Origin of the sequence: Cysteiniphilum litorale, assembly GCF_003428165.1 — a bacterium.
GTDB classification, from domain to species: Bacteria; Pseudomonadota; Gammaproteobacteria; order Francisellales; family Francisellaceae; genus Caedibacter; species Caedibacter litoralis.
On sequence record NZ_QLIQ01000013.1, the window covers coordinates 1 to 57,671 of the forward strand.

Annotated in this window: 49 protein-coding genes (1 of these 49 running past the window's edge); 15 read left to right on the top strand and 34 right to left on the bottom strand. The window is 38.8% G+C overall.

Annotated features, from left to right (window positions below; genetic code table 11):
- Positions 1-815: RHS repeat-associated core domain-containing protein (locus DNJ75_RS06805; protein ID WP_157968246.1), on the top strand; the 815-nt coding region annotated here is incomplete at its 5' end.
- A complete protein-coding gene (locus DNJ75_RS06810; RefSeq protein WP_117002582.1) occupies positions 815-1,321 on the top strand; it encodes an Imm26 family immunity protein in 507 nt (168 codons plus the stop codon). The genes DNJ75_RS06805 and DNJ75_RS06810, both read left to right, overlap by 1 nt.
- Before the next feature lie 205 nt (positions 1,322-1,526).
- Here the strand turns inward: DNJ75_RS06810 and DNJ75_RS06815 are convergent, their stop codons facing one another.
- Positions 1,527-3,281: a DEAD/DEAH box helicase gene (locus DNJ75_RS06815; RefSeq protein WP_117002584.1), complete on the bottom strand. Its 1,755-nt coding sequence runs from the start codon at positions 3,279-3,281 to the stop codon at positions 1,527-1,529.
- A 279-nt stretch (positions 3,282-3,560) separates the two neighbouring features.
- On the opposite strand from DNJ75_RS06815, the gene DNJ75_RS06820 reads away from it, so the two are divergent.
- The 3 genes from DNJ75_RS06820 (at position 3,561) to DNJ75_RS06830 (ending at position 6,436) form a co-directional block, all read left to right on the top strand.
- The gene (locus DNJ75_RS06820) at positions 3,561-4,085 is read left to right on the top strand and encodes a chorismate--pyruvate lyase family protein (protein WP_117002587.1); all 525 of its coding nucleotides are present in this window, start codon (positions 3,561-3,563) and stop codon (positions 4,083-4,085) included.
- A gap of 225 nt (positions 4,086-4,310) precedes the next feature.
- A complete protein-coding gene (ubiA, locus tag DNJ75_RS06825) occupies positions 4,311-5,144 on the top strand; it encodes a 4-hydroxybenzoate octaprenyltransferase (RefSeq protein ID WP_117002589.1) in 834 nt (277 codons plus the stop codon).
- A gap of 38 nt (positions 5,145-5,182) precedes the next feature.
- Positions 5,183-6,436, top strand: coding sequence for a linear amide C-N hydrolase (locus tag DNJ75_RS06830; protein WP_117002592.1), 1,254 nt, complete (start codon positions 5,183-5,185; stop codon positions 6,434-6,436).
- Here the strand turns inward: DNJ75_RS06830 and DNJ75_RS06835 are convergent.
- From DNJ75_RS06835 to DNJ75_RS06920, 20 genes are all read right to left on the bottom strand, one after another.
- Positions 6,433-7,881 (bottom strand): FAD-dependent oxidoreductase, encoded by a 1,449-nt coding sequence (locus tag DNJ75_RS06835; protein ID WP_117002595.1) that lies wholly within the window; start codon positions 7,879-7,881, stop codon positions 6,433-6,435. The genes DNJ75_RS06830 and DNJ75_RS06835 overlap by 4 nt on opposite strands.
- A 7-nt stretch (positions 7,882-7,888) precedes the next feature.
- A complete protein-coding gene (locus tag DNJ75_RS15810; RefSeq protein WP_117002597.1) occupies positions 7,889-8,470 on the bottom strand; it encodes an oxidoreductase in 582 nt (193 codons plus the stop codon).
- Between the two features lie 46 nt (positions 8,471-8,516).
- A complete protein-coding gene (locus tag DNJ75_RS06845) occupies positions 8,517-10,064 on the bottom strand; it encodes a DUF1186 domain-containing protein (RefSeq protein ID WP_117002702.1) in 1,548 nt (515 codons plus the stop codon).
- Between the two features lie 11 nt (positions 10,065-10,075).
- The gene (locus DNJ75_RS15335; protein WP_157968247.1) at positions 10,076-10,246 is read right to left on the bottom strand and encodes a hypothetical protein; all 171 of its coding nucleotides are present in this window, start codon (positions 10,244-10,246) and stop codon (positions 10,076-10,078) included.
- A gap of 64 nt (positions 10,247-10,310) precedes the next feature.
- Positions 10,311-10,478 (bottom strand): hypothetical protein, encoded by a 168-nt coding sequence (locus DNJ75_RS15340; RefSeq protein WP_157968248.1) that lies wholly within the window; start codon positions 10,476-10,478, stop codon positions 10,311-10,313.
- A 5-nt stretch (positions 10,479-10,483) separates the two neighbouring features.
- Positions 10,484-10,720, bottom strand: a complete 237-nt coding sequence (locus tag DNJ75_RS06850) for a Fic family protein (RefSeq protein WP_206609097.1) — start codon at positions 10,718-10,720, stop codon at positions 10,484-10,486.
- Positions 10,721-10,722: 2 nt separating this feature from the next.
- The gene (gene ispG, locus DNJ75_RS06855) at positions 10,723-11,928 is read right to left on the bottom strand and encodes a flavodoxin-dependent (E)-4-hydroxy-3-methylbut-2-enyl-diphosphate synthase (protein ID WP_117002599.1); all 1,206 of its coding nucleotides are present in this window, start codon (positions 11,926-11,928) and stop codon (positions 10,723-10,725) included.
- A gap of 7 nt (positions 11,929-11,935) precedes the next feature.
- Positions 11,936-12,889: a transaldolase gene (tal, locus tag DNJ75_RS06860; RefSeq protein ID WP_117002602.1), complete on the bottom strand. Its 954-nt coding sequence runs from the start codon at positions 12,887-12,889 to the stop codon at positions 11,936-11,938.
- Positions 12,890-12,983: 94 nt separating this feature from the next.
- Positions 12,984-13,907 carry an EF-P lysine aminoacylase EpmA gene (gene epmA, locus DNJ75_RS06865; protein ID WP_117002604.1) on the bottom strand — a complete coding sequence of 308 codons (924 nt, stop codon included), beginning with the start codon at positions 13,905-13,907 and terminating at the stop codon, positions 12,984-12,986.
- A gap of 154 nt (positions 13,908-14,061) precedes the next feature.
- Positions 14,062-14,598, bottom strand: coding sequence for a methylated-DNA--[protein]-cysteine S-methyltransferase (locus DNJ75_RS06870; RefSeq protein WP_117002606.1), 537 nt, complete (start codon positions 14,596-14,598; stop codon positions 14,062-14,064).
- A gap of 156 nt (positions 14,599-14,754) precedes the next feature.
- Positions 14,755-16,836: an ATP-dependent DNA helicase DinG gene (dinG, locus tag DNJ75_RS06875; RefSeq protein WP_117002608.1), complete on the bottom strand. Its 2,082-nt coding sequence runs from the start codon at positions 16,834-16,836 to the stop codon at positions 14,755-14,757.
- A 5-nt stretch (positions 16,837-16,841) separates the two neighbouring features.
- Positions 16,842-18,650 (bottom strand): single-stranded-DNA-specific exonuclease RecJ, encoded by a 1,809-nt coding sequence (locus DNJ75_RS06880; protein ID WP_117002611.1) that lies wholly within the window; start codon positions 18,648-18,650, stop codon positions 16,842-16,844.
- On the bottom strand, positions 18,650-19,741 hold the full coding sequence (locus DNJ75_RS06885) for an AI-2E family transporter (RefSeq protein WP_117002613.1): 1,092 nt from the start codon (positions 19,739-19,741) through the stop codon (positions 18,650-18,652). The genes DNJ75_RS06880 and DNJ75_RS06885 overlap by 1 nt, the downstream gene beginning before the upstream one ends.
- A gap of 102 nt (positions 19,742-19,843) precedes the next feature.
- Positions 19,844-20,710 carry a prephenate dehydratase gene (gene pheA / locus DNJ75_RS06890; RefSeq protein WP_117002616.1) on the bottom strand — a complete coding sequence of 289 codons (867 nt, stop codon included), beginning with the start codon at positions 20,708-20,710 and terminating at the stop codon, positions 19,844-19,846.
- A 23-nt stretch (positions 20,711-20,733) separates the two neighbouring features.
- Entirely contained in the window at positions 20,734-21,690 is a 957-nt protein-coding gene (locus DNJ75_RS06895) for an adenosine deaminase (protein WP_117002618.1), read from the bottom strand.
- 233 nt (positions 21,691-21,923) lie between these two features.
- Positions 21,924-22,631: a glutathione S-transferase family protein gene (locus DNJ75_RS06900; RefSeq protein ID WP_117002621.1), complete on the bottom strand. Its 708-nt coding sequence runs from the start codon at positions 22,629-22,631 to the stop codon at positions 21,924-21,926.
- A gap of 2 nt (positions 22,632-22,633) precedes the next feature.
- Complete coding sequence (locus DNJ75_RS06905) at positions 22,634-23,068, bottom strand: DUF3301 domain-containing protein (RefSeq protein ID WP_117002623.1); 435 nt, start codon at positions 23,066-23,068, stop codon at positions 22,634-22,636.
- Between the two features lie 9 nt (positions 23,069-23,077).
- Positions 23,078-23,911 carry an LptA/OstA family protein gene (locus DNJ75_RS06910; RefSeq protein WP_117002626.1) on the bottom strand — a complete coding sequence of 278 codons (834 nt, stop codon included), beginning with the start codon at positions 23,909-23,911 and terminating at the stop codon, positions 23,078-23,080.
- Positions 23,898-24,479 (bottom strand): LPS export ABC transporter periplasmic protein LptC, encoded by a 582-nt coding sequence (gene lptC / locus DNJ75_RS06915; RefSeq protein WP_117002628.1) that lies wholly within the window; start codon positions 24,477-24,479, stop codon positions 23,898-23,900. Before lptC ends, DNJ75_RS06910 begins: the two co-directional genes overlap by 14 nt.
- Complete coding sequence (locus DNJ75_RS06920) at positions 24,479-25,027, bottom strand: KdsC family phosphatase (RefSeq protein ID WP_117002631.1); 549 nt, start codon at positions 25,025-25,027, stop codon at positions 24,479-24,481. Before DNJ75_RS06920 ends, lptC begins: the two co-directional genes overlap by 1 nt.
- A 219-nt stretch (positions 25,028-25,246) precedes the next feature.
- Here DNJ75_RS06920 and DNJ75_RS06925 point away from each other — a divergent pair, with 219 nt between their 5' ends.
- A complete protein-coding gene (locus DNJ75_RS06925) occupies positions 25,247-26,728 on the top strand; it encodes a peptide MFS transporter (RefSeq protein WP_117002633.1) in 1,482 nt (493 codons plus the stop codon).
- 1 nt (position 26,729) lies between these two features.
- Here the strand turns inward: DNJ75_RS06925 and DNJ75_RS06930 are convergent, their stop codons facing one another.
- The 5 genes from DNJ75_RS06930 to DNJ75_RS06950 all read right to left on the bottom strand — a co-directional run bounded on the left by DNJ75_RS06930 (position 26,730) and on the right by DNJ75_RS06950 (position 33,124).
- Complete coding sequence (locus DNJ75_RS06930; protein ID WP_117002635.1) at positions 26,730-27,794, bottom strand: HlyD family secretion protein; 1,065 nt, start codon at positions 27,792-27,794, stop codon at positions 26,730-26,732.
- Positions 27,795-27,829: 35 nt separating this feature from the next.
- Positions 27,830-28,723, bottom strand: coding sequence for a GTPase Era (gene era / locus DNJ75_RS06935; RefSeq protein ID WP_117002637.1), 894 nt, complete (start codon positions 28,721-28,723; stop codon positions 27,830-27,832).
- 109 nt (positions 28,724-28,832) lie between these two features.
- Positions 28,833-30,512 carry a heme ABC transporter ATP-binding protein/permease CydC gene (gene cydC / locus DNJ75_RS06940; protein ID WP_117002639.1) on the bottom strand — a complete coding sequence of 560 codons (1,680 nt, stop codon included), beginning with the start codon at positions 30,510-30,512 and terminating at the stop codon, positions 28,833-28,835.
- Positions 30,500-32,359: a thiol reductant ABC exporter subunit CydD gene (cydD, locus tag DNJ75_RS06945; protein WP_117002641.1), complete on the bottom strand. Its 1,860-nt coding sequence runs from the start codon at positions 32,357-32,359 to the stop codon at positions 30,500-30,502. Before cydD ends, cydC begins: the two co-directional genes overlap by 13 nt.
- Positions 32,360-32,461: 102 nt before the next feature.
- Complete coding sequence (locus tag DNJ75_RS06950; RefSeq protein ID WP_206609098.1) at positions 32,462-33,124, bottom strand: phosphoribosyl-AMP cyclohydrolase; 663 nt, start codon at positions 33,122-33,124, stop codon at positions 32,462-32,464.
- Between the two features lie 263 nt (positions 33,125-33,387).
- Here DNJ75_RS06950 and DNJ75_RS06955 point away from each other — a divergent pair, with 263 nt between their 5' ends.
- Entirely contained in the window at positions 33,388-33,669 is a 282-nt protein-coding gene (locus DNJ75_RS06955; protein WP_117002643.1) for a hypothetical protein, read from the top strand.
- Here DNJ75_RS06955 and DNJ75_RS06960 read toward each other — a convergent pair.
- From DNJ75_RS06960 to DNJ75_RS06970, 3 genes are all read right to left on the bottom strand, one after another.
- Positions 33,666-37,841 (bottom strand): glycosyl hydrolase, encoded by a 4,176-nt coding sequence (locus DNJ75_RS06960; protein WP_117002645.1) that lies wholly within the window; start codon positions 37,839-37,841, stop codon positions 33,666-33,668. The two genes, DNJ75_RS06955 and DNJ75_RS06960, sit on opposite strands and share 4 nt — an antisense overlap.
- A gap of 103 nt (positions 37,842-37,944) precedes the next feature.
- On the bottom strand, positions 37,945-40,647 hold the full coding sequence (locus DNJ75_RS06965; RefSeq protein WP_117002647.1) for a PD-(D/E)XK nuclease family protein: 2,703 nt from the start codon (positions 40,645-40,647) through the stop codon (positions 37,945-37,947).
- Positions 40,640-41,071 carry a universal stress protein gene (locus DNJ75_RS06970; protein WP_117002649.1) on the bottom strand — a complete coding sequence of 144 codons (432 nt, stop codon included), beginning with the start codon at positions 41,069-41,071 and terminating at the stop codon, positions 40,640-40,642. Before DNJ75_RS06970 ends, DNJ75_RS06965 begins: the two co-directional genes overlap by 8 nt.
- 183 nt (positions 41,072-41,254) lie before the next feature.
- On the opposite strand from DNJ75_RS06970, the gene DNJ75_RS06975 reads away from it, so the two are divergent.
- Positions 41,255-43,321, top strand: a complete 2,067-nt coding sequence (locus DNJ75_RS06975) for an AMP-binding protein (RefSeq protein WP_117002651.1) — start codon at positions 41,255-41,257, stop codon at positions 43,319-43,321.
- A gap of 118 nt (positions 43,322-43,439) precedes the next feature.
- On the opposite strand, the gene ftsZ is transcribed toward DNJ75_RS06975, so the two are convergent.
- Positions 43,440-44,525, bottom strand: a complete 1,086-nt coding sequence (gene ftsZ / locus DNJ75_RS06980) for a cell division protein FtsZ (protein WP_117002654.1) — start codon at positions 44,523-44,525, stop codon at positions 43,440-43,442.
- A gap of 227 nt (positions 44,526-44,752) precedes the next feature.
- Here ftsZ and DNJ75_RS06985 point away from each other — a divergent pair, with 227 nt between their 5' ends.
- Positions 44,753-45,223, top strand: a complete 471-nt coding sequence (locus DNJ75_RS06985) for a polyhydroxyalkanoate synthesis regulator DNA-binding domain-containing protein (protein ID WP_157968250.1) — start codon at positions 44,753-44,755, stop codon at positions 45,221-45,223.
- Positions 45,224-45,225: 2 nt separating this feature from the next.
- On the opposite strand, the gene DNJ75_RS06990 is transcribed toward DNJ75_RS06985, so the two are convergent.
- Both DNJ75_RS06990 and DNJ75_RS06995 read right to left on the bottom strand, forming a co-directional pair.
- On the bottom strand, positions 45,226-47,055 hold the full coding sequence (locus DNJ75_RS06990; protein WP_117002658.1) for an alpha/beta hydrolase fold domain-containing protein: 1,830 nt from the start codon (positions 47,053-47,055) through the stop codon (positions 45,226-45,228).
- 94 nt (positions 47,056-47,149) lie between these two features.
- The gene (locus DNJ75_RS06995; RefSeq protein WP_117002661.1) at positions 47,150-49,285 is read right to left on the bottom strand and encodes an adenosylcobalamin-dependent ribonucleoside-diphosphate reductase; all 2,136 of its coding nucleotides are present in this window, start codon (positions 49,283-49,285) and stop codon (positions 47,150-47,152) included.
- 369 nt (positions 49,286-49,654) lie between these two features.
- Here DNJ75_RS06995 and DNJ75_RS07000 point away from each other — a divergent pair, with 369 nt between their 5' ends.
- On the top strand, positions 49,655-50,542 hold the full coding sequence (locus tag DNJ75_RS07000; protein ID WP_117002664.1) for an NAD(+) kinase: 888 nt from the start codon (positions 49,655-49,657) through the stop codon (positions 50,540-50,542).
- A 113-nt stretch (positions 50,543-50,655) separates the two neighbouring features.
- On the top strand, positions 50,656-51,114 hold the full coding sequence (secB, locus tag DNJ75_RS07005) for a protein-export chaperone SecB (protein WP_117002667.1): 459 nt from the start codon (positions 50,656-50,658) through the stop codon (positions 51,112-51,114).
- A gap of 61 nt (positions 51,115-51,175) precedes the next feature.
- On the opposite strand, the gene DNJ75_RS07010 is transcribed toward secB, so the two are convergent.
- On the bottom strand, positions 51,176-53,479 hold the full coding sequence (locus DNJ75_RS07010; protein ID WP_117002669.1) for a hypothetical protein: 2,304 nt from the start codon (positions 53,477-53,479) through the stop codon (positions 51,176-51,178).
- Positions 53,480-53,746: 267 nt separating this feature from the next.
- Here DNJ75_RS07010 and DNJ75_RS07015 point away from each other — a divergent pair, with 267 nt between their 5' ends.
- Together DNJ75_RS07015 and DNJ75_RS07020 are read left to right on the top strand one after the other, a co-directional pair.
- A complete protein-coding gene (locus DNJ75_RS07015) occupies positions 53,747-54,331 on the top strand; it encodes a 5-formyltetrahydrofolate cyclo-ligase (RefSeq protein ID WP_117002671.1) in 585 nt (194 codons plus the stop codon).
- 4 nt (positions 54,332-54,335) lie between these two features.
- Entirely contained in the window at positions 54,336-54,596 is a 261-nt protein-coding gene (locus tag DNJ75_RS07020) for a BolA family protein (RefSeq protein ID WP_117002673.1), read from the top strand.
- 167 nt (positions 54,597-54,763) lie between these two features.
- Here the strand turns inward: DNJ75_RS07020 and DNJ75_RS07025 are convergent, their stop codons facing one another.
- Positions 54,764-56,110, bottom strand: a complete 1,347-nt coding sequence (locus DNJ75_RS07025; protein ID WP_117002676.1) for an alanine/glycine:cation symporter family protein — start codon at positions 56,108-56,110, stop codon at positions 54,764-54,766.
- Between the two features lie 101 nt (positions 56,111-56,211).
- Between DNJ75_RS07025 and DNJ75_RS07030 the strand changes: the two genes are divergently transcribed.
- On the top strand, positions 56,212-56,961 hold the full coding sequence (locus tag DNJ75_RS07030) for a TatD family hydrolase (RefSeq protein ID WP_117002678.1): 750 nt from the start codon (positions 56,212-56,214) through the stop codon (positions 56,959-56,961).
- A gap of 128 nt (positions 56,962-57,089) precedes the next feature.
- On the top strand, positions 57,090-57,671 hold the 5' portion of the coding sequence (locus DNJ75_RS07035) for a YfgM family protein (protein WP_117002680.1). It continues 66 nt past the right edge of the window; only the first 582 of its 648 coding nucleotides appear in the window; the start codon lies at positions 57,090-57,092; its stop codon lies beyond the right edge, outside the window.

Genomic DNA, 57,671 nt, shown 5'->3' on the forward strand with positions numbered 1-57,671 from the left:
GCTTTACAGGCAAAGAGACCGTTAAAGATATGAATCTTGTTAATATGAATGCAAGATACTATGCGCCAAGTCTTGGCAGGTTTATGGCGTATGATCCAGCGCCTCCTGAGGTTGATAATATCTTTAGCTTTAATCGTTATGCCTATGCGAATAACAATCCACTTAGATATATTGATCCGACAGGGCTTTGGTCAATCAGTGGCATGTTTAGTGGTGACACGGGACATGACATAGCTGATCACGCCAATAGTTTTTCCTCAGGCATGAATAAGGGCATTAGTGGTGGATTGGTTGATCAAAAATATAATCGTGATCATCAATTTACGCATATGGCTGGTGAAACCTTGGGCATGGTTGTCGGTATGGGCATCGGGACTACTGAAGCCCGCATAGCGACTGAAGCAGGAGGCTTAATTAAAAGTGCCATTACTGCAGTTATGAAAGAAAAGAACGTTGCAGGACAAGTTAATGCAACGCGCGGCAGTAAAGTTTTTACCACCTACACTAAAGTTAATCCTGCCACTGGCGAGACTTATGTTGGGCGTACCAGTGGTTATGGCGATATCGAAAGCATTATTGAACGCCGAGATGCTTACCATCATATGAATGCGAAGGGATTTCAAAGAGCACGAGTAGACGTCACATCGACCAATAAAGCCGCTATTCGTGGACGTGAACAGATGATGATTGAACACTATGGTGGTGCTAAAAGCATGGGAGGGACTTCTGGTAATGCGATTAACGGAATTAGTCGCTTTAATCCACGCAAGCAAAGTTATGTAGATGCTGCTAGAAATGAGTTTGGAGACGTGTAATGAAAAGACAGCGACGTAAAATTGGCAATGTATTAGAAATTAAAGTTAAAGATGACTTATATAGCTATGGGATTGAAATCAATGACAAAGGATATGTAGCATTCTTTGATTATTTTATTGACTCACCAGATAAATATAAACTAGATGATTTATTAAACTCACCGCTGATCTATAAGTTTTGCATATCACGGTTTTTAGTAACTAAAAGTTATTTTAAAATCGTAGAGAACGTTAATGTAGAAGATTATAATATTGATACAACATTAAAACCACGTTATATACATGACGCTTTAACAGGAAAATATCGTATTTATAATTGGCCGGATAAAGATATTCCGACCACTAAAGAATATATTATTGAACATAAACTTCAGTGTTTAGCTGTTTTTGATGGTGCAGAGCAAATTCAAGACTTATTATTATGTCTACACGAAAAAAGAGCATGCCAACAAATCTTTGAAGAACCATGGATTGATCCCTATAGTGACTTTAATTTAAAAGGTTGAAATTTACCCAGACTGACCCACAGCGCAAGTTCCGGAGCAATAGGCCATATACTGCGGCTTCGACTAACGCTCAGCCAATGCCAACTATAAACGTACCCTGAGCAGGGTCGAAGGGTGAGTTCAAGATCAATTGCAATGTGGCTTCGACTAACGCTCAGCCAACACTGCAGTAGGGTCGTATCGCATACGCCCTATGTCTTAACTCTTATCTTTTATCTTCTTTGATTTCAAGCTTCTTACCCGCTACCCACACTTTCTTTAAATGCTCAATAACATTCTTTGGTGTATCGCTCGGTAAATCAACGGTACTGAATTGATCAAATAATTTGATATGTCCTATATTACGGCTATTAATACCCGCTTCATTGGCAATTGCACCAACGATATTGCGCGGCTCAACACCATCACTACGACCCACCTCGATGCGATAAGTCGTCATATCCATATCTGGTGAGCGACGCGATCCTCTATCACGATCACCACGTCCGCCACGCTCGTCACGACGTTGTGAGAATCTGCTATCGCGATCATTTCTGCGACCATCACGATCACCACGTCCGCCACGCTCTGAGCGATCAAAACGATCAGATCTTTCTGACCTTCTTGACTCTTGAACCTGAATTTCTTTTACAAAAAGTTTTTTATCGCCTTGTGCTAAAAAGGCAAGTGCTGCCACCATATCATCAGCTTCGGCACCATACTCAGTCGCAAATTCTTGCATTAATTCTTTAAATTTACTTAAGTCTTTATGACGGATAATCTCAGCAGTTTCATGCTTAAAGCGAGCAACACGCTTTTCAGTAATTTCTTTAGCACTTGGTAATTGCATCTCTTCCAAAGTATGACGAATAACACGCTCAAGCATGCGTAATTGACGCAAATCTCTGGTGTAAATCAATGAAATTGCATCACCCTCACGTCCAGCACGCCCCGTGCGGCCAATACGGTGTACATAGGCTTCATTGTCTTGTGGTAAATCATAGTTAATGACGTGACTAATACGCTCGACATCCAAACCACGTGCCACAACATCTGTTGCCACAAGAATATTAATTTTAGACGCTTTTAACTGGTCAATTATATACTCACGTTGGTTTTGTTGCATATCACCATTAATCGCTGCAGCTAAGTGACCACGCGCTTTTAAGCCATCAGCTACTTCGATGGTTGATGTTTTGGTTTTAACAAACACCATTACACCATCGGTATCTTCAACTTCTAATACGCGATCAAGCGCATCTAATTTAGATAAACCTTTGACCACTAAAAAGCGTTGATGAATTGTCTTAGCAGTTGCTGCTTTTGTTTTGATCTGTACTTTGCATGGTTCACGTAGATATTCATTAACAATATCCAACACATCACGCGGCATAGTTGCTGAGAATAGCAAACGCTGACATGCTTCCGGCGTGTGTGACAACACCCATTTAACATCATCAATAAAGCCCATACGTAACATTTCATCCGCTTCGTCTAACACTAATGCTTTTAATGCGTCTAGCTTTAATGTGCCTTTACGCATATGATCCATTACACGACCTGCAGTTCCAACGACAACCTGCACGCCACGACGTAATGCCTGAATTTGACGACCATATTCTTGACCACCATAAATAGAAGCAACTTCAAGCTTGGCAATATTCTTAGAAAAAGATTCAAATGCTTCAGCCACCTGGATCGCAAGCTCACGTGTTGGGGTTAACACCAATACTTGCGGCATACGTTCGTTGCCAGATAGATCCATGTTATTTAAAAGTGGCAATGCAAATGCTGCGGTTTTACCGGTTCCAGTTTGCGCTTGCCCTAATACATCACGACCTTGCAATACAAAAGGAATCGTATTTGCTTGGATCGGTGTGGGTGTTTGGTAACCCATTGCTTCAATAGCTGACAATATCTTGCCGTTTAAGCCCAAATTATGAAAGCTTAATTCTTGAGATTCATTATTCTCGGTACTCATAGTGATTTAAAACCCAAAAGTTATGATACCCATCACTGCCCCTTCTGCGTTTTAAACGACTACAAACGATACGCGACGAGTATGTTGTTGATAAATTCAAGGCGCCATTGTACCTGAATAAACAAAAAGGTACAGAACTATTTAAAGTTAATTTGGTTAAAATAACATCAGATCTTTTAAGACGCTTACGTAACTCAAAAATGTACGCCACAACTATTGGTCACAATCAATGTTCTATGATACCCTTAGCCAAATTTTTTTGGCAACTTATTTTGCTCTATGACTGATCACTGGAATACGAAAGAAACGATTACACTACCTGCCGAGCTTGAGCACTGGCTATTTGATGTCAAACGCTTGGGTGTCACTTTGGCGCAGTCCATCCCTAATATTGGCTTAAAGTGCATCGATGAATATCATGCGCCGATGGATGATGATGAAGCTGAGCTTTTGAACTTAAATGAGCGTGCAAGTCGTATTCGCTTGATTAAACACCATCATCAAGATAACACTTATGTGTTTGGGCGGACGATTATCCCACAAAGCACTTATAAACGTTATCAAGATTGTTTTGATTCATTAGGTAATAATTCCATTGGTGAGCACTTTTTATTTAAAAACACGCATATCACACGTAGTGAGTTCTATGTCAAACACTGTTCATTTGATCTCTTGAAGCACAAACTTAACTTAAATGATACCTTTCCCGCCAATCCATTATGGGTACGCGCATCCATTTTCACACTGGATGCTGAGCATCAGTTATTAATTGAAGAGTTTTTTGTGCATATACCACCTGTTTAAACTTAAGCAATACCCATCGTAAATCATTTTGCGGTGTTTACTTGTAAAGTAGTTTGTGAAGATTTTGGCAAGTCGGATTGCAGGTAATAGCTAGGACTATTATCAAAATTCAACTTGCCAAAAGCACGCAAAATACAAAGCAAAAAATTCTGTAAAATGGTTTATGATGGGTATAAAACAAGTATACTTAACCTCTTACTATAAATAATACTAATACCACTATATATGAAAGCATATTTTTACTTGATGCGCCTGCATCGCCCAATTCCTATCTTAATCATTCTTTATCCCACTTTATGGGGGCTTTTTGCAGCAACCCCTGCGCTGCCTAGTTTCAAAGTGTTTATTATCTTTGTGCTTGGTGTGATTATCATGCGTACCGCTGGATGCATTTTTAATGACATTGCTGATCGCGATTTTGACGGTCAAGTCAAGCGCACTGCCACGCGCCCCATAGCAACAGGAGACATCACCGTTAAACAAGCTGTTTTCGTTGGTGTGTTATTACTTGTTATTGCTTTTATTCTTGTGTTACAGCTTAATCTTATGACTATTTTGCTATCGCTCATTGCTGTTATATTAGCGCTTAGCTATCCGCTTTTTAAACGCTTTTTTGCCGTCCCACAACTAGTGTTAGGCTTCGCCTTTAATTTTGGTATTATCATGGCTTATGCAGCCCAGATTAATCACATTCCTTTATCTGCTTGGATGCTCTATCTTGCCACCATTTTTTGGACAATCTCTTATGACACGATGTATGCGTTAGCTGACAAAGACTACGATCTAACACTTAACTTACACTCCTCTGCGATTACCTTTGGCAAACATAATCTTTTGATCATGAGTATTTTCCAGATACTAACCATTATTTGTCTTGCAGTCTTTGGCATGCTGCAACATTATAATACTGTCTTTTTCTTAGCCTTAGTCATCATTACCGTGTTATTCTTCTATCAGCATAAGACGTGGAAAAAAGGTGGCATTGCCCAATGCATTAAGGCATTTTCAGATAATCATTGGGTTGGTCTTGTTATTCTATTGGCAATTTTGATGCAGTAGCTATACTTTATACATTCAATGCACAAAAAGGATTTTACATGCGCTATTTAAGCATTCTACTTTTAGGATATGTTCAGTTTGGTTTTAGCTGTACTGATATTTTTATCAATAAAACCCCTTTTCATATCACGGCACGCACACTTGATTTTCCATTAAAGCTATATACTCAAAGCTTTGAAACTTATAGTTGGTATCAAAAGATATTTCAAACAGATATTAATCTCACCCACATCACTTCTCGTGCTTTTAGCTTTTATACTGGATATCTTGATGTTGAGAATACAACTAATCTCATTGCCAATCGCGATAAAGTCCCCGAAGGTAAACTTGCTCATTGGCAAAACAAATATGGTTTTTTCGGACGCTTAGGTTTTATTGGTTATACCTTAACCGATGGCATAAATACACAAGGTGTAAGTATCGCAGCGCTTTATTTACCAGGCAGCGTTTATCCCAAATACAATCCTCATGACCCGCGTCCAGCGCTTGGCATTTATGATTTATCCAACTTCATCTTGGGCATGGCATATTCAACCCGTGACGCATTAAAACTTATTATGCAATATCAACTCGTTGAATCAGCCATGTATGCCACCAGTGGTTTATATATCAAGGACATACCATTGCATATTGTCATTCGTGACAAAACAGGACATAGTGCCGTCATTGAGTTTATCGATGGCAAAACCATTATTTATGATCACGCCAAAGATGTACTCACTAACGCACCTGATTATGAATGGCAGATTAAAAATCTGACACACTATAACACTTTAAATGATAAAGACGCCAAAGCAAGCCTGCCATTTGCTCCTTTTATTCCTGACTATAAAACGGTTATTAAATATGCGCAACCTGAGGATGCCGGTCTTCTTGGTATGCCTGGAGATTACACATCCGTCTCACGCTTTGTACGCGCAAGCATTTTGACACGTGAATCGCCAACGCCACAAAACACAGATCAAGCGCTTTATCAAGCCAAGACAATTCTCTCAAGTGTGACCGTACCCTACTATGAGGCAACGGCAACCTTATGGCAATCAATTAAAGATCTTGATAATAAATGTATCTACTATCGTGATTTACTGTATTACGATCGTGATCGCATAAAACAAAACACCTTAAACAATGGTTTTGTTGAGTATGATCTAACAAAGATGGATTTTACGGCACATACACCAGAGCAATTAAATTCAGGACTAAAGATCACCCCCGTGGGTCAGATTTCAGGGGTATTATCCATTAATGATATTCCAGGATTAAATGATGCCAAAAATTTAGGATTTAACTAAAGCGTTAATGCTAGCTCAGTTGCCTCTTTAATTGCACGCTTCGCATCAACCTCTGCAGCAACATGTGCACCACCAATGATATGCACATTTTTAATGCCTTGATCTATTAAGCTATTGTATAACGATCTATCTGATTCTTGTCCGGCACAAATCACCACTTGATCAACATCAAGTAGCTTCTTCTCACCTTTAAGTGTGATATGCAAACCAGCATCATCAATTTTGTCATAGCTCACGCCACTTAACATCTTAACCTTTTGATGCTTCAAGGTGGTGCGATGAATCCAACCAGTTGTTTTACCTAGACGCTTGCCGAGTCTTTCATCTTTGCGTTGCAATAGATAAACTTCCGCTTCCGGCACAGGCTCATGCGGTTTGGTCAAACCACCGCGATGCGCCAACGTCACATCAACTCCCCATTCGTGATAATAGTCTTCCGTATTCTCACCAATTTTTTTACCGGCAAACACCAGAAAAACAGAGACATCAAAGCCAATGCCACCGGCACCAATAACTGCGACCTTTTTACCAGCTGCCACTTCACCATTTAACAGCTGCATATAGTTAATAACCATTGGATGATCAATTCCATCGATCTTAGGAATCCGAGGCATAACACCTGACGCAATCACAATCTCATCATAGTTTAGTGATTTTAAATCCGCTGCATTGACCTTGGTATTAAGCTTAACATTGACCTCATTCGCATTTAACTGATACTCAAAATAACGCAACGCTTCAGAGAACTCCTCTTTACCCGGCGTTTTTGCACTTAATTTAAATTGGCCTCCGACCTTAGCAGATGCTTCATAGAGATCAACTTGATGCCCACGTTTGGCAAGCTCAATTGCCGCCGTACATCCAGCGGGTCCCGCGCCAATCACAGCAATGCTCTTTTTGTCTGTTGCAAGCTTTGGTTGCATGACACTTTCATTACAGGCATAAGGATTGACCAAGCAAGAAGCTTGTTTGCCAACAAAGACATGATCTAAACAAGCTTGATTACACGCGATACAGGTATTAATCGCTTGGGATTGGTTATTTTGTGCTTTTTTGACAAAATCAGGGTCAGCCAATAATGGACGCGCCATCGAAATAAGATCTGCCTTTTGCTTTTGTAAAATATCCTCAGCCACTTCAGGTGTGTTAATACGGTTAACGCAAACGATAGGGATATTAACATGCTTACGGATTTCCTCGGTAATCGGCACAAAAGCGGCACGTGGCACTTGCGTGCTAATCGTTGGGATACGCGCTTCATGCCAGCCAATACCTGAGTTGATAATCGTGACACCCGCCTTTTCCAAGGCTTTAGCTAAAGTGACAACCTCATCAAAACTGCTACCCTTTTCAACCAGATCAAGCATCGATAAACGAAACATAATAATAAAGTCTTCACCGACTTTCTGGCGTGTTGCTTTAATGATTTCAAGCGGCAAACGCATTCTATTCTCAAAGTTGCCCCCCCCATTTATCTTTACGTTTATTGGTATGCTCAACGAGAAATTGATTGATTAAATACCCCTCAGATCCCATGATCTCAACACCATCATAACCTGCCTCTTTAGCAAGTTTAGCCGCACGAGCGAAGTGTTTAATCGTGCGCTTAATACCACAGTTACTTAATGCTCTGGGTTTAAATTTATTCATCGGCGCTTTAAGTTTTGAAGCACTGACACACAAAGGATGATATCCATAGCGTCCAGCGTGTAAAATCTGCATCAAAATCTTGCCATCTGCTTTGTGAACCGCCTCAGTCACTAACCGATGTTTTCTAACTTCCTTTTGATTGGTTAACTTAATCGCAAAGGGGTAAAGCCACCCTGAGATATTAGGTGCCACACCTCCTGTGACAATTAAACCAACACCACCTTCAGCGCGCTTTTGATAGAAATAAGCCAAACGCTCAAACCCACCTTTTTGCTCCTCAAGACCAGTGTGCATCGACCCCATTACCACGCGATTTTTTAACGTCGTAAAGCCCAAGTCCAAAGGTTCTGATAATAATGGATAAGGATTTTTTTGATCCGTCATAACAATATAAACTCCTCTTTTACTTTTCTCTAAGGTTAGAAAAGAATTATGAATTCAGTAAACAGCATTTCTTATATTTTTTACCACTCCCACAAGGGCAAGGGTCATTTCTGCCTGCTTTCTTTTTGCTTCTTTCTTTATTTGAGAATAATAATTGGTCATTAGAATGATTAGAAACACTCGATTCATGAAACATCGCCCATGTACCAAAAGTTGATTTTATGTCATCAATAAAATGATAGGGTGAGGTTCTACAATCATCTGCCTTATTTTTAATTTTATCCACGGAGCTTCTAATAGATTCAAGACCATAATGATCAATATCAATTTTGTTTTGTATAATTAACTCTTGCAGCTTATTTAACAAATGAAGTGAATCACTTTCTAAAATACAGCTACCTACGGATGTTACCATCTCTTTTTGCTCTTTTGCTATATTGCTATATTTGTAATTCAAATAGTAATCTAGTTTATTCTCAAAAGTTGATTGCTCAATTTTGCCCATAACTTTTAAGGTGACAATAGAATGTATCGCAGCACTACGTGCATAAAAATAAGCATCACTATCTTTGATTAATTTATCTAGTATTGAAAGGTCACCATTATAAGTTGAAGCTATTATATTTTTAAGATCATAACTTGTTATCAAATCACCCAATAATTCATTATCTCTATCTAATTGCATTATCTTAATAATTTTTGGATACGCTCGCTGATCCCTAAAAATGCTAAGCAAATAAAATGCATACATAAACAAGGTGGTGTCGTATTTATCTATACCTTTATTAGCAATTAAGTCATCAAGACAACCAAGCAACATTGGTGAGATGTCATCTTTATAATGAATTGCAGCAGCTAACTCTGTTTCAGGGAAATAGGTATATCCAATTTCATTAAGCTTTTTATACACTGTAGCTGCATTTGGGTAATTGTTTAAATCATCTGCTGTTGCCGCTCTTAGTTTTTTACTCCTGATTTTTTTTGATTCAAGTTTGTTTTTCTCGACATCTATCCCTGATTTTTTGATGAATGAAGACATTATTTCTGATATTTCCTCCTCATCGGCAGGTCTGTTTGCCTTATATTTCCCTCTACTAGCAGAGCCTAATAAATTAGGTAATCTAAGACCATTTTTAAGTGTTTTTCTATCGCTCCAGAGTTTTTTATTATTCAAATTCTTTTGAAATTCATCCTGAGAATCAATAATCACTCTTAATATATTATCTTGATTGGTGGTTACACGTTGGGCATCTAACCATTTTATAAATACTACCAATACATTGGTAAGGCATTCTAATTTCAGGTCATTTTCAACAATCCAATATCTTGGGACATGACTACATAGGAAATATTTTAATTTCTTTTCATCCCAAAAGTTTGGTTTATTAAGATATAGTCTATACATCCACCAAAAAGAATCCCTTACTAAAATTCTTATGTCATCATTATCTAACTCAGATAACTCGTCTGGCTTCTTTACCAGAAACTCATCTAGATAATAGTCGCTCCAACTGTCTATATCTTTGATTGTCTGAGATGAGTACCACTCATCTTGAATTTCAAAATTATATCTTATTTCTACTGCATCACTCATTGCTTTAAATCCTAATGTTCTACATTCTTAAACTCTGGCACCACATAATCAAATGCATATGCCTTAATATCGTGCATTAGTAGCATGTACAACTTGAAATAACAACGCCTTGTTGCAAACTGCTTACTATCTTTGGTTGTATTAACCTCATGCAGTACCTCATCGTTTTTAATAGCTCTCATTACAAGTGAATAGCTACCACCCGTGTTTTGAGCGACTTTTTCATCTTGTCTAAGTTGAACTTATTCACGGCTTCACAAGTTTTTGATAGAAATAAGCCAAACGCTCAAACCCACCTTTTTGTTCTTCAAGACCGGTGTGCATCGACCCCATTACCTCGCGATTTTTTAACATCGTAAAGCCTAAATCCAAAGGTTCTGATAATAATGGGTAAGGATTTTTTTGATCCGTCATAATAATTAAACTCCTTTATGATTGATTGCCTCAAAGTGCTCTCTTAACGTTTTACCACCAACAGTAATCCCTTCAAGTGCGACTTTTGTTTCCTTAAGCGTCAGCGTATTTCCTTCAATTGCGTTAGAGTGATACGTCCAGTTTAGAATAAGATTTTCATGTAAATTATGAACAACCTCTTTTGGCAAAGGACGATATGCATCAAGCTTTTGCTTCATTAAAGTATATTTGCTAAAGTCCATGGTTAATCTCTGTGATACTTTGCTTTAACATACTGATCAACGATCACCATAAATTCTTTAGCAATATGCTCGCCTCTTAATGTATGCTTTTTCTGTCCGTCGATAAACACCGGGGCAACAGGTGCCTCACCTGTGCCTGGCAGGCTAATACCGATATTGGCATGCTTACTCTCACCAGGACCATTTACCACACAACCCATTACCGCAACTTTCATGTTTTCAACACCGATATATTGATGTTTCCACATGGGCATTTGCTCACTGAGATAGTTTTGAATATCATTGGCAAGCTCACGGAAAAAACTACTGGTTGTCCGCCCACATCCAGGGCATGAGGAAACCGTTGGCGTGAACGCTCTTAAGCCCATCGTTTGCAAGATCTCACGACAGACTTTCACCTCATTGGTGCGTGGCGCACCTGGCTCTGGTGTTAAGGATACGCGAATCGTATCACCTATGCCTTGCTGTAATAGATAGCCAAGACTCACGCTACTGGCAACAATGCCTTTAATCCCCATCCCTGCTTCAGTTAACCCTAAATGCAAAGGATACGGGCATTCACGTGCAAGCTTTTGGTAAACTTCAATCAAATCCTGAACATCACTGACCTTGCATGATACAATGATTTTATCAGCCTTAAGTCCCAGACGCTCAGCGTATTCTGCACTTGATAAAGCCGACTCAATCAGCGCTTTATGCATAATCTCACGCGCGGATAACGGTACCGTCAGCTGACTATTCTCATCCATTAGCTTTGCCAGTAGCGCTTGATCTAAGCTACCCCAATTGACACCAATACGCACTGGTTTATCATATTCAATCGCCTTTTGCACAATCTCAGCAAATTGTGTGTCCTTTTTGCGACCAAAGCCAACATTGCCTGGATTAATACGATATTTATCCAGTGCTTTAGCACATTCTGGAAAGTCTGCTAATAATCTGTGACCATTGTAGTGAAAGTCGCCAACTAAAGGCACATCACAGTCCTTTTGTAATAAGCGCTTTTTAATCTCAGGGACGGCTTTAGCTGCTTCTTCATCATTCACCGTAATGCGCACAAGCTCACTACCCGCGCGATGAAGTGCTAAAACTTGTGACACTGTTTTTTCAATATCGGCAGTCGCTGTATCCGTCATCGATTGCACGACAACTGGAGCACCGCCACCGATTGTGATATTCCCTACTTTTACCGCAATAGACTTATGCATAGTATGGCTATAGTCCTAATTTGTGTTCGATTAATTTCTCAAGTTTCACCGTATCAATGGCAAACTTACGAATACCTTCGGCTAATTTCTCTGTTGCCATTGGGCTTTCATTCATTGCCCATCTAAAATCACCTTCTGTTAATTTACGATCTGGCTGACTGGTTTTCTCAATCTCAACTAACTGCCTATTTAACGTATTATCATCCTGCTGTAACTGCTGTAATAAGTTTGGCGCAATCGTCAATGCATCACATCCTGCTAAGGCTTCCACTTGTCCCACATGGCGGAAACTTGCCCCCATCACAATTGTTTGATAACCATAACGCTTGTAATGCTGATAAATTTCTTTAACCGATAACACGCCGTTATCTTCACTGACATCAGGGAAGTTTGTTGCACCTTGCTCTTTCATATACCAGTCAGTAATGCGCCCAACAAAAGGTGAAATCAAAAAGACTTTAGCCTGAGCACAGGCGATGGCTTGGGCAATACTAAACATCAAAGTTAAATTACAGTTCACCCCCTCTTTTTCAAGCACTTCAGCGGCTTTAATCCCTTCCCAAGTTGATGCAATCTTGATAAGCACACGCGATTTATCAACACCGGCTTCTTGGTATTTATGAATTAAACGACGCGCGTAATCAATCGTCGCCTCTGTATCAAACGATAAACGCGCATCAACTTCAGTGGAAACACGTCCAGGAATCACCTTTAAAATCTCAACACCGAAACTTACTGCCATATCAAGCATTGCCTCATCAACGCGTGATTTACCACTTAAGTGTGCACTTTTTGCTAGCGCTTGATCAATCACATAATTGTATGCAGGCATTTTAGCTGCATTTAATAACAAGCTTGGGTTAGTTGTCGCATCAACGGGTTGGTAGGCTTCGATTTGCGCGAAATCACCGGTATCGGCAACCACTTTGGTCATTTGTTTTAACTGTTCTAATTTATTCATCTTGTTTTCCACTTTCATTTTTTTCTTTTATCTATTTGACTGTGCCATAGCATATAGTTGATTAGCTTCACGCTCAAGCTTTACGCCCAGCAATCTAGCAATATAACACTTCTTGTATATCCGCATAGCCCTCAAGACACATTAAAAGGCGATCCAAGCCTAAAGCAACGCCTGAGCACTCTGGTATGTGATCAAGACAAGCTAATAAGCCTTGATCAATAGGAACTGCTGCTTTACCAAGGCTTTGACGCAAATGTAAATCATGCTGAAAACGCTTGGCTTGTTCAATGGCACTTGTTAACTCATAATAACCATTGGCTAACTCAACGCCTTGATAAAAAAGCTCAAAACGCTTGGCAACCATTTGCCCACTACTATCTGGCATCACGCGCGCCAAGGCAGCTTGCACTTGTGGGTAATCATAGACAAACACAAATTGATGCGCTTTCAGTTTAGGCTCAATGACATGGGTGAATAATACATCTAAGCACTCAATGATATTTGGACTGGCTAAACCTTGAATATTGCCCACATGCCGAGAAAGCGCTTTTTGCAAAGAGCTCAAGTCTGCCGTATGTGGATTTATGCCTATCAACTGCTCAAATAACGCTTTATAGCTAAAATACTCAATGGATGCTTGAGGCTTCAATATAAGTAACATTTGTGCAATTTCCTCACGCAATGCCATATCATCCAATCCCACACGATACCATTCAAGCATCGTAAATTCATGGTTGTGATATTGCGCTTTAGGATCATCACGAAATGCTTTACAGATCTGATAAATACTGCCTGAACCCTGTGCTAATAATCGCTTCATCGCATATTCCGGTGAGGTTTGCAAAAAGCGTATGCCTGACTGGGTATCAATAGCAAAAGCATCGATATAGGGATCACTCACAGGATATGGGTAAGACAAAGGAGTATCGACTTCTAATACATCTCTTTTGGCAAAAAACTTGCGGATTTTTGTAATATATTCAGCACGCTGAATCAGTGCGCTATTTGATGGCAGCATAATCTAGATCATCTATATAAAGTGCCAATATTCTAACAAACAAATATGATGAAAATAACTGTTATTAGGTTTTGTGAACCAATTTTTATAATCACCAATGAAGGTGTATAAAGAAGTGTTATTGACTCACTGGTCAAACCAGTGGTTTACCTAATCAAGAGTTAGCACCACCCCGCTCAAGCTCCAACAACTTCGCCTTATTATCCAATCCCCCACCAAAGCCGATTAAACTGCCATTGCTGCCGATGACTCGGTGGCATGGAACAATAATTGAAATCGGGTTTAAACCATTGGCAAGTCCAACAGCGCGTGCTTTGTTTTTATTACCTAAACGGCTTGCTTGCTCACCATAGCTGATGGTTTTGCCATAAGGGATATTACGAAGCTCTTGCCAGACACTTAGCTGAAAGTCCGTGCCATGTGGGCATAATGGGATATCAAATACTTGACGCTTACCTTTGAAGTATTCAGACAATTGAGTTTTTGCTTTAACAATTATCGGATGATTAACATCTTGCTTAAATGATTGAATACCCATCTGAAAAGCTTCTAACTGTGCTTCATGTTCCCAAAAGACATGATGAAGTCCTTTATTTGATGCAAATAAAATAAGCTCGCCAATGGGTGAATTCAGCCTATCATAGACGGTTTGATCAGGTAGAAGTTTGAAAAATTTCTGAATTCTTTTCATGGTTTTCCCTTTCGTTTTACTATGTAATGAATCAAGAATAAGTTGAGCTTTAATATTCCCTCACCCGTGCAGCTTATGCTGCATGAGCAATCCCTCAAGGGGAGAGGTACTAGCTGATGCAACCTATTCATACATCATTACTATGTCACAATTTTATCATTTTACAATTTCGAAATCAGGCAAATTCTCCAAAAGTGCTTTACCATAAAACTTGGTTTTTAAACGCTTATCTAGAATAATTACCTCACCAATATCCGCCTCTGTGCGCACGAGACGCCCTACCATTTGTGTTAATTTCAAGGAAGCTTGCGGCAGTGATATATCCATGAAGGGTTTACGCTTAATCGACTCTAACCATTCAGAGCGTGTTTTATCAATCGGATTGGTTGGCACAGAAAATGGTAATTTGTGAATAATCAACCGTGTTAAATAAGCACCTGGCAAATCAACCCCTTCAGAAAAGCTATCGACACCAAAAATAATCGATGGTTTAAATTGATCGACACGCTTTTTATGAATGGCAATCATTGCCTGTTTTGAGCGATCGCCCTGAATAAGCGTTATTTTCTTAAGGGCACTATTTAAGCGCATATAGACCTTTTCCATTGCATGAATACTAGTAAAGAGCATTAAAGCGCCTTCATGTAAGTCTTTAAAATAGACTTCATTGAGGAGCTTGGCTGTCTCTTCAATATGTTTGTCTTGTTGTGCTGGCTCATATTGCATATCAGCAATAACAAGCTTTGATTTGGAATAATTTAACGGTGAAGATAAAAGCAAGGTTTTGGCTTCTTTTTTAAGGGATGTGGCATTTAAGAAGCGATCAAACTTACCTAATGAACGCACAGTAGCTGAACACATCACTACACCATGTTGTACATTTTGCCAAAAGACTTGTTTTAATAATGAAGCTGCTTCAATCGGTGAGGCATGAATATCATAATCTTGAAAATGAGTTGCCAACATATCCGTTTGCACTTCTTTTGCTTCTTTTACTTCTTCATGTCTCACTTTCTTTTCATGTGGGACAACCCATTTGGCAATCGGTGGCATCGTCGCTTGATTAATCATCAATGACCAGACATTGTAGAGATTTTTTGAGCGCTCTAACAAAAAGCCAATTTGTGTGAATTGTTTCTCTAAACTACTGGCTGAATGAATTTGACTTTTCTCAGCAAAATCATCAAGCTTCGTCTTAAGCTTATCACACTGATTCATATAAAAAGCCGCACCTTCTTTGATCGATGTCGCAAGCTGAAGCATCTCATCCGTAATATGGGTTATGCGCCAAACATTTTCTTCTTTCATTGCATGAGCATACATAGGATCAATTAACTGCTGCATTTGGGTTAACTGCTGAATCAGGTTTTTACGCACCTCTTTCCAATTCTCACGCATAGCACGATCAGCAAGCTCAGAAGGTAAACCATTTAAGAGTTTATCAACATCATTAATCCATGTTTGCGAACCTAATAGTGAGGCAAAACCAGAAAGTGATCTTAATGCCCGATCCGGTAAATGATGACACTCATCGATAATGTACAGGCTATCTTCAAATTTAGGTAAAATCGCACCATCACCAAGATCAAGGTGTGACAATAACAAACTATGATTGACAACGATAATATCCACTTTGCGTAAGCCTTGGCGCGCGTTAAAAAAAGGACATTCACGATAACACTCACAGCGGCTAAACGAACACGAGCTGCTGGTGTTATAAATCTCACTCATCAGTGCTTTAGAAACCGGTTTCTCCAACAGATCAAAATCGCCATCCCAATCTTTGCTCAAGCGCTGATCGAGCATTTCTGCTTCTTTCTGCAAGTCACTATCATCACTGTCAAAGTGATGCAGTTTACGCGGGCATAAATAGCGCGAGCGCCCTTTTGCCAATTGATAACCAAACTCAATTTTATGGTGTTGCATAAGCTCATGAATAAACGGTAAATCTTTATCAATCAGCTGTTCTTGCAATGCTACCGTTGCCGTTGATACAACAATTGATAACTTCTCTTGCCCTTGTTTAGCTCGTACTTCATTTGCTAAAAGCGCACCGAGTAAATAAGCAAAGCTTTTACCGGTTGCCGTTGGTGCTTCAATAACAATTTTTTCATTATTGATCAATGTTTCTTTAACTGCTTCAATCATTGTCAGCTGCGCATCACGCACATATAAGCCGGCTTCTTCAAACAGCTTTTTGATATTAAGCTCTATATGTCCAACACTTTGAGTAGTCATAATATTTACCTTTGATGCATCAATTTAGCCAAGTGCACGACCTTCAAGCTAACATAAGTCTGACCATTAAAATGTTCTTTCGACAAACGATACGCCACTTGAACCTCTTCACCGATTTGAATATCAGCATCATCTAAATACTCATCAGCAAAAAACCAAATGCTTTTAAGGTTTTTACCATGAATGGTGAGCATTAATTGCAGATGTTGGCTTTCTTTACCCACCCATTTAAAACTATAAATACTTGCTTTGTTACAAAAAACAGGTGCTTCAAACTCGCGACCATAAGGCTCAAGCAAAGCAAATTTTTCAACATGTTTAAGCGTAAACTCCTCAGCAGTTAGCTCACCATCACAATAAATAATTGGCGTGGCAGTAATATTATGCTCAGCAATCGCTTTTTGACAGTAATCATTAAAGTTTTGAGAAAATTCTACAAATTTATCTTTGTAAATGGTTAATCCAGCAGCTCCGGTATGTCCACCATATTTGATCAGAATATCTGTCGTGTTTTGATAAATAAGGTCTAGAACGGCTTTAATGTTTAAGCCATCAATGCTGCGCGCTGATCCCGTGATAATATCATCTTCCCCTTGCTTAGGTGAGAATAAAATCGTCGGCAGTCCAAAGCTGTCTTTAATGCGACTGGCTGAAATGCCATGCACCCCAGCATGCCCATCATCAAGATATACACAAATACTTGAGGCACCCTTTGCATATTGCTTTGAAGCTTCACTCATCGCTTTGGCAGTCATTTCTTTTTGAATGGCTTTGCGATGATTATTCTGCTGCTGCAAGAACTCAACCCATTGTTTGGTTTTTTGATGATCTTCGTTTAATAAGAAACTCACCGAACTTAAAGCATCAGACATGCGTCCATCACTATTGAGTAAAGGCGCTATAACAAACCCTAAAAACTCACTATCGACCTTGTGATGAAAATGATCACTAAAACTACTCCAACAGCTACGTGTTAACTGTGAAATTTTGTGCATACCATAGTAAGCCACAACACGATTATTGATACTCTTTGCCATAGAAACACAGTCAGCAACTGTGCCAACAGCAACAAAATCAAGTAAATCCGTTAACTGGCAATCATTGTTGATCGTTTTTCCTTCAAGCAATAATAGTCTTCTGACCTCTGCCATCAACAACCAAGCCACCATGCATCCAGCAATAAAGGGGTCATTATATTCACAACCCCTCTGTGTTGGGTTCAATACGGCATAAGCGCTTTGCGGCACGCCTTCTTCAGGAATTGCATGATGATCAGTAACAATCACATCGATATTTTGTGACTTTAATAATGCAATACGCGCTTCATCGGTTGAGCCATTATCAGCGGTGATCACTAATGTCGGACGCGTATCATCATCTAAAATACGTTGTGCAAGCTTATCAGATAAGCCGTATCCCTCTGCCATTCTATGCCCGATATATGAACGAATCTTATCCGCTGGATGATTAAAAATATTAGTCAATGCAACATGTAAAATTGCATGTGATGTTTGCCCATCACAGTCATGGTCGGTTTCAAGCCCAATGACTTCACCACGTTCTAGTGCTTGAATAATACGCTTTGCCGCTTTTGTTGCGTCTTTTAATAAATGTGGCGAAGTTAGAAATTTAAGCTTTAAGTGAGCAAATTTTAAAGCATGCTCAGGATCATCAATGCGTCGCGCGATAATGCTCGCAATAAAACTATCGATCTTATTTTCCAGTAACACTTGATGCACTTTGCGATGGAAAGGACGCAGTTGAATAATAACCTCTGGACGCTTTAACCTCTCTTTGAGCCTTACTTCAGCCATTAGGCTTCCTTGGGTTTTTTATTATTGATATTGCGTCGGGTCCACATCTTAACACCTGAATTGATAAGTGCTGCTAGTGGAATCGCAAAGAACAAGCCCCAAAAGCCCCATATGCCACCGAAGATAAGAACAGCAGCAATGACTGCCACGGGATGAAGGCTTAATGCCTCAGAATATAATAACGGCACCAATAAGTTGCCATCCAAACCTTGAATGATCAAATAAACTAGTAGCATATAGAAAAGCTCAGAGCTAAAGCCAAATTGACTGATTCCAATAAGCACCACAGGAATGGTAACAATCACCATCCCGATATAAGGAATAAATACCGAAAGCCCCACACAAATGGCTAATAGTAGTGAGTAATTCAAACCAAAAACGATAAAGCCAATATAGGTAACGACGGTAACAATCAAACACTCAATTGTTTTGCCTTTGACATAATTACCCAATTGTGGACGCACATCTGCCCATACTTCTTCAAGAGCACCGCGCTCTTTAGGTAGCATATTGACAAACCATTTACCAATGCGGTTTTTGTCTTTCAAAAAGAAAAATGCTAACAATGGCACGATAAATAAGTACACCAGCCAGGTAAATATACTTGATAGAGAAGCTAGAGAAAATTTAAGTAGATATTGACCAATACCGGCAATTTTATCCATCTTAATATTTGAGATCGTGCTAACCGCATCTTTGATTTGTTCAGGGGTAATAATCGTTGGATATTTTTTAGAAAGCTCCAACAAACTCGCATGCAGATTATTAATCTGTTGCGGAATGCTCTGCACAAACTGCCCTGCTTGGTGCATTAATGCTGGAAGCACAAATAGTAATAACATAATCACTAACGCAATAAAAATTAAAAACACAATGTAAACCGCGATATTACGATTAAGCTTTAATACTTTAGATAAGAATGCCACAACTGCTTCTAATAAATAAGCAATGATCACGCCGGCTAAAATTGGCGCTAAAAGATCACCAAAAAAGTTAATAATGAGTACCGCAATAACCGTTACAACTATAAAGACGGCAGGTTCATTGCTATCAAATTTTTTCTGATACCACTGCCTTAAATACTTAATCAAAGGAGTTACCTATTTGTAAGATTCAATGACAAAAGATTGTATACAAATTATCGTGTTTTTTATAGTGTTTCATGATTGCAAATACGCGTGAATTTTTAAGATTTACAGTGTGATCGATTGATAGCATCCTAAGTTCTTCAAAAACGAAGTCTTCTTTAAAATCGCTAATAAGGCAGCTTGTACATTTTGCTGTTCTTCATGCCCTTCAAAGTCGACAAAAAAGCTATAATCCCAAGCGCGCGAGCGTGATGGTCTGGATTCAATCTTACACATATTGATATTATGCTCTGATAAACAGGCAAGCACTTGCACTAATGCATTGGGTTTATGCAATGTCGTAAAGATAATTGATGATTTATAGAGCTCATTCTCTGCATAAGGCATATTTAACGCATCACGCCCCAATAAGAAAAATCGCGTGAAGTTAAACGGCTCATCTTCAAAATGCTCTTTAATGACCTTTAACGAATAGGTTTGTGCGGCTAACTTACTAGCAATCGCCGCCTGCGTTAGAATCTCTTTTTCAGCAATGTATTTAGCAGCCCCCGCGGTATCAACAAAGCTCTTAGGGGATAAATGCATGCGTGCAATATTATTCTGACACTGTGCCAAGGCTTGTGGATGTGAACGCACCAACTCAATATTATCAATATCTGCTTTGGGGTGAATCATCAAACAATGCTCAACCTTTAGAATGACTTCATGCTGAATGCGTAGATTGTATTTAATGAGCTCATCATAGGCAGGAATGACACTACCGGCAATTGAGTTTTCCACTGGTATCATCGCAAAATCAGCTTTTTTCTCAGCAACCATCTCGAGTGCTTCAGCAAATGAGCCACAGGCTAAAGTTTCAATCGCACTTTGCTCATTTTTCTTATTTTGTTTATTTTGCGCTTGATAAAACTTATGAATTGCCTGTTCTGAATAAGCCCCCTTTTCTCCTTGGAAAGATATCACTAAACTCATATTAACCCCCTTTATAATAATGCTTAAACAAACCGAGCATTCAGGCTGTTATCAATTAACTGTTGAATTTCTGCAGTACCTAACTTTAAACCGTCAATCAGCTCAATATAGTTTTGATTAACATAACCACCAAAATACGCTGGATCATCAGAGTTAATCGTTACTTTAATGCCTTTATCTAACAAAATTCGCGCCGGATGATCAGCCAAGTTTGGCACTACTTTTAAAGCTTTATTTGATAATGGGCACATCGTGAGTGCGATATTATCTTTTGCAATGCGTTTCATTAATTCTTCATCAGTTAAGATCGCATTACCATGATCAATGCGCTCAACCCCTAAAATATCCAATGCTTGCCAAACATATTCATCAGGTCCCTCTTCACCAGCATGAGCAACCAAATGAAGCCTCTCTTTACGTGCTAATTCAAAGAGATTTTTAAATTTCTCTGGTGGATTGCCAAGCTCTGAGCTATCTAAACCAATACCAATAAAGTTATCACGATATTCCATCAGTTGATCAAAGGTGTTTAAAGCATCTTTTTCTGATAAATGACGCAAAAAACACATAATTAATTGTGTATCTATATTTAGCTCAGCTTGCGCTTTTTTGACGGCACGATTAACACCATCAAAAAGGGTCGCAAGTGAAATACCCCGCGATAAATGTGCTTGTGGGTCGATAAAAATCTCAGCATGTGTCACATGATCTTGTTGTGATTTAAGTAAATAAGCATAGGTTAAATCATAAAAATCATCAGCGGTCTGAAGTACGGACATGCCTTGATAATATAGATCCAGAAACTCTTGCAGATTATTAAAATTATATGCTTTTTTGACCACTGCTAAATTTTTGTACTTTAGATTAACACCATTTTTTTGCGCCAAATTCAGCATCATCTCAGGTTCAAGACTCCCCTCAAGATGCATATGTAACTCAGCTTTCGGCTGTTGCAATAAGGTTTTGATATCGTGTGACATGGTTTTGTTTTTACCTATTTTTTGTGTTTTTCTTTTATTTACTAACTAAGATTACGAGCTTTTTCTATTTCAACACCCCGCCTCGCAAGCTTGGCACCCCTCTTGCAAAGAGGGAAATATAAAACCGTTGCCTAATTCCCCTCTTTGCAAGAGGGGTGGCAGCCGTAGGCTGACGGGGTGTTCTTAGAATTATAGTTTTTTTCAAAAATATGTAACTCTAGTTATCAATGGTTTCATTTGCTAAAAATCTCCTTAAGCATACGCGCACTATGCGCTTGTAGGTTGGGGTACTTGGTTAGTTGTTGTTTTAACTGGCTTTGCCAAGGGGTATGTTCAATATTAGCGATGACAGCGTAAACAACATGATCCAACAAACTTGGTGATTCATTAAAAAAATAGTTTTTTTGACCTAAAAACTCAGACAATGCACATAAATCTTCATCTGCTTTTTGATAGATTTGCGCTTTGGTTAAGCGCCCTAACCCTTGTTCATAGGTTTGCCTGGACGCATTTTTGCTCATGACTTTAAAAATCATGCCAAACAATAATTTAGGCAGTTTTGTTCCTTCTTGTACTATGCTGCGCCAGTTATTATCAGTAGAAACATCAACCCAACGACTATAAACCAACGCCCAATATAAATGCTCCTCACATAGTCTTTGATACGCCAAGGTTTGCGATTTTTCTAAAGCAGTTAAGCCTTGCTGCATTGGTGTACTACTTTCTTTCTCCAATAAATCAATAATAAAACTACTGTCGCTATAAAACTTATCTTGCTTTTTAATATATGGCATTTTGCCCGTTGGTGAGCGACGTAAATCCGCACTATAAAAATTTTGATAAGGCACTTTTTGTGCAATCAAATAGCTTTCTAATTTCATACAAAAAGGACTGGAGTTTGGCACATCCCCTAATTTAGGAAATTGATGTAATTCAATCATAACTATTCCTTATCATCCTCATGCTTTGATTTTTTTGCTTGCTGCATGCGATATTCACTTAGATCAATGATATTACCACCCTCTGTATCTTCAGGCATTTTGGCTGCTTTCATTTCTTCAACCGTGATTTTTTGATCATTAGCAATCACCTGCAAGAATTGGTTACCATTAAACTGCAAAAAAGCCTTATAGCGATCCACACCATCATAGCTATACTCAAACGCATATTCGCGAAACAAACACATGCTACCTATGTTACTTTGGCGCGATAAACGCATTTTTGTGAGGCACACGGTATCATCTAATAGCTGAACATCCCATTGCTTAGCTGTTTTAACTGCCATATAAACCGCATGCTCTCTTGCTTTCATTGAATTACGCCAGATCAAGATCGCGATGACAATGATAATAACGGCACTTACTACGCCAATACTCATGCTAACAACCTACTTACTATTTTCACTATTTAAGTTATTTAAAATAACCGTTGCTCGTTGCCCCGTATTTGGCACCGTCACTAGACCATTTTTGGTGTCATAAAGCACTTTATCTCCGGAGAAGCGATTTCCTGCGCGATCAACATAGGCTTTATCTTGTATCGTTAGCGTACTATTGAGCAAGTTAAAGTTCATTTGTCTACCTTCAGCATATACCGTTTGCTGGTCCGAACTATCACTCTTATTTTTGTTTTGATTATTTTTATCTTGCTTTGGAAATGGTAAGGAATAGAACTTAGCAATATAAGGTGTATTAGCCGTTAATACGACATCTTTGACTTGCTTATTTTGATCATCAAATAGAATCGTCAGCGTTTGCCCTGTTAAAAAACGACAGCCATTTTGCTTTTTACAAACGTCCTTAGCATAGTCTAATGCCTCTTTTTGCACATTGGTATAATCCACTTTGCCATTGGCTTCCTTTGGATCGGGGAATTGATATACCGGCCACTTGCTATTTTCATTCGGAACGCTATAACCACTACATTGAATATTTGCATCTTTGGTTTGCATGACAAGCACATTGCCTTGATAAATGATTTTATGTGCATCCTGACTATAAGATAGACTGTCACTACAAATGGTAATTTGACCATCACTACTGGCATTTTTACCAAACATGCCAGCGGCATCCATCGAACCGCTTTGTTCAGCAGCAAAGGCACATTGCAGCATAAGCAAAGAAGTCGCACTATATAATGCATACTTTAGCAAGCTATGCTTTATCCCATTCTTATTTATTTTGCTTTTTTTATCTCTTTTACTTCTTTTACTGTCCTGCATAATAACTTCTTACATCCTTCAATAGCTTAAAATCACCTTTTTTAGGTGTACCATTCATGCCTGTGCCAACCGTATTGTTGGGTGTACCTGGTTGACTTATCGTGACTTTTTTATCCGTATCCAGATAGTCTTTGTCATCATCATAATTTACCGAATCAGTCGCAATTTTAATCGCAGGTGAGTTTTTGCCATTGGCGTTACGCAACATCACCACATTGCCATATAAATGCATATTATTGTTGCTATTGGTAATATCAGCGTAATTGGCAGTGATATTCCACGGCTTGTCTTTTTTATCTTTTGAATACAGCGTGGCATTAACCGTTATAAGCTTTGCATCTTGATTATAAAAACGTGTGGCGTCAACTGCGGTTGCCGTATACTCTAACCAACCTTTCGTGTCATATTTTTCATAGGTAATCGCTTTTGCCGTGTTCTCAACAAAATGTGCCGGCAGATCACCATGACTAATCTGCTCTTGTGCTGATTTAACCACTAGCCAACCACTGGTGCCAATGACAACAACTAATCCAATCGTTGTAAAAAAAACACGTTTACTAAAAAACATTAAAGGCGTGCCTCACCAAAGGTGATATAGTCATCAACAATTTTATCTAATAGCCCCTTGCTTTCTAATATAAGATCACAGACTTCGCGCACCGCACCATATCCACCTTTTTGTGCTGTTACATAATCAACGCGTGTTTTAACAGCCCTTAAGGCATCAGCTGGTGCAAAGGAAACCGCTGATTTCATCATTAAGGTCAGATCGGGTAAATCATCACCCATATAGGCGATATTTTCCTGATTTATCTGGTGCTTTTTTAACAAATCCTCATAGGCTTTAATTTTATTTTTTTGCCCTTGGTAAACATCATTCACACCAAGTGAACTTAAGCGATCCTGAACAACTTGCGAGGTCTTCCCCGTAATCACGGCCAATTTAACGCCAAACTTCTGCAGCAACAGCATGCCTAAGCCATCTTTAACGTCAAAGTTTTTAGTTAAGTTACCATCATTACTTAGAATAATTTTGCCGTCACTTAAGACACCATCAACATCTAGTATCAATAACTGAATATTTGCTATTTTCTCTTTTAAATCCGAACTAACCATTTATCTGATATAAACTCTATTTAGAAACTTGGCTTAGTATATACCGCTCGCGAATCATTTTACAGAATTTCCGCCATTGAATTTCTCACGTGTTTTCTGATGTTTATCAGACCAAATTCAGTGCGTTTTAAAAAATCAAACTCTCTGCATGACATTTAAATTATGGCGTATTAGTATGCTCGAGCTTATTAATAAAAAAGATAATAAAAAGGAAACTACATGTTAAGTTATAAGGACATGCCCAAGGGTGTCTTAAATATCAATCTTATTCAAATCTTCTCAACGGTTGGTTATGCCGTGCTCATGGGTTTATTAAATTTCTATCTTAGTCGCGAAGCAGGCATGAGTAAGATCGAAGCAAACACACTAACTGCCAGCTTTTTTGCTCTAAACTTTCTATTTCACTTTCTAGGTGGTACCGTCGGTGGACGCTATTTAAGCTTCAGAGCCTTATTCTGTGCAAGCTTAGTGTTGCAGTTTGTTGGGTTATTTCTAATTGCAGTGCATGTGCATATGATTATTTTAATCGGCATGGCAGTTTTTATCACCGGCTCAGGTCTTAATGTTAGTTGTATTAATATGATGCTCACGCAATTATTTAGTCAAGACGATAAACGTCGCCGTATTGCTTTTTCAATTAACTATAGCTGTATGAATATAGGCTTTGTTTTAAGCTTTTTTGTCGCTGGGATCTTGCAAGGAAACAATCTTTATAGTGCCGCTTTTATCTTTGCTGCAGTGTGTTTATTTATTGCATTTATAATACACCTTGTGAACTGGAAACATGTTAATGACAAACAAACATATTATGTCACCTCGTTTGCCTTTAATACAAAACGCTTCTATGTTGCGCCTTTAATTGTTATTGCTTGCTTGTTATTTGCTTACTACTTAATGCATCACCCTGATCTTGGCTCTGCACTTATTTATATCGCTTTTATTGCCGCATTGATTTACATGATCTATTTTGCACTAAAACAGCAAAGCAGTTATCGCACAAAAATTTACGCCTACCTTATCTTAAGCTCAGCAAGTATGGCATTTGCCTTTGTTCAAGGCTTACAATCAACCGCCTTAGAAAACTTTGTTGAATTCAACACGTCAAAATCTCTTTTTGGCATCCCGATGCAACCTGCAACAGTCAACCTTTTTGAAAGTCTAGGTGTTATCATCTTTGGCTTTATTTTAGCCGGAATGATGAAAAGACGTCAGCAAGCAAATAACCCTTACCAACCCGGTTCATTAGTCGCGCGTGGCTTAAGCATGTATGTTGTTGCTTTTTTAATGATTCCTTTAGGCATATTCCTTGCAGATAAGGCACACTTGGTTAATGTACTCTTTCCTATTTTGCTACTTTTAATCGTTTCAGCCGGTGAAATTCATGTAAATGCGGTGAATTACGCTATGGCAGGAGAGATGATTGAGCCAAAACATCAAGGCTTATTCACAGGCTATTTATTTATCAATATCGCCTTTGGCATTAATTTGGCAGGTCCTGTGTCAAACTTTGCGTTAAGTGGCGCTGAGCATGCTCAAAACATTACTGCGGCAGCAACAAACCCAATGTATGCCAAGATATTCCTAGTCATGACAGCAGTTGCTTTTGTTGTTGCTATTATCTTCTCACTGATGATGAAAAAGCTAAACAGCATGCTTAATGCCAATAAAATACAACCAGTTTTACAAAGCGAATTAGAATAATTTAAGAGTTAGTATCAACCTCAACAGTTGCTGATGCGCCAACGCGCAGACGCGGCACCTTGTTCACTTCACTTTGATCAAGAACAACTTTCACAGGAAAGCGCTGTACTACTTTGACCCAGTTGCCTGATGCATTTTCAGGAGGCAATAAAGAAAACACACTGCCACTTCCTTCACTAATACTTTGAACCGTGCCATGCAATGTCACATTAGGGTACATATCAAGAATTACAGATGCTTTTTGTCCGACTTTCATCCGTGACATTTGCGTTTCTTTAAAGTTTGCATCTAACCAATAGGCTTCATTGCTCACCAACACAAATAGATTCTGGTTTTGTGTAATCAATGAACCAGGACGCAACGTAAAGTTAGTCACAAATCCAGATGTTGACGCATAAATCTTGGTATAACTTAAGTTTAATGCTGCCGTTGATACATCTGCTTTGGCAGCCGCAATTTTTGATTGTTGCAATGTTAATTGTTTTTGCTCTTGAGCAATACTGGCAAATGCAGCATTGACATTGGCATTAGCCACTTCAAGATCGCCTTTGGCTTCATCAGCATCTTCTTTTGAAACCATTCCCTGAGCAACTAGTTTAGCAATACGCGCCTCTTTTTGTTCTGCGACAAATTTCTGTGCTTGTGCCTGTTTAAGCTTTGCTTCTTGTAGATTAATCGAGTCTTTAATCGCAGCAACTTCCTCTTGTGCTAATGTCAAATCTGCTTTGGCTTTAGCAAGCTCATACTCAAAGCTTTGCGGCTCAATCGTAAATAACAGCTCGCCTTTTTTAACCTCTTGGTTATTACTGATATATAACTTGTCAAGCTTACCCGTGACTTGAGCTGACATATGAATAACATCGGCATTAACATAAGCATCATCGGTTGATGGATAAATTTCGGTATATTTTACATAAGCATAAAAACCAATCACGCAAAGCAAAATCACAATGCCTAAAATGGCATATTTCTTCCATGCTTTTGCCCCAGCATTTTTTGCTATTGGCACTTTATTTTGATTATCTGTTTCTGTTTTATTTGAAATTTCTGTCGTTTGTTCAGTCATTGACAATAGCTCCAGCCCTAAAAAACCTAAAAATTCTAAAAATCATAACCCAATGATTTAAGTGCGCGATCATCATCTGACCAACCTTCTTTAACCTTGACCCATAGTTGTAAGAACACTTTTTTTCCAAGCATAAATTCCATATCTTGACGTGCTTCACTACCGATCTTTTTGAGTTTCTGTCCTTTAGCACCAATTACCATTGCTTTTTGTCCGGCACGTTCAACCAAAATGGTGGCATAAACTTCCATAATTTGACGTGCTTCATCAAATTTACTTTTATTAATCTCAACGGTTAATTGATATGGCACCTCTTGCCCTAACGTGCGCATTAATTTCTCACGAATAATTTCCGCCATCATAAAGCGCTCAGTGCGATCAGTGACCTGATCCTCGGCATAAAAAAAGTGCTCACTTTCAGGCAGATAACTTTCAATTTTGCTTTCTAAGTCATTGATTAAATGCCCTTGCTTAGCAGAAACAAGAAAGCTGGCAGCAAAGGGGTATTTTTGCTTGATCTCATCGGTAAATTCGACTGCTTCATGGCGATTATTTAATTGATCCACCTTGTTAATCACTAAGATCACAGGCACTTTGACCGACTCGATTTTTTGCAATATCCATTCTTCAGCCGTTGTCCACTTACCCACTTCAACAACAAATAAAATGACATCAACGTCATTGATCACGCTACTTGCTTGTTTGTTCATCATCCGATTAATAGCACGCGGTTCATCCTGGTGAAGTCCAGGGGTGTCAACATAGATAAACTGTGTGTTTTCAATGGTTTTGATACCGGTAATTTGATGGCGTGTTGTCTGTGGTTTGCGACTTGTGATACTGATTTTGTATTTTAGAATATGATTTAAAAGCGTTGATTTTCCAACATTTGGTCGCCCAATAATGGCGACAAATCCACATTTTTTCATCTTATGATCGTCTTACTGTTTCCTTATGAAATTGTAGTCATTGTAGTTAGCACAATGCCCATTGTCGAATAAAATCACGCGTTTATATTGCAATGCAATACTTCATTTTTTATTGTGTTATGCGCAATACCCTATCAACGCTGCTTAGCAATGTGTCGTTATGCGTAATGATGATCACCGTTTTATCTTTAAATACCGCCTGTAAATTATCAATCACCTTTCTTTCAATGACCTTATCTAAACCTTCTGTTGGTTCATCCAAAATCAAAATAGGTGTTTGCGACAATACCGCACGCGCTAATGACAAACGCTTTTGCTGCCCTTTTGAGAGATGCCTTCCATGCTCCCCTGTCCAGCTATCTAACTGACGTGGCAACTCTAATGCAAAGTTTTTTAAATCTACAACATGTAAAGCATGCCATAACATCTCATCAGTCGCGTTAGGATTTGCTATTAACAAGTTATCGCGGATACTGCCATTGAAAATATGCGCATGCTGACTGATAATCGTTATTTGCTGACGCAGTTGTGATTCGGTAAATTGTGCAATATCGATGCCACCTATTGATATCTTGCCTGCTGATGGCGCATAAAATCTTGCTAACAACGAAACAATCGTTGACTTACCACAACCAGTAGCACCGACAATAGCAAGCTTTTCATTGGCTGTAATCTCAAGATTAAAATGCTCATAGATCAGCTTATTACGCCCAGGGTAGCTAAACGAAATATCCTCAAAAGAAATAACATTGTGTTTTGGTTTTTTTGATGCGTTTAGTTGCTCACTGTTGTCATCATCAACAAATAATTTTGCTGGTTTTTGCTCAATAATATTTAATAATCTTTTAGCTGAAGATACCGTACGTCCTAAATACTGATAAGCCACAGGTAAAGGCATAATCGCCTCAAACAAGCCCATAATGCCTAACGCAACCAAGGCAATAAAAGCACCACTTATTACACCTTGATGGACAAGCCCGACCATTAGCCACATACCACACCACAGTGTCGCACCTAAAAACAGGGTCATAAGGGCTGCATTAAGCCCCGTATAATGACTCATTTTTTGTTGCGTTGTAATAAGCGCTTTATTTTGCATATTAATCATTTCTGCATGCTTATCTTCTGCAGCAAAGACCTTAAGCTCTGCTAAATATTGCACATGCTCAGTAATTGATGTTTTTAAATCTGCGGACTCTTCCGCTAGCGTTTTTGCGGTATGAGCAGATAATTTGCCACCAACAACAGGAATACAAAACCCTGCAACAAAAGCAAAGCCCATGGTCATTAACGCTAAAGGAATACTTAAAAAGCTAAAAAATACCCCAATCAGCAAAATCGACAAAAAAAGCACACAACTTGGTGAAATAATCCGAATATATAGGTTATCCAAACTATTAACATCAGTGACTAAGCGATTGAGTAAATCACCACTTTTATATTGTGCTAAATGTGCAGGTGCTAAAGGCACAAGCTTGTTATAAACCCATACTCGAATATCAGTTAATAACTTAAACGTTGCCTCATGTGTGACAACACGCTCACCATAGCGCGTTAGAATACGCATCAATGAAAAAGCACGCACGCCAGCTGATGGGTAAAAATAATTAAATTGACTGGCAATTGCGTAACTTGAAATAGCCACAAACCCAGTTGATGAGATAAACCAACCAGATAAAGATAATAAACCAATACTGGCCAAAATTGCTAGAAATGCCAGAAAGGTACCAATAAACATCCATTTTGCTTGATGTTTAAAAATGCTTAAAAAAGGAATTAATGCGCGCATGCAACTTCTCCCTCTAAGACTTGGTGACGGTATAGTGCATAAAAGTAACTTGATTGATCTTGCAACAATTCCTCCAAGCACCCTTGTTGTACAATTTCACCTTCAGCCATCACGATAATATGATCCATCTCGCTCAGGAACTGTAAGCGATGCGTCAACATAATCACCGTTTTATTTTGCCAATTGTTTAATAAGCTTTGCATAATCAAGTTCTCACTTTCTTTATCCAAGCTTGCCGTAGGTTCATCTAACAAAAGTAATTCACAAGGCTTAAGATAGGCGCGCGCTAATGCCAAACGCTGTGCCTGCCCCCCGGATAAGCCTATACTTTGCTCCCCGATTTCAGTTGCTAATTTATCGGGAAACGTATTCACTTCTTGATCTAATTGCGCCAGTTTTAACGCATGCCACAATGCATCATCTTGAGCATCAGCATCTGCAAGCTGTAAATTATAGCGAATACTGCCTTTAAAGAGACCGGCACTTTGTCCAAGCCAACTGATCCTACTAAGCCAAAGCCTCTCATCAATGCAATTAAGTGGCAAATTATGATTAATGGTAATTGCTTCATCTTTTGCATGCATAAACTGCATAAGCAAATTTAAAATAGTCGTTTTACCAGCACCACTGGCACCAACAATCGCAATTTTCTGTTTATGTTTGACCTCAAAGCAAATATTAGTCAGTGCATTTTTAGATTTATTGGCATAACAAAAACTTAAATGATTAAATTGAATTGAATCAATCATTGGTAAGTCTTGTATCAAGCTGACTTGATTAATCTTCTCACCTTTTTCATCTTTTTCACCTTTTTCACCTTTTGCGTCATCATGTTTTGATAAGGCAAATATTTTTTGTAACTCAAGAGCTGCCCCCATTGCTTCGGTTTTTGCATGATAATGCGTGCTTAACTCACGAAGAGGCAGGAAAAACTCAGGCGCTAACAGCAAAATAAACAGTCCACCTTGCAAGGTCATATTTTCAAAAGACCACCAAACAGTATCAACATTAGCGCTATTGATAAAGCCCATGCCTAGATAAATCGCAACCAGTGCAATAGAGGCTGCTGAAAATACTTCAAGTACCGCGGATGATAAAAACGCAATGCGTAATACTTTCATGGTTTTAACACGATAATCATCAGAATATTCAAAGATTTTCTGCGCATGGCTTTCAGCACGATTAAACAGTCGTAAAGTAGCTAAGCCATGCAGTGTGTCTAAAAAGACACTACTCATTCGTGCCAAGGTTTGAAAATGCTTTTGGTTTTCACTTTCAGCGCCCCAACCAACCAGCATCATAAAAAGTGGAATTAAAGGTGCGCATACCAGTAAAATAATGCCACAAACAATACTTTGAGGAAAAATAAAGATTAAAATCGCCAACGGCATAAGACCTGCTAAGGTCATTTGTGGCAAGAAGTACATTAAGAAATTATTTAAGCCTTCCACTTGCTCCATTGCCGCACTGATCAAATCGCCACTACTTAGCTCGCCTGATTTCACAGGACCTAATTGATTAATATGCGCAATAACATCGTCTCTTAATTGCTCTTTTACTTTAGCCGCAGCCTTAAAGCTCACAACTTCCTTAAGCCACGACAGACCTGCTCGCATGAACACAATAGCAATAATCGCCACAAAGTAGCTAATAAGTTCAATGTTTGAGAGTTTTTCGATATAAGCGGCATAACAAATATATGCCAACAGATAAAGTTGTCCTATGAGTAATAAGCCACTTAAAAAACTCACTAGTATGGTGAGTTGTACCCATTTTTTAGCAGGATGAGCACGCGACTTTAACCAGATCCGTGCTGACTTACGTTCTGAAGCTGTATTTGCTTGCATAAAGGTGAAATAAATCGATCTGAAACAATGGCGGCATTATATACCGCACCACGCTGACATGTAAGTGAATATAGACAATTTGAGAGTTTATTATAGGATAAATCAATCTGAAAATGGTGCGGAAGAATGATGTAAGACAATCTTTAACTGCCCATTTGGCATTTTGACATAAGCAAAGGTATATTCAACGGTGGTTACTTTGCCTTTAGTGTCGGTAAAGTCATACGTACCCATTGCAATTGCCATATCACCATGGAAATACATCTCATCATTATGGAACACCACTTTAGTCCATGGTTGAAGAGCAAAACCCTTATCTTCTTTGAATTTTTTATTGCCACCGACAAAGTAAGAAAGTGCTGATTCCTTCGTTGGTCTAAATGGAATATCCTTGGCTTTAGTTGGTTTAAACATCACCACACCTTTTTCATAATTATACGCATAGAGTGTATTAATAAGATCTTTAGCAACTTTTTTATAATTTCCTTTATTTGTATAAGCATCGCCTATTGCCACAATTCCTGCTGCCCATTGTGATTGTGCTTTTTCAACCTCGGCTACCGTAACACTGTTGGTGCTTTTTGTGAGTGTTGTTAATGCTTTACTGTCCGTTGCTGTTGATGTCGCTGCTGCATTTGCTTTTTGCATAGCAGCAATCCCAAGCACGAGAAATAAACTCAATACAACAGGTGTAATGCGACCTTTTAAATCCAATGACTTAACTTTTTCAGCCTGAGATTTTGGTAGTTTTCTATCATTATCCATAAACTATCTCCTTTGTTATAGTTTGTATCAACATGTAACCTTGGCGAGTTAAGCACTAAATTGCTAAATTTGCAATTTTTTTACATTTTATGCTAGCCAATCGCTAAGGCTTTATATAAAGTAAGTCGCAACTAATAAGCACCATGTTGAATTTTAGCTTATTTGCCAAAGCAGGATGCTTAATTAGGAGATGTGAATGGTAATATTTTGTTAAGTCTCAATGACAAAACAAATATAAGGACAAATACATAGGGAGAAAGTTAATGAAGAAAATCACCGTTGAAGAAAAAATTACTAACCTTTACCACTGCTCAATTTTAGAGTTTTTTCAACAGTGCATGCACCGTAAAATGGAAACCCATGATATTGCAAAATTACTCGATTGTAGTGTCAGCAACTTGCGTCGTATCGCGCGCAAATATAACTTTCATTTTCACCACCCCGAGCCGACACCGATGTTGGCACAAAATCAAAATTTCCTTAAAAAGAAGCTCAATATCGATAATTTCCTCTCTCGTCGTTGGCGAGTTGGGCAATATGCTTAGAAAAAATACCTCTCTGTTGAAAATTGCCCACGAGGGTCGTCAATCGTTAAAGAGAAACCTTTATGTTGATCAAAACTATCAGCATCTAATTGCCACTGATTATTTTCTTGTCGAATAAGGTGTCTATTCTGCGGAATGCCTTGTTTATCTACGTAATGAATAATCACATAAGCACGCTCTTGTTTGTCATTGAACGTGATATTAAACACTCCATTCGACTGGTTGATAACTGCCAATAAGCTAAAGCGTTCTTCATTCACTTCAATACGTTGATCGTCGTTATGATTGCTATTGTTAGAGGAGTCACTCGCAGATTCTGTTGTCTCAGTTACTGAGCCCACTTGCAATGCCGCTAATAAATATTCCGATGAGTTAAACTGCCCAACATGCATATCGTGTACGGTAAACTGCACTGGTTTCATCAAGTCAATATTATTGCCCTGCCAAGTCCATTGATAACCATCTGTAGGTAATAGATGCACATTTTGTTTAAGACCCTGCTGATCCATATAGTGGAAAATCACATAATGACGCTGCTGTTTTGCATCAAACGTCAATTGTAGCTCATCATTATTGCGTGTCATCTTGGCACTAAAACGCCCCTCTGAATCACTGAGCAAGATACTATTTGAATTAACCGGAGCTTCTTCGTTTGTATTATTTGGATCAGTTGAAGTATTTGCATCACTTGTGCTATTACTATTATTTGCCGCTGTATTGTCGGTATTTACGTCTAAGTCAGCTGCTAAATACGCTATACTTTCAAACTGCCCAAATTTTGAATCCTGCAAGGTAAATTTAAACGGTTTACTCAAATCAAAGTATTGTGTGCTATAAGTCCACTGCGACTTACCATTGATCACACCATTTAGTATCAGTTGAACATTTTGCTGCACGCCATTATGATCGATAAAGTGCAGAATAATATAGTTACGCGTCACTTCGCTATTTATCTGAACGGTAACCACATTATCATTAACACGTAATACACCATCAAAGCGCCCTTCAGGATCAGTTATTGCGAAAACGACATCATTATTTGTGGTTGTATCTTGTGAGTTATTCTCTGTGGTTGATGATTGCTCATTATTATTGTCACCACTTTGATTATTCTGGTCACTACTATTACTGTCATTACTATTATTTGAATTATTTGTCGATGAATTATTATCTGTTGTATCCTCAGAGGCATTGTTTGTTTCATCATTCGTATTATTATTTGTGTTTGTATTATCATGCGGATCTTCAGTGGCATTCTCTTGAGCAGATAAGGGGATATGTTTAACAATTCCATTATCCAAAAGTGCAAAACTTAGAGGATTCACGACAAAATTCACACCATCACTAAAGCGCACTTCTTTCGCCATAGTATCGGCATTAAAAGCAACATAACTATATTGACCATTGTTATTAAAAACCGCATAGCTTGGCGTATTTGCATAAATATCTTTAACCACTTGACCGCGTAATGTCAGATTGTGCAACCAATGATATATCAAGGTATCTGTCGTGCCATATTCTGGCGTGTATTGCATATTTTGGTAAGCTGTCATCGCCCCTTGCGGGTCCTGCAGCGCCATATACTGCAACAAAATCCCCTGCCAGTTATTCCACTGTAGATTATTGTTGCCATTGGCAGTTTCAAAGAAGGCATTACTGGCATTTAAATCCGCGATGTTTTTAGCAACATACTGAGGATATTGCCCCAAATATAGCGAACCACCATGAATCGGTAAGAAATTAATGCCATGGATTTCCTCAGGATTTGCTGTCCACCACGTGCCATAAACACCACCATCAGACCAAACAATCGCATTATTAGAATGACCAAAATCACTTGGGAAAACTGCGTTATCCACATCAAACCAATATTGATTAATCGCTTGATTTTCTAAGCTATATAATAGCACACCCAAGTCTCTTAAGTTATCCTGCTGCGTTGCTTCTGCCCATAAAATCACCGCACTTGAGAAATGCATCGACTCTGACGATGACTCTTGGTTATTACCTGAGGCAAAACTGGCATGCCCTGATGCCCAAGCGTGTCCAGCATATAGATCATATTGTCTTAACCATGGGAAGCGCATGTCATTACGTTCAATATTCGCCACATCTTTAATGACCAAATTAATCATGTCTTTATAATCTTGAGCCCACGCACTATCGTACAGCGCAACAACCGTTGCCGCTTTGACCAAATAACCATAATGGAAATGGTGATCATTTAACTGATCATTACTGCCAAAAGACGCCGGATAGCCAATCAGTGTTCCCCATATTGGCTCATAGTAATAAAATGCTTGATCGTTATTAGCATCAACCGTTAACCATGCAGCAATATCCTCTTTTAAGTGTGATAATAAGTAATCGCGCTCTGTTGATAACCCTAATTGATCTGCGACCTGAATAAGATCGGCAACTTTGGCATATTCCTTACCACGCCAATAAGTATCTTTGGCACTAAAGAGTGTTGGGTTTGCCTGTAGTTTTTGGAAATCTGCCATAAACTTTTGACGTAATAATGTGCTGTCATCAAACTTAGGTAATATTGGCAACACCCCATGAAATCGTATTGACGTATTAAAGTGATTATTCGCGACAACACGCATTTCGCCGCGCGCGCTTTGATAGCTATATGTGCTTAACTCATCACTACTATTAAGCCATTGATGGCGATACAGTGCAGCCAATGGCGTGTTGATATAATCAGGATGAGATTCTTTTAATTCTGTTTGCACATTAAAAGTGCTCAACACACGACTCTGCTCTTTTTGATACTCAAAACTAATCTGCGTATCACGCACAAAGGCAAAGGCATGTTTCTGATAAAAGCTAAGCGTTTCTGGTGTATTGTCTGGCAAAACTGCCACTGAGAAGTAATCTTTGCCGGATAAATTAGAGCGTAAGCCATAAACCCAGTCATTATTGCCATGCTGCAATCGCTGCCATTGGCTACCATGTGGTGCAAAAATCCCATAATGGTGATTGTTAATGGTAACACCAACACTATTATTTGACTGAAACCACACCTTGGCAATATCCCCTGCGGCACGCGGCTCGTCACTGCTACCGATATTTACAGTATTAACAACAGGCATATGTGCTGCTAGGTGATGATTTGATGCATCAAGATAGTAACTTTGCGCCTCTAGTTGGAAAGGTAATTTGACATTTGTTTGTGTTAAATCCAGTAGCAAGCTTCCTTGCCCTTCCGTTTGCCAAATCTCAACACGCACCTTGCCATTATTAAAATGTTGATACTGCCCATACGATCGATCTTGATCTAAGCCACCGCGATCATTCTGCGTATATCGCTCAACACTTTGCTCATCTGCATCCGTGGCAAAATTACTATAAAGCTCGACTTTGTCATACTCACCATCACCGTTGAAATCATAGGATATACGCGCTTTAACCGCCAAGCCTGGTGCGTTGGCATTAATAAATATGGCAAACTCTGTAGCACTTCCAAGATATTGACCATTGATATGATCTAATGTGAATACTTGTGCATTAAACGGTGAGAAATGATGATTTTGTTTAAGCTCAGCAAATTCAATCACCGCATCTTTGTTGCCCTTTTTTTCAAAATAGGTAAAAGATAATCCATGACCAAAAGTCGCTCTTAATTCATTTTGCCCTTGTTGCCATAAGCTTGTCACAGTCCAATCAGAATAAGCATCAACAACCGTTTTATCAACGTTAAAACCATCTAAGCCAACCGTCATATCAGCAAAATGCGGGTATTGATAGCCTGAATTGCGTTGCAAAATTTTGCCCTGCCATTCATGCGAATAAACACGCGCCTCCTGTGGATAGCCAATCTCTAAACCTTTGGCATTTGTTTTGACACTTAATGGATGCGGAAACATCGCCTCTGAAAACATGTTTTGATTATTAAAACTCCAAATAAGCGATGACCACCAATCGGTTGTTGGATAAGGTGAGCTCAATCGTGAGGAGACTTTAGGTGCTGCATTTAATGCAGTAAATGGTTTGCCACTGATTATATCCACTCTATTATGCAAGCTATCGGTATAGCTACCCTTTTCAAGCAGTAAGATATCGGCAAATGTTGGCGAAAAACAAAACAATGAGCCAAAGCCTAAATAACGAGATAGACGTGACACTTTAAAAAACTTAGCAGGTGATAACAACTTATTGGTATTCATAATATGCTCCTCTTAAAGTCAAAAGAATGTGTGCACATTTAGTATACAAATGGAATAAAGAATCACAGGTGTTTTTTTGATGACTAAAAATGACTAATGATGACTAGAAGTAACTCATACGACAAACAATCGCAAACTCACAGTACTGACAACTCGCCGCTGAGGGTGTTAGCATCGACTCGCCTGCAACAAAACCTGACATTTGCTCATCCAATTGTCTTTGCCAATAGTGTTTTAATGCCGTGTAATTTTGTGGCGCATCTTCAGATATTTTTTTAGCAGGATAAGCTTTTGGTTCGCCTTCTTGTATCCAATCATTAATGCTTGAGATACTTTGTAAGCCAATCTTAGCACCATTTACCGTCGCAACTGCCACGGCATCAGCATTTTCATAGATGGCATATAATGGCAATTGCGACTCAGTAATCGGTGATTTCAGTAAATCACTAATTTGATAACTTTTAGAAGTTTTATAATCAATGACTACGGTATGATTGTCTTTAAGTAGATCAATTCGATCTAAACGTAACTTAAGTGTCACACCTGCAATCACACATTTGAGCTCTTTCTCAAGGGCTAAGACCTCAAACGGCTCTTGGCGTGATCTCTCATAATCAAGCCATTGTATGATCACCTCTTGCAGACGCAAGATCTCAACTTCTTTGATAAGTTGCGGCAGCATATTGATTAATGCGACATGCATATTTAACGCTGATTGGACATGTTGAGCTACTTTTTGAATCAATACATCTTTTGGCATATTGCTTAAGTTGCCAGATGTTCTTAACTCGCGCCAAATCTGCTCTAGTACGTGATGGATAATCACACCTTTCTCGAGTGCCGATAATATTGGCTTATGCGCCTTATCGGCATCCAGATGCAACCGGTGAATCAATGCCGCGCGATACGGACATTCAGCAAAGTTTTTAAACACTTGCGAGCCACCTTTGAGTGTTTGACAAGCTTCAATTGTCATGGCTTGCAGTGAACTGTCTTCAAATACATCAAAGTGAACTTCATCATTCCTTTTATAATCAAGCTTTGTATGATCATAATCAATTGCAGCTAAGCTCATCACTAAAGGTGAGCACATTTGTATTTTTGCATTATTTAATAATGCATAGCTAAAATGAATATGTTGCGCCTGTTTGGTTAAGCGCTTGGTAATGGTTTTGGCAAATTGAAGCTCTCGCTCAACACTGGAATGTGGCATCGAGTGTGATCTTTGCAATGACAAAGGCAAATAAGGATTCATATTGGCAAGACTTGGCCAATTACTATCATTCATGCGTATCACAAACAGATGATCAAAGTAAACTTCGGTTGCCTCAAGCATCCCTAGGATATGCACGCGTGGATTCGTCGTCGTTTCAGTTTGAAAAAGTGTGTTACTGGCTAAGGTTTGTAACTCTATCAACCACTGATTAAACTCAAGCTTAATCTCTAAGCGCGTTAACATAATAAGCTTATTAAGTAGCTTATAAAACTGTGCCAACGCCTGATGTTCTATACTGGTAAGCTTGCAATGATCAAGATACCCAAGTATTACAAGTGCTTCTTTTAGCTTTTCAATAAAAGCAAAGGCTGTGATTTTACCCTCTTGCTTTTGTGAATTATGGAAACGTAACATTTGCGTGATTACTTCCAATAAGATCGGATCACAATCATCAGTAAATAACTTAAGTTTAACCAACTTAGCAAATTCAATGGATTCAGGGACTTTTGATTTAAGAGATTGCAGCTTTTGATATCTTTGTGCTTTGTAATCAGCGTGCCCTTTAAGATAGTTTGAGCTTAGCATTAATTTGATATCATCATAGCTTAGGGTTTTACTCATCTTAAGCCATAGCATCAGCTGATAAACAATGCCTTGATACAATAAGCTTTCGCCACCTGATATGGTATATTCACGAGAACTGTTATCTAACAAAGGATTTTGCTTAATTTCAGCCGCAATAAAGTACTGGTCAAAGGCATCAATCAAAGTACTAAATTGCGTCTGTAAATCTGGCACAATCACGCCAATGGTTGCTTGTGGTTTGCTTTGGCTTAATTCAAAGACGGCTTTGGCAACTTTTTGAATCTCCAGTTGATCTTCAAGATATTCAGTTATTTGCAGCTTGCTTTTTGTATTGACTAAAGTCCAATTAGCTATCGTAATATTAAGCTTCGATACACAGTGCGCAAAAAATGCCTCCATTTGCGGTGTCAAGGTATCAAAGCCAACTAAGATGATTTTCTGATAATCCAAATGCGCAAAGGTCTTAGCTAATACCTCATGCTTCGCCAACAGCGCTGTGATGAGGCGTGATTTATCTATCCAATTATGTTCAATCAAGGTGTTTTGATAGCGCTCTATCCAACGCAAAAACAAACGAACATTCTTATTTGCTGTTTCACTCTCAAGTACTTTTATATCCAGATTCCATTGTTGTAATAGTTGCCATGCACCCAGTACGAGCTTTGCCTGCTGCGCATTGGGCATAAAAACATCCGCATCATCCTTAAGAAAGCTCAACAATAAAAAACGTGCCTCATCATCGCTAATTAAATTAGGTAAAGCACTATCAATCATTTGTGCATGAGTATATAAAGCATCAGTCCACCCATCAAAGCTCATACAAAAATCACGCAATACGACATACTGCTGCTCATTACGCGCATAGTCTAAATACATTGCCGTTAAATGATCTTTTAAACGCGTATTGGCGGTGATGACGATTGTTTTGTCATCAATTTGATTTAATAACCCAAGATAATGACTGATGCCTTGATCATCATTTAATTGTTTGTATGCATCAAGCATTTTTTAGAATAACCACATCGCACGGTGCATTATTAGAAATCTTACTAGCGACTGAGCCCATGCGCCCAAAAACGCCATGGTGATGTCCGTTGAGAATCAAAAGATCAATGTTTTGTTTTTCAATATATTCAATAATGCCATCTGCCACAGAATCTGCATCAATCACTTTGCAGATCACATGATCATGTTTGGCAATATCTGCAGTAACCTCAGTGAATTTCTGTGTCAAACGATCCTTAATTAACTGGTTAGGTGTTTTCTCTGAAATACCTGCGCCATAGCCATAGTCGAAAACCGTTTTATGGACACTGATAACATATAAGTTCGCTTTTTTGGCTTTAGCATAATCAACCAAATGATCCAATACTTTTGCCACATCGTCATTAACATCGATTGCATAAATAATATTTTGGTATTCAAACATTCATATCTCCTTTTAGTTGCATTGAAATGATATATACCGCTCACCTATACTCTATTGCGACCTTGGGATTAAGGTCAAGCGAATACTTTGCAGGAATGAACCTTTTTACTTCAATTTAATTTTAGCTACAATATCCCTGTTTTGTGCTTTAAATCAATTTAAAAAATTAAAAAAGGAAAAGCCATGGATAAGGATTTAGATTTTTTATGCAATACACCATTAATAGCTGATATAAATGCCATCAAGCAATTGCTTGTAAGCAAATTATCACCTCAGGAAAAATGGCAACAACTAACAAGGCACTATTTAACGCCCGATATTCCTTTTGATAGTCATTATAAGTTATATCACCTTTGTTACGCTGAAACTGAATTTAAACCCATTTGGTTACCCGATAGTGAAACAATGAAAAGTAGCTACTTAGGCAAATGGCTTAATGAGCTTAATTTTTCTAATGTTTCTCAGTTTTATCAGTATAGCATTGAAGCCCCTCAAGCTTTCTGGGGACAAGCAATTGCTGATTTAAATTTACCCTTTAGCAAAAAACCACTAGCAAGCTTTGATACGTCAATATTTCCTTATACACCTACGTGGTTACCGGGTGCTTCGTTTAATATTGCCAATTGCTGTATTAATGTTGAAGATGATCTTGCGATGAAGTCAGCAATTATTTATAAAGGGATTCGTTATGGTAAATATACCGATCAAACAATAAATTATGCCGAGCTCAAAGACTTGGTACTTACGATCGCTCTAGGATTTAAACATCATTATCAATTAAGCCCAAAGGATACCGTTGCCATTATTATGCCGATGAATATCGAGGCAGTGGCAACTTACTTGGCTGTTATCTATCTTGGTGCGAGTATTGTTTCAATTGCCGATAGCTTTTCCGAGAGTGAAATCAATAAACGGCTTAGTATTAGCAACTGCAAACTCGTAGTAACACAAGATGTAATTACTCGTGGCAATAAAACGCTTGAACTTTATCAAAAGATTATGAGTTGTCAGGTTTCATCAATTATCTGCTTAAACACTAAGAATCAAAGCATTAACTTACGTGCTCATGACATGTCCTTTGATGATTTGTTAACTTCAAATAACACCAATATAATGCTTGATCCTTATCTACATAATGCGCAAGGTGTTATTAACATTTTATTCTCATCAGGCACAACAGGCACGCCAAAAGCCATTATTTGGGAGCAAAGCACGGCACTTAAAGCAGCAACCGATGCCAAGCTTTATATGGATACTAATAAAGAAGATATCTGGGCGTGGCCAACCAATCTTGGCTGGATGATGGGTCCATGGCTTGTATTTGCTGTCTTTTTAAATCGGGCAACGATGGTATTAACTGAAGATTTGCCAACTTCACTTGAATTCGCCCAGTTTATTGAAAAAACTCAAGTCACTAAATTAGGTGTTATTCCAAGTATTGTTAACGCATGGCGCACTCATGCCGTGCTTGAGAACGTTAACTGGCAGCATATTAAGCTCTTTGCCAGCACTGGTGAATCCTCTAATGTTGAAGATATATTTTATCTGTCATTACATGCCGGCTATAAACCAATTATAGAATACTGTGGTGGCACTGAGATTGGTGGCGCTTATATTAGCTCAACACTGTTGCAGGAAAATGTCCCTTCCCAATTCTCGCAAGTATGTTTTGGTATTGAGCTTAAACTTTTGGATGATAAGCATCATATTTTGCCACAAAACACTGTATGTATTGGTGAAGCTGCATTAAGTTCTTGTGCATTAGGTTTGTCCAACCGATTATTAAATGCTGATAACAGCGATGTCTATTATCGTGATATGCCATCTTACAATAATATGCCATTACGCCGACATGGCGACTTATTAAAGCGCTCTGTCAATGGCTATTACCGCTCATTAGGACGCGCTGATAACACCATGAATTTAGGTGGAATTAAAACCTCAAGTGCTGAGATTGAGCAAGTGATTTTAAATTTAGCGCATATTTATGAACTTGCTGCCGTGGCAGTTAATGACGAGATTGAAGGAATATCTAAACTCGTTATTTATGTTGTACCAACAGCACAAATGGATCTTTGTCAGTTGAAATCACAAATGCAAACATTGCTTAAAGAGCATTTAAATCCATTATTTAAAATAAGCGATGTTATTTTAATTGAAAAATTGCCAAGAACGGCAAGTAACAAAATAATGCATCGGGAATTAAAAGCGCATTATGCGCAATATTGTCAAAATAGTCCGTGTTGCTGAGTAAAATTTATCAGGTGTTGTTTTAGATTATCGGATCAAGTCCGAGAATGGACGCGAGTTGTCATATTCGGGCTTGACCCGAATATCCATTATTATCAAGGAACTATTGTTTCGGCACTTAATTACTATCTGGATTTACTTTACGCGCCAAGGTTTGCCCTTCGGTTAAGCTATTTTGGTTAGATTGAGTCTGTGTTTTTACCTGACGAATCGTGTTGTAGCGTTCAGTGGTGACATCAACATCAAAGCCAGTTGCAATAATCGTGATATCGACATGATCACCCATATCTTCTTTGATGGAGGTGCCGATAATAACTGGCGCGTCAGGAGATGCAATCTCTGCCACACGATCACCTAACTCGGTGAATTCTCCTAAAGAAATATCATTACTAGAGGTAACACATACCAATAAACCTTTGGCATCTTTTAGTTCAATATCTTCCAACAAGTCACAAGAAACCGCCTTGTCAACCGCTTTTAAAATACGATCTTCACCACCGGCGTGCCCTGTACCGATTACTGCCAAACCAGGAGATGCCATAACTGTCTTCACATCCGCAAAGTCAACGTTAATGTGACCAGGGGTACGAATAATCCCAGTCATTGATGACATCGCATTAAAAAGTACATCATTGGCAGCGTGGAAAGCTTCCATTAGCGTTGTTCTGTCTCCCAATGATTTACGTAATTTATCATTAGGAATAACGATCAAGGAATTGACATGCTCTTGAAGTGCTGAGATACCTTGTCTAGCAACAACCTCGCGACGTCGCCCTTCAAATGAAAAAGGTGTCGTCACCACGCCCACTGTCACAATACCTTTGCGTTTTGCAACCTCGGCAATAACACCAGCAGCCCCCGTACCAGTACCACCGCCCATGCCTGCAGTAATGAATAACATATCACAATTAGCAATAGCTTCTTCAATGTGATGCATGCTCTCTTGTGCTGCTTTAAGACCGACCTCAGGATTGGCTCCGGCACCTAGCCCTTTGGAAATAAACTCACCAATTTGCACTTTATGTGGTGCTAAATTTTTATCAAGCGCTTGCTTATCAGTATTCATCGCATAAATTTGCGCACCTTGTAAGCCTTTCTCGACCATGTAGCTGACAGCATTGCCGCCACCACCACCAACACCGATTACTTTAATACGACCATGTTCAAAACCACTTGAATGTTGTTCTTGCTCTAAACTTGCCATCGTTTCTCCTAAAACTTTTCCCTTAACTAAAAACGCTTATAGTATATACGTAAATACGCTAAAATAACGATATTTCTGCGCTTTCATGCAAAAATCTTTCGTAAATAAAAGAAATTTAGCATAAATTATTTTTTGCACCGTGTATTTGCTTTTCTCATATATTGATAATGAATGATTTATGTTACACTGCAGTTCAAGTAAGTTTTCTAGATGATGGGAATTTTTTCATGGAGAAGCAATACGATAAAAACGAAGTTAGACTCATTAAGAAGTACCCTAATCGGCGTTTGTATGACACTCAAGACAGTTGTTACATTACCGCAGAAGGTGTGCATAAACTGATTATTGAGCATGAAAATGTCGTTGTTGTTGAGAATAAAAGTGGCAAAGATATTACCCGTAGTGTACTCATGCAGATTATTAACGATCTTGAAGAAACAAGCCCTCGACAGATGTTTAGTAATGAATTTTTGGCACACATTATTAAATCTTATGGCACAGATATGCAAAACACGTTGGTGATGTGTTTTAACAAAACGCTAGATTTATATCTAGGACAAAAGCACGCCACGGAAGCAATTACCAAAAAATCAAATACTGCAATGTCGCCAAGCGATTACTTCAACACCACTGCAAGAGACAATATTAATCGTTGGCAAAAGTCTTGGGATAATCTAAAAAGCTCAAAAAAGCCATAGCGTTATTTAGCAGCTAAGAAACGTTCAATCCGCTGATACAATACTTCGCATTCCTGCGGCACTAATTTACCAAAATTAATAAAGCCGTGAATCATGTTATCAAAATGATAATGGTGTGTGTCAACTCCTTTTTCCATCAAGCTTTGCGCAAAGAGTAAACCTTCATCTCTTAATGGGTCAAAGCCTGCGGTAAACACCATTGTGCGTGGCATTTTTTCAAGATCTTTAATGTATAGTGGCGATATCTCTGGCTCAGTACCATCCATATTTTCAGGTCGATACTGTGCGTTATACCAATTGACTTGACGTGACTCTAACAAATAGCCTTGGCTAAATTCACGCATTGACTCGGTGTTATGTGTTAAATCAGTTGTCGGATAAATAAGCACTTGATTGCTTACCGTAAACTCGCCTGTTTGAATGGATTTCTCAACACAAAGTGCCGTGTAGTTGCCTCCTGAGCTATCACCAATCATGGTGAGGTCATTATGATCAGCCTTAATATCCACAGCATGCTCATATGCCCATTTAGCGACTTGATAGACATCATTAAAGCCTGCTGGATACGGGTTCTCAGGTGCCAAACGATAGTCAATAGCTAACACCACACGATTTGTCGTATGTGCCAAATGCCTACATGGCGCATCAAATGAATCAAGCGTTCCAGACACAAATCCGCCACCGTGAGTGTAAATCACAATAGGTAGATGTTCTTTAGGATTTGGATGATATAAGCGCACATTAATCTCACGCCCATCTACCTTCACCGCAAAATCACGCACAGAGGCAATATCGACTTTGTTGCCAGCATATAGCATAAGCGATGCTGCTGATTTGCGCACACCTGCAATGGATAAAACCTCATCCTTTCTATACTTATTGACGAAATCTAATAAGTTTTGTAGTTTTTCTGGCACCGCTTTTTGCCCGTGATAAAGGGTTACTTCACGAATACTTTCAGCAGTTGATGTAGAAACAATCGTTTCACTATGAGATTTCGCTAACACGTTAAACCAGCTTTGCTGGCGTGGTGTCATTCTGTCCCCCATGCCACTGATTGAGCTTGCAATACCTTGATCACTACAATCACTTTGTGAGAATTCAGTTAAGTTTTCACCAACCCAGTGAATTAACATCACAGCCTTAGCATGGTTGTCAAAGCGCGTTTGTAATATACAATCATTATTGGCGATATCATCTGACCATGGCACATAATCAACGATAAAATTACAAGGTAAATAATGAAGCCCCGCCTCGCGTGCTAAGGCAAACTCAGGAAAGGCAGTCATCCCAATAACTCCACCACCCATTGCCTGATAACATTTAGCATCAATCATCGTTGGAAATTGTGGTCCATCAATACATACACAGATTTGCCCGAAATGAATTGGAAAATCAAAATGCGCTTTTTGTTTTTTGATAATATCTGCAGCTTTTTCACTGATTGGATGGGTTAAGGATACATAGGCTAAGATGCCATCATCACAAAACGTCGATTCACGCAACCCCTTAGTGCGATCAATATACTGGTAAGGTATCGCCATATCGCCGGGTTTTAATACCGTTTGCAAGCTACGCACAGATGACAAGGCTAAAATAGCGGTTGCACCATATTTTTTAAGGGCATAAATGTTCGCGCGATAATTGATTTTACTTGGTAAGATATTTTCAGATTGTCCTGTGCGACACAAAAATAACATTTCAGCATCGCCAACCTTAATACGATAAAAGCCATTTGAACATAGCCCAAATGGTGTCTCGCGCGGCAAGGTTTCTAATACTTCAAACTCATCAAATTCTTCAAATCCACTGCTACCGATAATTGCCCACATAATTTTTCCTTATGGATTAATTGCCTGATGTATATTATCGGATAGTCTTGGCTATTTATCCAATCTAAAACAGCCAAAGTTTTATTTTTAAGGATTAAAACTTGCCGTAATACCCTTCTTTTAAAGCATCATAAAGATTCGCTGCTGTATGCTCTTCGCCATCATACTCGATCATTTCATTACCCTTTAGCTCAAGCACTGAGCCATCATCAAGCGTGAAACGATATTTGGTTTTCTCAAGATCTTCATCTTTAACCAACACGCCTTGGAAAACTTCAGGATTAAACCTAAAGGTCGTACAACCCTTTAGGCCTTGATGATAGGCATAAAGATAAATGTCTTTAAAATCAGCAAATGGGAAATCCGTTGGCACGTTAGCTGTTTTTGAAATACTGGAATCAACCCATTTTTGTGCGGCTGCCTGAATATCAACATGCTCTTTTGGTTTGACATTATCGGCACTGATGAAATACTCTGGTAATTTTTGCGTTGGATCCTTGGTAAATGGCATGGCTTCTTTATTGACTAACTGACGATATGCTAATAACTCATAAGAAAACACATCAACCTTTTCTTTGGATTTTTTACCTGCACGAATGACATTACGTGCGTAGTGATGGGCAAAGCTTGGTTCAATACCGTTACTGACATTATTTGCTAGTGATAACGATATCGTGCCAGTGGGAGCGATCGATGTGTGATGGGTAAAGCGACAACCCTGCTCACCAATGGCATCAATGATAGAGATATCCTCTTGAGAGATGCGCTGCATATAGCGGCTATATTTAGCGTGCAACATCCGCCCTTTGATTACATCGCCAACTTTAATCCCATCTGCTGCCATCTCAGGACGCAAGCGCAAAAACTCTTCAGTGACGGTATAGTCTTTTTCAAGCACCGGCGCACTACCCTTTTCTTGGGCAAGTTTAACGCCTTCACGCCAACCTTCTAATGCCATTTGTTTGGCAACTTCTTCGGTAAACGCTACCGAGTCTTTACTGCCATATTTCATCTTAAGCATGGTAATTGCAGAGCCCAAACCTAAAAAGCCCATGCCATGGCGGCGTTTGGATTCGATCTCATGACGTTGCTCTTTTAATGGTAAGCCATTGATTTCAACGACATTATCAAGCATACGCGTGAAAATACGCACGACTTTACGATATTTATCCCAATCAAAACGTGCTTCTTTAGTAAATGGTGCTTCAATAAACTTAGTTAAATTAACTGAACCTAACAAACAAGAGCCATAAGGTGGTAATGGTTGCTCACCGCATGGGTTTGTTGCACGAATGGTCTCGCAAAACCAATTGTTATTATCCTCATTAACCTTATCGATTAAGATAAATCCAGGTTCAGCATAATCATAGGTTGATGACATGATCATATCCCATAAGCGACGCGCCTTGATCGTGCTATAAATCTTGCACGCAACAAGTCCTGACTCATCACTGATATACCCCTCTTTCACTGCCCAGTCGCGCCATAATACTTGTGACTTATCCTGTAAATCAATGTTATGCGCTTTTTGCTCAGCTTCAGTCATTGGAAAAGCCAAATGCCACTGCCCATCATGCTCAACCGCATCCATGAAGTCTTTAGTGATAAGTAGTGATAAGTTAAATTGGCGCAAGCGCCCATCCTCACGCTTGGCACGGATAAAATCAAATACATCAGGATGTCCAACATCAAATGTGCCCATTTGCGCACCACGTCTGCCACCTGCTGACGCCACGGTAAAGCACATTTTGTCATAGATATCCATAAATGACATGGGACCTGAGGTATGCGCGCCAGCGCCTGCGACAAACGCACCCTTTGGACGTAATGTCGAGAACTCATAACCTATCCCGCATCCGGCTTTAAGTGTCAATCCTGACTCATGCACTTTTTGCAAAATATCATCCATTGAATCATGAATTGTACCTGACACCGTACAGTTGATTGTAGAGGTGGCAGGTTTATGCTCAAGTGCGCCAGCATTAGAGACGATTCTTCCAGCGGGAATGGCACCATTTCTTAATGCCCACAAGAATTCTTCATAATGTTGTTGTTGCAATGCTTTGGTTTTTTCAACCTCTGATAATGCTTTCGCAACACGCTGATATGTCGCATCAATATCTTGATCAACCGGTTCACCTAAACGTGTTTTCAAACGGTATTTACTATCCCAAATATCCAAGGATGCTGCTTGAAAATCTATTGTAGCTGTTGCTTCTGTCAACGACATGGGGGCTCCTCATAACTTAAAAACCAAAAAATACTCGTGCTATTCTAGCGCTATTTTTTATGAATGGCGGTATTTTTTTCCTTGAATATTTTCATGATATGACTTGACTCATCGGCTTTAATTGAGTTTCGTGACAAAACAAACCTTCGAGGCAGCAGTACCGTTTTGATATGCATTTATTTAGTGCTTAACCTAAATTATCCATGCAATTTTAAACAAAAGCATTTGGTAAAGAATACTTAACTGATATATGATAATGGACATCTTTTAGTGACAAGAAACCAACCAGTTAACAATGACCATGCGCTTTAGTTTGTAGTGCTTGAGTATCATTTTGTGGTTTAAAAAATTAAGGACAATCTATACAACATGGGTTTTATTTTTAAGAAGATTGCCATCATCGGCACGCACGATAACCCAGCAGTTGCTGAAACCGTTGAGTATCTTGCGCATACATTGATTGAGCACTCAGCACGCATTTATCTTGAAGCTGAAACGGCAGAGAGTTTAGATCATCGCTTTGGTGAAGGTTATGATTTAAAAGCAATTGCAAAACACTGTGATGTTGCTGTCGTTGTTGGCGGGGATGGTAATTTCTTAAATGCGGCAAGAAGCTTATCTCTGCTAAGTAGTATCCCCATTGTCGGGATTAACCGTGGCAAGCTTGGCTTTCTAACAGATATTAACCCCGATGAATTAAGCACGCGCTTGTTTGATGTGCTTGAAGGGAATTATCAACAGGAACAACGCTTTATGCTACAAGCATCAATCAAAAGCGACATCTGCCCGCCTGAAAAAACCGTGGCATTAAATGATATTGTCATTGCCGCAGGTCAGCATAGCCGTTTATTTCAGATGCATGTCCATATCGATGGCCGTTACGCTTTTGATCAACGTGCTGATGGTATGATTGTTGCAACCCCTACAGGTTCAACTGCGCACGCACTCTCCGCAGGGGGGCCTATCATGCATCCTGGACTTGACGCCATTGTTATGGTGCCGATGTTCTCACACTCGCTAAATAGCCGCCCGATTGTTCTAAATGCCAACTGTGATATTCAAATCACTATTGGCGAGTATAACAATCCAGAACCAAGCTTAAGTTTTGACGGACACATGAAGCTACAACTCACGCCAGGGGATACTATAAAACTTAGTCGCTGCCCAAAATCAGTAACGATCCTGCATCCACTGGATTATGACTATTTTCACTCATTACGTTCAAAACTTCATTGGGGCAAAATGCTCTTTCCTTAATCTTTCCTTAAATTCAAACCATTGAGCTTTGTTTGCCAGTAAAGCTATTGGTATTTAGGCTTTGATCGGGCATAATAACGTCTCAAATTTGACAGAAAATAATAGGATTAAACATGGAAAACACACAAAATAGTCAGCCTAACTTTGTTGTTCAAAAAATTTATACCAAAGATATTTCATTTGAAGCACCAAGCACGCCTGATGTTTTTAAAGCACAATGGCAACCTGAGGCTAATGTTAATGTGGATACAACATCTTCAAAGCTTGATAATGATGTATATGAAGTTGAACTAAGCTTAACTGTTACTGTTAAAAACAATGATAAAAATGCTTATTTGATCGAAGTTTCTCAAGCGGGTATTTTCACGTTACAAAACATGCCGGAAGATCAAATTGCACCAATGCTAGGCGCTTTTTGCCCAACCACACTATTCCCATATGCCAAAGAAACCATTGATAGCCTAATCAATCGTGGCGGTTTCCCACAGATTAATCTAGCACCTATTAACTTTGATGCACTTTATATGCAACGACTTGCGCAACAGCAATCAGGTGAGCAGACACAGCACTAAATTATAGTATAAAATAGCTTTTTCATAGCTAATCAACATAGTCTGGCAACTGCGCTAAGAGTCAAGCTCTTTCTTTTTGTTCTTGAATTTCCTTTTGCTGACTATTTTTTATATTTTCAATTACCTCTTCTTCATCTGCAAACAACTCAGCAGTGATTAGAAGCATTGTTTCTTCCATATTCTCAAGCACATCTTCAATACTCGCTTTTTTATGATGATAGGCTTGTAAACTCAAACGCTGTTTTAGAAAGCTCTTTTGTAATGCAAAATAGCGTGATGCCTTATTAAGCTCAGGCTTTTGACTTGTTGCCCCAACCTTTGTATTCAGGCTTGTGAGCGAATGCTGTAAATATTTCTCACCGTAATTCCCATACTCTGTTCGCTCGTTACCAGCTTCAACCATCCCTGTTTTGACCGCAATACCGCCTGATACATAGCGCTGATTACCACGATCCTGATAAAATTCACTGATGTTTTTAAAGTCTTCCCCCGCATGCGTAATCTGCGCATGAGTGATCTCTGTTTTTGTTAAACTCAAAATAGCTGTTGGCTTTGGCAACACATCCGCAAATGCTTGATTAATCTCTGCGTGTATTTGGTAATCGTTAGCATGATTGGCAACATATGGAACTACTGTATCCCAAGATAAAATAAACGTTTTCAGTCGATCAAAAACTTTTGTGGCAAGCTCATTACGCTGCGTAGGTAATATCCCTTTATCTATGGGAGTGCTATCTTCGGCAAAACCTTTGACTTTGCTTAGATCAAAAGCATTAACTAGCGTTAAAAAAGCATTGCTATTTAACTTTTGATTATGTTCGTTTAAATGCTCTTCATCAAGGCCATAGATTTTAAGCTTTTCTTTGCCAAGCGGTGATACGGCAGCATCAACCTTAACACGATATAAAGGCGCGCACAGAATTCCTTTTATTTTTTCTGCCAAGCAAAAACTCAAAGTAACGGCATCATCAATATCTCTTTGTCTAATAGTATATCTGCCAGCCACTCGATTGCGCAATGAATAAAATTCTAAATAAAAATAACAAGCACTACTCATGCCATTATATAAAGCACTCAAATATTGATTCATCGCATCACTTAAGTTCTCACCTGTTAGCGATGAGCTAAATATCGGCTCATTTAAAATAAACTCTGGAATAACCTTGATTAAATAAACCATTGCTAAGTCGCGTACACGCAAATCATTGCCAAAAGTTTCTTTCCAGTGCTTTTGATAATGATCAGGAATGATTTTAGAGATCTCTCGTTTCACTTCAGCACCTAGCTTTTTATTGAAGTAGCTATTGTAATCATCAAAATAAGCCCATAAAGTGACTTTGGTGTCAATCACTTTAAAAAACTGCTCTCGCGTTATGCTATATTCGGCTTGTCTAACTTGACCAACTTGCCTTAATTCATAAACAGGATAGCTTTCAAGCGACTCACTTTGAAGTCCATTATTTGTGAAACTGAGTTTTTTATATTTGCGATTATAGCTTGAATCAGATGCCATCACTTCAGAATGAATAACTTTCTTAAGCAGTTCTTGACGCACTTGTTTAACTTCTTCGGGTGTCATATCACCTAGTTTGTCCTTGTCGGCATAAAAGCGATTGTAGACCTCTCGCGCTTTGGTTCCTAGATGACGCTCTGCTGGTTGAACAGCTGCAACAAGATTAGCAAGACTAATGTATAACAAGTTGGTCTTATAATTAATTCCCTTTGTAATTGATTTAAGATGATACAAGCGCAAGGTCACCATTAAAATAGCTTGGTTTAACGCGTATTCAGCATATCTATCTTGATTGCGCTGCAAATAGTCAATCTTTTCTTCAACTGTTTTGCTGTCAATTGCCCCACGATCACCAGATTTGACCATAGTGTTTAGAAATTCATTAATACAGTTCTGAGCCTTATACTTTGCAGTATAAAGCTCATTTGTCGGATCATAGTTTTTTTTGCCAGTCATCGGATCAGTCATACTAAAGCCACGAATATCCGCACTAATGGTTTTGGCTGCAATATAATTCGTCAGATCCGATGTCACAGCAACACGTAACGTATTGGCAACACGCTCTTTTAAGCTTCCGTCAACCAGTGGTGCCTTATAAATATTGTTAACACTGGTAGTAATCGCACGACCAAATGAACCGCCAAAAAACGTCGCAGCCACCGTTGTCATGCCCATTACCACATCTATTACGCCATCAAAGCGATGTTGGCGTTTTTCCTCCAGCGTCATCCTAAAACAATATTGACTTGCCAAGTTATCAATATCTTGTGCGTAGACTTTAGCCTCTTTTGAAAAAAGTGTAATCACTTCTGTCAAAGCTTTTGATTGATCCTGTAGACGTTGAATTGTCATATTTTCCTCCTGTATTACCTGTTCTACATACTTCCCTCGTTTTTTACTTAAGTCTTTTTATCACAGCTATGTAGATGGACGGTCATTGACACTCAGTATTTAATAAAAAGATAAAAAACAGCATATGCCGTTTTGCTGATATTGAAAACATTTTTAATTAGATTTTATACACGCGGCTAGATTTATTTTTACAATCTACAATTTTGCATCGACTTATTTGTATTTTTTCTCATACAATGAGCTTTATTTCTGATATTGATATTTGCTATGCAACAAAGTATTCGCCAAGCTTTACGCCAACAACGGCAAGCAATTCCTAAGATACAAAAAACAACATATGCTAAAGAACTGCAAAGGTTTTTTTTTGACTATTATGATTATTTATTAACTTCAAGTCCGAAAAAAATAGCAAGCTACTATGCATCTGATGAGGAAATCTCACCACGATGGATTGATGAGATTTTAAGTGAAACTCACGCGCTTTACTATCCGGTATTACACCCATTTAAAAAGCGCCAACTTTTTTTTGCTAAAGAAACAGAGAATAAACGACTTAACAAATATCACCTAAAAGAACCCTTATTTATTGCCAAAGACATTTTAGCCCCATGGGAGCTTGATATGATTATCGTGCCATTGGTTGGCTTTGATTCACATAAAAATCGCATTGGTATGGGTGGAGGATTTTATGATAGCTCATTAGCATTATGCAAAACCTTTAATCAAACTGAATTTGTTGGCATTGCTTTTGACGAGCAACAATTTGACAAATTCCAACATAAGTCGATTGCAATGAATGATTGGGATATTAAAATGGACACCATTATTACACCAACACGCATCATCCGCTGATTATATGAACACATTAGAGAAAGAAATTATTGATAAACTTGAAAAAGCGTTTTCACCTTCTACATTAGAGCTTATTGACGAGACGCATAAACATCAAAAGCATAAACAGTTTCAAGCGGGGAAATCGCACTTTAAATTACGCATTGCCAGTGAACAGCTTAGTTCACTTAGCACATTAAAGGCACATCAAGCAATCTATACTTGTTTAGGTGAGCTCATGCAAACCCAGATTCATGCACTATCGATTCAAATCGATAAAAGCTAAATATTCACCCACAAGTGCTCACCGTACCCTGAGTATAAGTAAAAGCGATGCACTGAGCATTAGTCGAAGTGTGTAAGCTTAGGAAAATCACACTTCATAGCGGCTTCGACTTACGCTCAGCCAACGTTTACGCAATCAAAGTGGGTGGGAATATGGTCATAGCCGACTTATTTTTTACGAAAATAGGCATAAGATAACTTAAATACTACCGGGCTTAATAATAACAATGCAATCAAGTTGGGTAGCGCCATTAAGCCATTTAGGGTATCTGCTAATAACCACACAAAATCAAGCTTTAACACCGCGCCAATTGGGATTGCAATAACCCAAATTATCCGAAAAGGAATAATGGCTTTCACACCAAACAAAAATTCAACACAACGCTCACCATAATAACTCCAGCCTAGAATTGTCGTAAATGCAAACAAAATTAAACCAAAGGTAATCACCCAAGCGCCAAAATTTGGCATTAAGGTATTCATTGCTTCTGATGAGAGACTTGCACCATTTAAGCCACTACTCCACTGCCCAGATAGGATAATGACAAGACCTGTCATCGTGCAAATAACAATTGTATCGATAAATGTCCCAAGCATAGCAATTGTACCTTGTTTCACGGGGCTATTGGTTTTAGCTGCAGCATGTGCAATAGGAGCAGATCCCAAACCCGCCTCATTGGAAAACACGCCGCGTGCGACACCCATCTGAATGGCAAGCATCACACCAGCACCGGCAAAACCACCAGTGGCAGCAATTGGACTAAATGCATAGTTAAAAATCAAAGCAAAAGCTGCTGGCAAAGCGCTAATATTTAAAACAATTGCGATAAAGCAACTAACAAAATAGACTACTGCCATAAAAGGAACAATCTTACTGGCAACCTCGGCAATTCGCTTAATACCTCCAAGCAAGACTAAGGCAACTAATAATGCAACAAATGTGCCGGTAACATAACTGGGAATATATAAGTTTTGACTCATGACATCTGCCATTGAGTTAATCTGCACCATATTACCAATACCAAAGCCAGCAATAGAACCAAATATAGCAAAAAGTATACCAAGACAAACAAAACGTTTGCCTAAGCCATTTTTGATGTAATACATAGGACCACCAACATAAGCCCCTTTTTGATCAACTTCGCGAAAGTTTAACGCTAATACCGCTTCGGAATATTTCGTTGCCATGCCAACTAATGCCGTGCACCACATCCAGAATATCGCGCCTGGTCCACCGATGGCAATGGCCGTTGCGACCCCTGCAATATTCCCTGTTCCAATCGTTGCCGAGAGTGCCGTCATCAATGCTTGAAAAGGCGAGATTTCCCCTGCTTTTTCTTTAGTGTCATTTGAGTGACGTCTAAATAATAACTTAAAACCAAACCCTAGTTTCCTTAACGGCAAAAACGCTAAGCCTAACATCAAAAACAAACCAACGCCTAAGATAAGCACTAACATGTATGGACCCCATACATAACCATTGATTGACGCGACTATATTATGAATAAACTCCATTATTTTTCCTCCATTGAACATCAAACCCTTATTGACTATAGCAATAAAACATGTATTTGCATTACAATATTGTGCATGATGTATAAATAACACTTACTTTTATGCTTACAGACAGCCACTGCCATCTTGATTTTCCTTGTTTTAATCGCATGCGCAACAATCTTTTAGATCAGTGTGTTGAGCAAGATATTACTCACTTTATTAATCCGGCTGTAGCGTTTAGTAACTGGCAAAGAGTCATTGATTTAAGCTTACAATACCCCTCAATCACACCGGCATTGGGCTTACATCCATGTTTTGTTGAACAACATCAGAAAGAGCACCTTAACGCACTGAAACCGTGGCTTTTAGCGCATCACATTCCACTGGTTGGTGAAATTGGTTTAGATAAGCGCTTTATCGAGAGTTTCGATCAGCAAGTATTCTTTTTTAATGAACAATTAGCGATTGCCCAAGATTTACAAATGCCTGTGATCATTCACAGTGTTAAAGCACATCATGAAGTGATTGCCACATTAAAACATCATCACTTTATGCATGGTGGTATTATTCACGCATTCTCTGGTAGCTTTAATATTGCAAGATCTTATTGTGATTTGGGTTTTAAACTGGGTATTGGCAGCATTTTGCATTACCCTAATAGCAAATTGCCCAATGTTTTAAAACGTATAGGCATTGAAAACATCTTACTGGAAACCGATTCCCCTGATATGTCGATACCAAATAGTGCTAATGAAATAAACACACCATTATCACTATTGCAAACACGCGATCTGTTGGTTGACATTTTTAATCTTTCTAAAGATCAAATACATCGAATACTGGCACAAAATGCACAACAGATTATTTAAAACAACCGATATCCCTTACCCCAAACATTTTGCCGTTTTTATCTAGCAAAAGCCAATAATATACTACAGTGACACCACGCTTTATGATATATTGCCACACAATGTTTTGATCAAGACGAACAATAAATATGGCTGAACAATTGGATAATAATGAGTTAGATAAAGTAAAGCTTTTATGGAAAAAATATGGCTCGAAGCTAGTGACACTAATTTGCGTTATTTTAATACTTATCATCGCCTGGCAATATTGGCAAAAAAGAAAGCTTGAAAACAATGTGCAAGCAGCTGAGCTTTACCAAAACTTAGCCCTTATTGCTGATAATGCATCAAGTAATTCAGAGGCGATTTTAAATCAAGCACAAAACTTGATTTCACTTTATCCTAAATCAATTTATGCTGATTTTGCGCGTTTGGAAATTGCTAAGCAATCGGTTTTGAAAAATCAATTAGATCAAGCAGCAGCGAGTCTTAAGCAGGTCGCTGATAATACGCTTAACCCAAATCTACAAGCGATTGCCAAGCTTCGCCTTGCTCGCGTTGAATTAGCACAAAACAAAACAACTGATGCCATCGCAACACTTAACAGCATCACATTGGCGGGCTTCGCTCTCTCAAGCAATATGCTATTAGGTGATGCTTATTTTGCTAACAAAGATTATGCCAAAGCGAAAACATACTGGCAAAGCGCACTATCTCAAGCCGACAAGCCA

Bases quoted from the DNA above. Each gene is read 5' to 3' on its own strand.
- secB (WP_117002667.1), top strand. From the start codon at position 50,656: ATGGAAAACACACAAAATAGTCAGCCTAACTTTGTTGTTCAAAAAATT.
- DNJ75_RS06870 (WP_117002606.1), bottom strand. From the start codon at position 14,598: ATGAAAAGAATTCAGAAATTTTTCAAACTTCTACCTGATCAAACCGTC.
- DNJ75_RS06965 (WP_117002647.1), bottom strand. From the start codon at position 40,647: ATGCTTGATGCATACAAACAATTAAATGATGATCAAGGCATCAGTCAT.
- DNJ75_RS15810 (WP_117002597.1), bottom strand. From the start codon at position 8,470: ATGACGGATCAAAAAAATCCTTATCCATTATTATCAGAACCTTTGGAC.
- DNJ75_RS06900 (WP_117002621.1), bottom strand. From the start codon at position 22,631: ATGATTGAATTACATCAATTTCCTAAATTAGGGGATGTGCCAAACTCC.
- DNJ75_RS06845 (WP_117002702.1), bottom strand. From the start codon at position 10,064: ATGAGTGATGCAGTAGAAATAAGATATAATTTTGAAATTCAAGATGAG.
- DNJ75_RS07025 (WP_117002676.1), bottom strand. From the start codon at position 56,110: ATGGAGTTTATTCATAATATAGTCGCGTCAATCAATGGTTATGTATGG.
- DNJ75_RS06995 (WP_117002661.1), bottom strand. From the start codon at position 49,285: ATGTCGTTGACAGAAGCAACAGCTACAATAGATTTTCAAGCAGCATCC.
- DNJ75_RS06950 (WP_206609098.1), bottom strand. From the start codon at position 33,124: ATGGATAATGATAGAAAACTACCAAAATCTCAGGCTGAAAAAGTTAAG.
- DNJ75_RS06955 (WP_117002643.1), top strand. From the start codon at position 33,388: ATGAAGAAAATCACCGTTGAAGAAAAAATTACTAACCTTTACCACTGC.
- lptC (WP_117002628.1), bottom strand. From the start codon at position 24,479: ATGTTTTTTAGTAAACGTGTTTTTTTTACAACGATTGGATTAGTTGTT.
- DNJ75_RS15340 (WP_157968248.1), bottom strand. From the start codon at position 10,478: ATGACGGATCAAAAAAATCCTTACCCATTATTATCAGAACCTTTGGAT.
- DNJ75_RS06925 (WP_117002633.1), top strand. From the start codon at position 25,247: ATGTTAAGTTATAAGGACATGCCCAAGGGTGTCTTAAATATCAATCTT.
- DNJ75_RS06970 (WP_117002649.1), bottom strand. From the start codon at position 41,071: ATGTTTGAATACCAAAATATTATTTATGCAATCGATGTTAATGACGAT.
- ispG (WP_117002599.1), bottom strand. From the start codon at position 11,928: ATGCATAAGTCTATTGCGGTAAAAGTAGGGAATATCACAATCGGTGGC.
- DNJ75_RS07030 (WP_117002678.1), top strand. From the start codon at position 56,212: ATGCTTACAGACAGCCACTGCCATCTTGATTTTCCTTGTTTTAATCGC.
- DNJ75_RS06835 (WP_117002595.1), bottom strand. From the start codon at position 7,881: ATGCGTTTGCCGCTTGAAATCATTAAAGCAACACGCCAGAAAGTCGGT.
- DNJ75_RS06930 (WP_117002635.1), bottom strand. From the start codon at position 27,794: ATGACTGAACAAACGACAGAAATTTCAAATAAAACAGAAACAGATAAT.
- ubiA (WP_117002589.1), top strand. From the start codon at position 4,311: ATGAAAGCATATTTTTACTTGATGCGCCTGCATCGCCCAATTCCTATC.
- DNJ75_RS06850 (WP_206609097.1), bottom strand. From the start codon at position 10,720: ATGGACTTTAGCAAATATACTTTAATGAAGCAAAAGCTTGATGCATAT.
- DNJ75_RS06910 (WP_117002626.1), bottom strand. From the start codon at position 23,911: ATGCAGGACAGTAAAAGAAGTAAAAGAGATAAAAAAAGCAAAATAAAT.
- DNJ75_RS07020 (WP_117002673.1), top strand. From the start codon at position 54,336: ATGAACACATTAGAGAAAGAAATTATTGATAAACTTGAAAAAGCGTTT.
- DNJ75_RS06990 (WP_117002658.1), bottom strand. From the start codon at position 47,055: ATGTGGGCAATTATCGGTAGCAGTGGATTTGAAGAATTTGATGAGTTT.
- dinG (WP_117002608.1), bottom strand. From the start codon at position 16,836: ATGACTACTCAAAGTGTTGGACATATAGAGCTTAATATCAAAAAGCTG.
- DNJ75_RS06830 (WP_117002592.1), top strand. From the start codon at position 5,183: ATGCGCTATTTAAGCATTCTACTTTTAGGATATGTTCAGTTTGGTTTT.
- DNJ75_RS06975 (WP_117002651.1), top strand. From the start codon at position 41,255: ATGGATAAGGATTTAGATTTTTTATGCAATACACCATTAATAGCTGAT.
- cydC (WP_117002639.1), bottom strand. From the start codon at position 30,512: ATGCGCGCATTAATTCCTTTTTTAAGCATTTTTAAACATCAAGCAAAA.
- cydD (WP_117002641.1), bottom strand. From the start codon at position 32,359: ATGCAAGCAAATACAGCTTCAGAACGTAAGTCAGCACGGATCTGGTTA.
- DNJ75_RS06895 (WP_117002618.1), bottom strand. From the start codon at position 21,690: ATGTCACACGATATCAAAACCTTATTGCAACAGCCGAAAGCTGAGTTA.
- DNJ75_RS07000 (WP_117002664.1), top strand. From the start codon at position 49,655: ATGGGTTTTATTTTTAAGAAGATTGCCATCATCGGCACGCACGATAAC.
- DNJ75_RS06985 (WP_157968250.1), top strand. From the start codon at position 44,753: ATGGAGAAGCAATACGATAAAAACGAAGTTAGACTCATTAAGAAGTAC.
- DNJ75_RS07015 (WP_117002671.1), top strand. From the start codon at position 53,747: ATGCAACAAAGTATTCGCCAAGCTTTACGCCAACAACGGCAAGCAATT.
- ftsZ (WP_117002654.1), bottom strand. From the start codon at position 44,525: ATGGCAAGTTTAGAGCAAGAACAACATTCAAGTGGTTTTGAACATGGT.
- DNJ75_RS07010 (WP_117002669.1), bottom strand. From the start codon at position 53,479: ATGACAATTCAACGTCTACAGGATCAATCAAAAGCTTTGACAGAAGTG.
- DNJ75_RS06905 (WP_117002623.1), bottom strand. From the start codon at position 23,068: ATGAGTATTGGCGTAGTAAGTGCCGTTATTATCATTGTCATCGCGATC.
- DNJ75_RS15335 (WP_157968247.1), bottom strand. From the start codon at position 10,246: ATGAGAGCTATTAAAAACGATGAGGTACTGCATGAGGTTAATACAACC.
- DNJ75_RS06920 (WP_117002631.1), bottom strand. From the start codon at position 25,027: ATGGTTAGTTCGGATTTAAAAGAGAAAATAGCAAATATTCAGTTATTG.
- DNJ75_RS06880 (WP_117002611.1), bottom strand. From the start codon at position 18,650: ATGGCTGAAGTAAGGCTCAAAGAGAGGTTAAAGCGTCCAGAGGTTATT.
- DNJ75_RS06810 (WP_117002582.1), top strand. From the start codon at position 815: ATGAAAAGACAGCGACGTAAAATTGGCAATGTATTAGAAATTAAAGTT.
- epmA (WP_117002604.1), bottom strand. From the start codon at position 13,907: ATGCTGCCATCAAATAGCGCACTGATTCAGCGTGCTGAATATATTACA.
- DNJ75_RS06815 (WP_117002584.1), bottom strand. From the start codon at position 3,281: ATGAGTACCGAGAATAATGAATCTCAAGAATTAAGCTTTCATAATTTG.
- DNJ75_RS06960 (WP_117002645.1), bottom strand. From the start codon at position 37,841: ATGAATACCAATAAGTTGTTATCACCTGCTAAGTTTTTTAAAGTGTCA.
- tal (WP_117002602.1), bottom strand. From the start codon at position 12,889: ATGAATAAATTAGAACAGTTAAAACAAATGACCAAAGTGGTTGCCGAT.
- pheA (WP_117002616.1), bottom strand. From the start codon at position 20,710: ATGAGTTTAGTGATATCTTTCCAAGGAGAAAAGGGGGCTTATTCAGAA.
- era (WP_117002637.1), bottom strand. From the start codon at position 28,723: ATGAAAAAATGTGGATTTGTCGCCATTATTGGGCGACCAAATGTTGGA.
- DNJ75_RS06820 (WP_117002587.1), top strand. From the start codon at position 3,561: ATGACTGATCACTGGAATACGAAAGAAACGATTACACTACCTGCCGAG.